Here is a 57,671-nt window from a genome sequence, read left to right on the forward strand (position 1 = left end):
CACCACCCCGGCCACCCCGGAACCCAACACCCAGGCCAAGCCCACCACCCCGGCCGCCCGGCAAGCTCCCGCCGACGACGACGCCCCGGCCGGCACGGTCGACTCGACCGCTCCGGCCGACCAGGCCACCCCGTCGGCCCCTGCCGACCTGTCCGGCTCCGCCGACCCGGTCGACGCGTCCGGCCCGGCCGACCAGGCGGAACAGGTGGGCACAGCCCACGTCGGCGGCGACACCAACGCCGAGAGCACCCCGGCCGACCTCCCGGCGCAGCCGGAAACCCCGGCCCACCGGGACACCGCTCCGGCCGAGCCGGAAACCACCAACGCCCAGCCGGACCCCGCCCCGGCCCACCAGGACACCCCGGCCGAGCAGACCTCCGCCCCAGCGCAGCCGGACAGCACCGCCGAGGCCAAACCCGCGTTCGCCCTGGCCAAGGTGAAGGCCGCCGCGCCCGCCCTCGCCACCGCGTACCGCGCAGCGGGCGCCGCCCTCCGCAAGGAGGGGCTTGAGGGTGCCCGGGCCCACGTCTACCTCGTACTGGACCGCTCCGGCTCCATGCGCCCCCACTTCAAAGACGGCTCCGCCCAGAACCTCGCCGATCAGACCCTGGCCCTCGCCGCCCACACGGACCCCACCGCCACCGTCCACCTCGTGTTCTTCTCCACGGACATCGACGGCACCGCCGACCTCACCCTCGCCGACCACGAGAACCGCGTCGACGAACTGCACGCCGCCGCGGGCCGCATGGGCCGCACGAGCTACCACCGCGCCGTCGAAGAGGTCGTCGCCCACTACGAGAAGTCCGGCCACGTCGGCGACCCCGCCCTCGTGATCTTCCAGACCGACGGCGCCCCGGACACCAAGGGCCCCGCCAACCAGGCCCTGGCGGACGCCGCCCGCCACCCCCTCTTCTTCTCGTTCGTCGCCTTCGGCGACAAGGACGCCAAGGCCTTCGACTACCTCCGCAAGCTCAAGGCCGACAACGCCGCGTACTTCCTGACGGGCCCCGACCCCAGGGAACTCACCGACAAGGAGCTGTACGAGGGCATCCTCGCCTCCTGGCGCCCGTAGCCCTCGTAGCCCGAGCAGCCCCGTAACGCCGATTCCGTGGCACCAACCCCCTCCTCTACGTATCGTGTTGACGTTTTCCACGCGAGTAGAGCGAGTAGAGCGAGGGGGAGCGCGCCATGGCGGCCAGTGGTACCCAGGGCAATCAACCGCCCGACGGCGACGGGTGGCTCGACCTCGCCGACGCCCTCGACCTGCTGCGCGCACAAGTCGCCGACTCCCAGCGCCGCGCCCGCACCGCCGACGTGCGCTTCGACGTCGAAGCGATCACCGTCGACTTCGAGGTCGAGCTGCTGCGTACCCGGGGCGGCTCCGGCGGGCTCCGCTTCGGGGTCGTCCAGGCCGACGGGCGGCAGGAGAACACCCGCCGCGCCACCCAGCGGGTGAGCCTGACCCTCAGGCCGCGCACCGCGACGCGCGGTGATGTCTCCATCGGCGATGAAGAGCCCTAGCCGCTTCGGCGGTCGCGCCCCGCTCGACGCGCCGACGGAGGTGGTGACTTGGAGCAGGATCGCGTCGTACGCGTCGTGACGCGCAGGGGGACCGGCGACGACGGGACCGGCCACCCCGACCAGCCGCACGCAAGCGTCTCCGGCACCGGCTACCTCATCGCCCCCCGGCTGGTCCTCACCGCCGCCCACCTCCTCCCGCCCGGCGGCGCCAAGCCGACCGTTCTCCTGCCGGGGTCCGACCGGGCGTACACCGCCACGGTCCGCTGGCGGCGGGACGCCGGCGCGGAGGGCGGGGTGCTCGACGCCGCCCTGGTGGAGATCCGGGACGCGGGCTGGCTGCCGCCGGGGTCCTTCGAGGAGCGGGTCGGGCGGCGCCCGCAGCGGTGGGGGCGGCTCGTCACCCACAACCTGGGGCAGTCCGTGTGCTGCCATGGGTTTCCCCGTATGCAGCGGGCGCGACGCGAGGGGGCCGAGGGTGGCGGCGGCGGGGTCATGGAGCAGATTTCCGCCCGGGTCAATCCGCTCACGGGGTATCCGGCCCGGCGGTACGAACTCGTGGGGCCCGTGGGGGTGTTCGGCACCGGGCGCGACATGGACTCCCCGTGGGCGGGCATGTCCGGCGCCGCCGTCTTCACCGCCGAGCCCACCGGCGTACCGCACGAACTGCGGCCGGGTGACCTCCTGTTGGGGGTCGTACGGGCGGACCGGCAGGCGGGCAGCGGGGTGCGGCTGAGTGTGACGCGGGCCGAGGACCTGCTGGCGGACCATGTGTTCCGGGCGGTCGTGGAGGAGCACAGCGGGTTGCCGCCGGAGTTGGAGGCGGCCGAGCTGGCGGGGCTGCTGGCGCCGGTGCGGGTGCTGCGGGAGTTGCGGTCGCCGCTGATGGTGCTGCGCGCGGACGTGGAGGCCGTGTCGTTCCGGGGGCGCGAGAAGGAGCTGCGGGAGCTGCGCAACTGGTGTGTGGAGTCCGACGCGGCGCACCAGGTCGGCACGCTCGTCGGCACCGGCGGGCAGGGCAAGTCGCGGCTCGCCCGGGAGTTGACCGCGGGTCTGCGCGCCGACGGGTGGGTGGCGGGGCGGCTGCGGCACGAGGTCCTGTACGGCGACGGCGCACGCCTGGAGCAGCGGTTGCGGCCGCTGATAGACGTACGGCATCCGACGCTGGTCGTCGTCGACTACGCGGAGACCCGGCCCGATCTGGTGCGGGCGCTCGCCGCGCTGGCCGATGACGCGCGGGACCGGTTCCGGATTCTGCTGCTCGCCCGGTCGATGGGGTCGTGGCTGTCGTCGGCCCTCGGGCGCCCCGGGCCACGGCCGGTCGTGGGGGCGGGGACGGGGGCCGCCGGGAGCGGTCCTGGGGTCCTCGGCGTGCGCGGGGTGCCGGACTTCAGCCTGCGGCCGCTCTACACCACGCCGGGCCCGGCCGCCGAGGCGTTCCGGCTCGCCGTCGCCGATCTGGCGCGGGTGCTGCGGCTCGTACCGGGGTACGGCGAGGTGAACTGGCCCTCGATCGCGGCGGAGGTGCAGCCGCCGGTCCTGCACGACGGGCACGAGAGTCCGTTGTCGCTGCACATGCGGGCGTTGGAGGCCCTGCTGCGGAAGGGGCTGTCCCCGGGGCAGCGGGCGCCGGAGCCGGGCCCCTTGGAGCACGGCCTCCTGGAGCAGGCCCTGTTGGAGCAGGAGGCGGGCTACTGGGCCAGCGCCGCCGTCTCCGCCGGGCTCGGGGACATCAACGGCACCGGCTCGGGCACCGGCCCCCTGCTCCGCCGGGCCGTCGCCGCCGCCACCCTCTGCGGTGCGGCGGGCCGGGACGAGGCCCGCGCCACGCTCGCCCGGCTTCCGCACGCGGGCCCCGTCCCGGTGGACGAGCTGGACGAGTGGCTGCGCCGCCTCTACCCGGCCGCGCAGGACCGGCACTGGGGCGGGCTGCACCCGGACCGGGTCGCCGAGTACCAGGCGTCGCAGGAGGTCGCCGACGATCCGGAGCTGCTCATCGCGCTGCTCGCCGGGGCGTCCGACGAGCAGTGGACGACGGCGTTCACGGTGCTGACGCGGTCGGTGATCACGCACACCAACGAGGGGCGGCCGGGGCGGGCGCGCCTCGTGCTCGACCTGCTGGACCGGGCCCTGGACGAGGTGCCGGTGAGCACGGCGGCGCTGCGGGCGTGCCTGGACACGCTGCCCCGGCGGTCGCACGTGCTGACGCGGTTCGCCGTGCGTGTCGCCGAGCAGTTGGTGGGGAGTTACGCCGACGCCCCCGGTCCTGGCGGGCCGAGTGACGTCGAACGCGCCAGTGACCAGCACCATCTGGCGCGCTGCCTCGGCGAACTCGCCAGCTGGGAGGGGGCGTTGCAGGCCGCGCAGAACGCGCTCGGCCTGCGGCGGCGGCTCACGGAGGCGGATCCCCGTACGCACGAGGCGGACCTCGCGGCCACGTACGACCTGTGTGCCTGGTGTCTGGCCGGGATCGAGGAGCTGGAGCGGGCGCACCAGCTCATCGGGCGGGCCCTCGCCATCCAGCGCCGCCTGGACCGGGACCGGCCCGAGCGGTACCGCAGCGGCCTGGTCGAGTTCCTGCGCACGGCCTCCGCCATCGAGTGGCGGCGCGGCGACCGGGAGGAGTCCAACCGGCACAGCGACGAGGCGGCCGACCTCAGCCGCTGGCTGCAGAGCACCCAGCCCGGCGAACACCTCAACCTGCTCATCGGCAGCCTGAACGGTCAGAGCATCGGCTACTGGAACGACGGCCGCTACAAGGAGGCGACGCAGGTCACCGACGAGTCCCTGCGCATCCTGGACGAGCAGGTCGCCGTCAACCGCGACGCCTACGCGCCGTTCCTCGCCGAGGCGCTGCTCTCGCAGGCCCTCAACTACGACCAGGCGGGCCGCTACGAGGAAGCCATCGACCTGGCCCACCGCTCCGTCGACCTGCGCCGCTCCCTCGCGGCCGACCTCCCCGACCGGCACGGCTTCGCGCTCGGCGAGGCGCTGCACAACCTGGCGTGGATCGAGTACGACGCGGGGAACCGGGAGGCGGCCGTCCGCTGGATGCGGGAGGCCGCCGAGGTGCGCGGGGTGCTGCGCGACCAGGCGCCGCGCTTCCGGCGCGCCCGCGACCACAGCCGGTCCCTGCACGCGCTCGCCGACATGCTCGCCGGAGTGGACGCCGGTCTCGACGAGGCGGTGACCGTCCTCGAACAGGCCCTGGACATCCGCCGCCACCCCGGCCCGCACGGCGTCAACCCGAACGTCTCCGTCGCCAACACCCTCATCGACCTCGGCCGGTACCGGCGGCGGCGCAGCCTCCTGCCCGCCGCGGACCGCGACGCGGAGCTGGCCGGGGCGGTGCGGGACCTCCAGGAGTGCGTGGCCCTGCGCCGCGACCTGGCGGCCGAGGACCCGGCGGAGCACCGGGGCGCCCTGTGCGACGCCCTCCTCGCCCTCGCCGGATGCTACGAACAGGCGGGCAAGGACGTCGCCCACCGGGTGCTCCTGCGCGAGGCCCTGCCCGTCGCCCGCGCCCTCGCCGCCGACGACGAGGACTGGCGGCCCGACCTGGCCCAGTGCCTGTCGGACCTGGGCTACGAGTACGTGTGGACCCGGCGCGAGCGGGCGGGCCTCGACCTCCTCACCGAGGCCGTCGCCGTCCTGGACGCACTGCCCGCCGAGCGCCGCGAGGCCCAGGCGGCCGCCCTCGGCAGCCATCTGATCCGGCTGCGCGTGACCCAGGCGAAGCTGGGCCTGCACACCGCGGCGGCCCGCACGGCGGAGCGGATCGTGGCGGAGCTGCGGCGCCGGGAGGCGGTGCGGGTCGCGGAGGAACGGCGGCTCGCGGAGGAGCGGCGTCGCGAGGCGGAACTGCGCGGGGCGGGCGGGGCGGCGGCGGGCGGCGGTTCCGGCTCGTACGGCATCCCGGCCGCCCACGGCACCCCCGGCCCCGACGGCACCCCCGGCCCCGACGGCACCCCGCCCGCCGACAGCCCCTCGCCCCCCGAGCCCACCCCCGGCCTCTCCTACGAGCCCTCCCTCGGCGCCGCCCTCGTCGCCCTCGGCCTCGCCTGCGCCCGCCTCGGACGGCACGACGAGGCCCTGCGCCACGCGGCGGACGGCATGGCGCTGGTCCGTGAGCACGCGGCCGGGGAGTCGACGGCCTGGCTGGCCGAGGCTCTCAGCGCGTACGCCCGGACGCTCCAGGTCCGCGCCCGCGCCACCGGCCGCCGCGCCCGCGCCACCGGCCGCCGCGCCCTCGCCGAGGCCGCCCTCGCCCCGGCCCGCGAGGCGGTGGAGCTGCGCCGCCGCGCCTGGCTCGACGACCAGGAGGCGCACGCGCTCGGCCTGCGGGACGCGGTGTTCTGCCTCGCCGACGTCTACGCCCAGCTCGGCCGCGAGGACGAGGCACGTTACGTACGCGGACACCTGGCAGCGCCACCGCGGCCCCGCGCCGCGCGCACCCCGGCCCCCGCCCCCGCACGGGAATCCCCGGCAGAAGGAGAGACAGCCCCATGACCACCGACCGGGCCCAGCTCATCGACGAGGAGCAGCGCGCGCCGCTGGCGTTCAGCAGCCTGCCGGCGTTCGTCTCCGACTATCTCGCGCTGATCATCCAGCGCCGCATGGACGACGGCAGTCACCTGTGGTGTCCGTCCTGGTGGGCGCACCCGGAGGCGATCGCCCGGCTGGCCGCGATGTGGCGGGCCTTCGAGTACCTGCGGTCCGACCCGGCGATCGGCCTGTCCAACTGGTGGCTGCACCACGCCGACCCCCACCTCGCGGTGCTGCTCAGTCCGACGGGCCCGTTCCACGCCTGCGCGCAGGGGCACCGGTCGGACGCCGAGCGGCTGCCGCTCGACCGGATGCCCGCGGGCCTGATGGACGACCCGGTGTTCACGGTCCTGGTGGGCGACCCCTTCGCCATGTGAGTGGATCTTCGTTGGGCCGTTAGGATTTCGACCATGGCGGCCACTGGATCCGAGAAGCAGGGGGCGAACGACGTGCAGTCGTACTACGTCTCGACCCCCATTTACTACGTCAACGACGCTCCTCACCTGGGCCACGCCTACACGACCGTCGCAGGCGACGTGCTCACGCGCTGGCACCGTCAGCGCGGCGAGAAGGTGTGGTACCTCACCGGCACGGACGAGCACGGTCAGAAGATCATGCGCACGGCCGAGACGAACGGGGTCTCCCCGCAGGAGTGGTGCGACAAGCTCGTCGAGGAGGCCTGGCGGCCCCTCTGGGAGCACCTGAACATCGCGAACGACGACTTCATCCGCACGACGGAGAAGCGGCACACGGACCGTGTGCAGGAGTTCGTCCAGGATCTCTACGACAAGGGCGAGATCTACAAGGGCGGCTACGAGGGCCCGTACTGCGTGGGCTGTGAGGAGTACAAGCTTCCGGGCGAGCTCCTCGACGGCGAGGGCGAGTTCGAGGGCCAGAAGCTCTGCCCGATCCACAAGAAGCCGGTGGAGCTGCTCAGCGAGGAGAACTACTTCTTCAAGCTGAGCGAGTACGGCGAGAAGCTGCTCGCGCACTACGAGGCGAACCCGGGCTTCATCCAGCCCGAGTCGGCGCGCAACGAGGTCGTGAACTTCGTCCGCCAGGGCCTGCAGGACCTCTCCATCTCCCGCTCGACCTTCGACTGGGGCGTCCCGGTCCCGTGGGACGCCAAGCACGTCATCTACGTCTGGGTCGACGCGCTCCTGAACTACGCGACGGCCGTCGGGTACGGCGCGGACGAGGCCAAGTTCGCCTCGACGTTCCCCGCGGACGTGCACCTCGTCGGCAAGGACATCCTGCGCTTCCACGCGGTGATCTGGCCCGCGATGCTGATGGCGCAGGGCCTGCCGCTGCCCGGCAAGGTCGCCGCCAACGGCTGGCTCATGGTCGGCGGCGAGAAGATGTCCAAGTCGAACCTGACGGGCATCAAGCCGCAGGACCTGACGTCCCACTTCGGCGTGGACGCGTACCGCTGGTACTTCCTGCGGGCCATCGCGTTCGGCCAGGACGGCTCGTTCTCCTGGGAGGACTTCACCGCCCGCTACACCAGCGAGCTGGCCAACGACTACGGCAACCTCGCCTCCCGCGTCGCCGCCATGGTCGGCAAGTACTTCGGCGGCGCCCTGCCGGCCGACGAGGCGCCCGGCGCGGCCGAGCAGGCGGTCCGGGACGGCCTGGCCAAGGCCGTCGCGGAGGCCGACCGGAAGGTCGGCGACGACCTGGACTTCCAGGGCGGCATCCTCGCCGTCTTCGACTTCGTGAAGCAGGTCAACGGCTACATCACGGAGCAGGAGCCGTGGAAGGTCGCCAAGGACGAATCGCCCGAGGGCAGGGCGCGCCTGGCTTCCATCCTCTACACGGCCGCCGAGTCGCTCCGCGCGGTCGCGGTGCTCCTCAACCCCGTCATGCCGGAGACCTCCCAGCAGCTCTGGGACTCCCTCGGTGCCGAGGCCCCGCTCGGCGCGCTCGCCGACCAGCGGGTCCAGGACGCGGGCACCTGGGGCCAGCTCCCGGCCGGGGCCACGGTCACCAAGGGCGCGGTGCTGTTCCCGCGCCTGGAGGAGCCGAAGAAGGCCCAGTGAAGGCCCAGTGAGGGCCCAGTAGGCGCGCCGGAAGGGCCGGAACCGCGATGTGCGGTCCCGGCCCTTTCGCGTACGCGCGTACGCGAACTCAGCTCTCGTACGTCCGCAGCAACCGCGCCAACTGCCGTCCCGCCGCCCGCAGGGGCTCCTCGCTGCGGTTGACCTGCGCGGTCACCTCGGCTCCTTCCAGCGTGCTGATGACGGTGGTGGCGACATCGGCCGCGTCCTCGGCGGTGAAGCCGGACGCGAGCAGCTTCTTCTCCACGACGCGCTCCCAGCCGCGCAGGGCCTCGGCGCACACCCGCTGGATCTCGGAGTCGGAGCCCAGGGTCTCCAGCGCGGCGGCCGTGACGGGGCAGCCGTCGGTCCAGCCCGACTCCCGCAGCCCGACGGCCAGTTCGACGGCGCAGGACTCGACGCCGGCGGCCGGGTCGCCCTCGCGGTCGAGCGCGTCCTCCAGGAGCCGTCTGAACTCCTTCTCGCCGTGCTTGATCGCGGCCACGGCGAGAGCCTCCTTGCCACCCGGGAAGAAGTGGTAGACGGAGCCGAGCGTGGCCTGCGCCTCCTTGGCGATCTGCTTGATGCCGGTGCCGACGTAACCCTGCCGCTGGATGAGCCGCGCGGCGACCACGACGATCCGCTCACGCGTGCTGGGGGGCGCGCTGTACTGACTCATCCGGCCACCTTACCCATCCTCTGAGTAGAGCGTTCGTTCTAGAGCTGTGCTACGTTTCCTCACGGCGCTAGATAGAGCGCTCGTTCTAGTAACTCCACGCATACACAGGAGACGTTCATGTCACAATCCGTCACCGTCATCGGACTCGGCCCCATGGGCCAGGCCATGGCCGCCGCCTATCTCGACCGGGGCTACGAGGTCACCCTCTGGAACCGCACCCCGTCCCGCGCGGACGCGCTGGTGGCGCGCGGCGCGAAGCTGGCGGAGACGCCCGCACAGGCCCTGGCCGCCAATGAGTTGGTGATCCTCAGCCTGATCGACTACGACGCGATGTACACGGCGTTCGCGGGCGCGGAGCACGCTCTCGCGGGCCGGGTCCTGGTGAACCTCAGCTCGGACGTCCCGGAGAAGGCGCGCGCGGCGGCCCGCTGGGTGGAGGGGCTCGGCGGCACCCATCTGACGGGTGGCGTGCTGTCCCCGCCGCCGGGGATCGGCAGCCCGGACATGTCGACGTTCTACAGCGGCCCGCGCGAGGCGTACGAGAAGTACCGCGCCGACCTGGAGGTCATCACCGGGCAGACCGACTACCGGGGCGAGGACCAGGGCCGGGCCGCCCTCATGTACCAGCTGAACATGGTCATCTTCTGGCCCGCGATGCTCGCGTACTGGCAGGCGGTCGCCCTCGCGGACGCGCACGGCATCAGCGCCTCGGAGATCGCCCCGTACGCGAGCGGGAACTACGCGGGCATGGGCCAGTTCATCGACTTCTACGCGCCCCGGATCGACGCCGGGAACCACGCGGGCGACGTCGACCGCATCTCCATGGGCGTGGCCAGCATGGAACACGTCGTCCACACGAACGCCGACGCGGGCGTGGACACGGCGTTCCCGCAGGCGGTCCTGGACGCGTTCCGCAAGGGCGCGGAGGCGGGGCACGGGGCGGACAGCTTCAGCAGGCTGGTGGAGCTGATCCGGAAGGGGGCGTGAGGATCGTGCCGGTGCCGGGGTGCGGGATGTCCAGAAGGTGCGTCATGGGGCGGCCCTCGGACGTCAACCGCGGTTGAGGGCAAGTCTCGACCTGGATTCGCGCCCGCCCGTACGCTGAACCCGGGGGTACAGGGCAGCGGTTGGGGCGGAGGGGCGCGTGGTCGACGGAGACGACGGTGACACGTACAACAGCGTCTTCGACGGGGAGTACGGCCACCTCATCCAGGCCAAGCAGGTCTCCGGCTCCTTCGCGTTCAACGGCCCCACCACCATCAACACCTCCCCCGGCCCCGCCACCGGACCCCCCGCCCGCTCCGCCTACTGGGAGCACGTGCGCCTGACCGCCCCGCGGCAGCTCGTCGACCGCGAGGCCGAGCTGGCCGAGCTGGCCGCCTTCTGCCGGGGTGCGGGAGACCGGTCGTACGCGTGGTGGCGGGCCGGGGCGTGGGCGGGCAAGACGGCGCTGTTGTCGTGGTTCGCGCTGCACCCGCCGCCGGGTGTGCGGGTCGTGCCGTTCTTCGTCACCGCGCGGTGGGCGGCGCAGAACGACCGCACCGCCTTCGTCGAGGTCGTCCTGGAGCAGCTCGCCGAGATGCTGGGCGAACCCCTGCCCCCGAACCTCACCGAGTCCACCCGCGAGGCCCACCTCCTCCAACTCCTCGGCCAGGCCGCCCAGGTGTGCGCGGCCCGCCACGAACGCCTCGTCCTCCTCGTGGACGGCCTCGACGAGGACCGGGGCGTGACGGCCGGACCCGACGCCCACAGCATCGCCGGGCTCCTCCCGCAGCCGACCGACCCGGCGCTGCGCGTCGTCGTCGCCGGGCGGCCCAACCCGCCGATCCCCACCGACGTCCCCGACCACCACCCGCTCCGCACGGCCTGCGCCGTCCGCACCCTGACGCCCTCCGAGCGCGCCGGGGCCATCCGCGGCGCCGCCGAACTCGAACTGGGCCAGCTCGTCGCCAAGGGCGGGCTGCATCTGGACGCGCTCGGCCTGATCACGGCGGCGCGGGGCGGTCTGACGGCGGAGGACCTGGCGCGGCTCACGGACTCGGCTCCGTACGAGCTGCAGGAGGTGCTGCGGACCAGTGCGGGGCGGACGTTCGAGGTGCGGGAGGCGGTGGTCGGCGCGTCCCACTCCGGCGGCGCCGCCTACCTCCTCGCCCACGAGGAACTGCACCTCCAGGCCGAGCGCATGCTCGGCGCCCCCCGCCTCGACGCCCTCCGGCAGCGCCTGCACGCCTGGGCCGACTCCTACCGGGAGCGCGGGTGGCCCGAGGACACCCCCGGCTATCTGCTGCGCGGATACTTCGCGTTGGTACGCGCCCAGCAGGACCTCGCGCGCACGGTGGCCGTGGCGGTGGACCCGGCCCGGCACGAACGCCTCTACCGCGCGACGGGCGGCGACGTCGCCACGCTCACCGAGATCCGCGACGCCCAGGAGGCGATCGTCGAGGCGGGCGGGCGAGGGTACCTGCCGGACATGCTGCGGCTCGCCCTGCACCGGGACGCGCTGACCCACCGCAACCGGACCCTCCCGGCCGAACTGCCGGAGGCGTGGGCGGCCTTGGGGCACGCGCGCCGGGCGGTGGCGCTGGCGCAGAGCATTCCGGACGGCGACGAGCGGGTGGACGCCGTGCTGCGCGTCGCCGAACGGGTCCGGGCGCGGGGCGAGCACCGGCACGCGATCGAGATCGTGGAGGACCTGGCGGCGGCCGCGGCCAGGGACACCACCCCCCTGGTCTCCGGACCGCGCCTCGCCCGCGTCGTCAGGACCTGGCTGGCCTGGGGCGAACTGTCCCGGGCCACGGCCGTGGTCGGCCTCCTGCCCGACGGTGTCCAGCGGGAGAACGTCCTGCCCGCCGTGGTGGCGGCGGTCGCCGCGCGCGGACCGGCCGAGGACGCGGAACGGCTGGCCCGCTCATCCGCCGACGACCGCACGCGCACGCTGTCCCTGATCGCGCTGGCCGAGGGCGCGGCGCGCGCGGGCGAGGACGAGCGGGCCGACGCGCTCTTCGCCGAAGCACGCACCACGATCCTCGAAGGCGACGTACTCGCCGAGGAAGCGGGATGGCGGCTCCGACCGGACATGCCGTTCATGCCGCACGCCCATCCGACCGGCGACGAGGACGAGGACCACACCTGCTGTCGGGCGCTGGCCAGCGCCCTCGCGGTCACCGGACGGCGCGAGGCCGCGGAGGAGTTCGTAGAGCTGCTCCTGTCGAGCGCGGGGCCGCCGCCCGACGACGTCGAGTGGTTCTTCGCACCCTCCTCGCACGCGACCGTGCACGCCGCCGCCGACGCCGCCCGCGCCGAGCTCGCCCTGGAGATCGCCCTGTCCGCGGACGCCGAGGACGCCATCCGCTACCTCACCGCCGCCGGCACCCCCGCCACGACCTCCCCGCAGATCGCCCGGGTGTGCGCCGTGCTCGTGGTCGCGGGCCGCCACGAGCTGGCCGACGGCGTGGCCCGGAGCACCCTGAGCAACACGAACGTCCGACGTGAGGTGCTGCTGCGCCTGGCGGCGGCGGGGCGGACCGACCTGGCGGTGGATCTGGCCGCCCTCCTGCCCCCTGACCCACGTGCCCGGCCGGTGGCCCTCGACCTGTGCCGCCTCCTCGTCCGGCACGGCCACTACGACGACGCCGAGGCCGCGGCCCGTACGCTCCTGACCCCCGAGAACGGCCTGGCGGAGGTGGCCCTGGCCCTCGCGGAGGCGGGACGGACCGCGCAGGCCCTCGCCCTCGCCCAGGCCGTCCGCGCCTCGGCCGCGACCCCGCGGACCCTGTCCACGATCTGCCTGATCCTGCTGGCCGCGGGCCACGCCGACGAGGCCGAACGGACCCTGGCGGAAGCCGAGTCGGGCTACCGCCGGGTCCTGCCCCACCTGTCCGACGCCGAGAGCCGCGCCAGGGTCGCTGGGCAGCTGGCACGGGCGGGCTGCCCGGAGGCGCTGCTCCTGCTCGCCGACGCCGAGGCGCTCCTCCTCGCCGACACGGAGCAGCAGGGCGGCGCCAAGAGCGGCGACGACGCGCTCCCGCCGTACCTCTGGATGCCCACGAGCCTCGACACCCTGCGGTCCATCGTGGTCGAGGCCCTGGTGGAGGCCGGTGAGGTCGACCGGGCCCTCGGCCACATCGACGCCGACCGGCCCGGTGCCGCCCGCGAACTCACCTTGGTGGTACGCCGGTTGGCGGCCGACGGGCGCGCCCACCTCGCCGAGGCCGTGGTGCGCGGGCTGCCGGACCCGACGGACCGGGCCACCGCCCGCTGGGCGATCGTCGAGGTCCTCGCCGAGCGGGGCGCCGACGCGGACACCGTGGCGGTCGCCAAGCTGCTGGCCAAGCTCTCGGAGGGCGACTTCCCCGTCGAAGCGCTGGCGCAGGGGATCACCCGCCTCGCCGCTGTGGGCCGCCGCGATCTCGCCCTGGAACTGCACTCGCAGCTCATGGCGACGCCGTCCGGCGCCCCTCAGTCGCGTGGGGAGGCGGTGGCCAGAGCGCGGGCGGCGTACGCCGTCGGCGACCATCCGACGGCGGAGGAGCTGCTCGCGAAGGCCGAACGCACGCCGTGGCAGGACGCGGTCTCGCCGGACCTGGTGCGGGGACTGCTGGCCACCGGTCAGGCCGACCGGGCCGAGGAGTACATCCGGGAGCAGTGGCCCGCCTCCGACGAGTGGGTCGTGCCGGACGGGCTGCCCGACCTGATCCGCGTCTTCACCGAAGCGGGCGAGCACGACCGGGCCGAGGCTCTCATCGAGTCCTTCCCGCGCACCCCCGACGTCAGGGACGCCTACGTGACCCTGGCCCTCGCCCTGCCCCCCGACCGGGCCGCCCCCGCTGCGGCCCGCGCCGCCCACATCGGCCCCTGGACGGCGGCCCTGCCCGCCCTGCTGCACGCCGACCCCGCGACGGTCGACGCCCTCACGGCGCCGGAGGTCTGGTCGCGCCTCGTCACCGAGTGAGCCGGCCGGGGGCCTTGAGGTGGTGGAGGAGGGCGCCGAGGGCTGCGGGTTCGAGGGTGAGTACGCGCTCGGGGTCCTCGCTCTCGCGGAGCAGCAAGGCGCCGTCGGCGGCGGCCAGTTCCACGCATGCCGCGCCGTCCGAGCCGCTGGAGAACGACGACTTCTGCCACTGGATCACGGCTACAGCTCCTTCGCGAGATGGTGGAGGTGGGCACGCGTCTCGGCGGGTCCCAGGGACGCCGACTCCACTTTACGGACCAGCGTTCGCGCCGACTGGAGTTGGGCGGCCGCGTCCATCAACGCGGAGCCCATGGACGTGTCCTGCTGGACGGTGTCGAGGGCGGGCACCGGCCCCTGGAAGTACAGCAGCGCCGCGCTGGCACCCGCGAATCCGTCCGCGTCGAAGGGGATCACCCTGATCACGAAGGTGCCGCTCTCCGACTGGCGCAGGACCGCGTCGAGCTGTCGCCGCGCGACCCGGCGGTCCGCCACCCGGATGCGCAGCACGGACTCATGGAGGACGGCCACGTACGGCGCCGCGCCGTCCCGTAGTAGGGCTTCCCGGCGCCGCCTGCGGTGCTCGACCCGCAGGTCCAGTGCGCGCTTCGGCAGTTCCGGCCGCCAGTACGAGAACACCGCGTGCGCGTACTCCTCGGTCTGCAGGATGCCGGGGACGTGCGCGGTGCCGACCTCCTGGATGTGCGTGGCGTGGTGCTCCAGCTCCGCCAGGTCGAGGAAGGCGGGCGGCAGCACGCCCCGGTAGCCCTCCCACCAGCCACGCGTGCGCTCGGTCGCCATCGACGTGAGCGCGTCCACCAACGCGGCGTCCCCGCAGGCGTAGTGCGCCGCGAGGCTTCGTACCCGCGCCGCACTGACCCCCGCGATGCCCGACTCCATCTGGCTCATCTGCGCCGACGTGGACCCCAGCAGCTCCGCGACCTCGCGCGCGGTCAGCCCGGCGGCGTCCCGCAGCCTGCGCAGCTCCGTGCCGAGGCGCACCTGGCGCGCGGTGGGCTGACTCCTCGGCGGCATACGGGACCTACCCCTCAACGCTGCTCGCAGCAGGACGTGTTGACGCCCCTCTTTCGGGGGGAAGGTTACGCGAACCTGTTGCCGAGGCAGAAATTACTGCCCTACCTTCGGTGAGGAAGCGACCACCCACAGCAACGCCCCGGGTCCGGAAGTGCACCGCGTCGCCCCGCCACAGCGGGCACCGGCAGGCCACCGCCCAGAGAGAGTCGATCTCCTCCAACTCCTCATCGATCCAATGGAGTTACGCATGAACGAGAGCTGCGACCCCGGCGACGACATCGACGAACCCCCCTCTCCGACCCCGATCCTGACCCCCTCCCCGGCCCCTTGGCAGTACACCCTCCACATCCCCAACGACCTCCGCGCCGTCACTATCTGTCGCCGAACCCTCGGCGTGATCCTCTCCGCCCACGGCCTCCCGCACCTCGCCGAGTCGGCGGAACTCGTCGCGACGGAGCTGGTGGCCAACGCCGTGACGCACACGAAGGGCCCGGCGGCGCTGCGGCTGCACTGGGCCGGGGGCATCCTCCGCATCGAGGTCTGGGACGCGGACCCGACCCCGCCCGAGCCCCCGGCGCCCCCGGCCAGGGACCTGCTCCTGGCGGAGGCGGGCCGCGGCCTCGCCCTGGTGAAGTGCTGCGCCGACGGCTGGGGCTGGTACCACCTGGGCGGCGCCCACCTCCTGGGCGGCGAGGGCAAGTTCGTGTGGTGCGAACTGGCCGAGGCGGCATAGGACCGCCTCGGCCGGGCCGCGCACCGGCCTAGGCCAGCGGAGCCGTCTCCTCCGTACGCTCCACGCGTTCCGGAGTCGACGGCTCCCGCCGCCCCCGCACCCCCAGCAGCACCCACGCCAGGCACGCCGCCCCCGCGAGGATCCCGAAGCCGACGAACAGCGCGCTGGTGTAGCCGTGCACCGAGGCCGCCGTCGGGCTCGCGTCCCGGTGGCCGGCCAGGTACGTCGCCGCCGCGCTCGACGCGATCGTGTTCAGCAGGGCCGTGCCCAGGGCCGCCCCCAACTGCTGCGAGGCGTTGTACGCGGCCGACGCGGCGCCGATGTCATGGCCCCGCATCCCGGCCGTCGCCAGGCTCGCCGTCGGCGGCAGGACACAGCCGAGGCCGAGGCCGGTCAGGGTGAGCGACGGGACCAGGTACAGCCAGAAGACGTGGCCGCTGTCCGCCGTCAGCCGGGTCAGGAGGAACATTCCGGCCGCCGCCGCGAGCAGGCCCGGTACGACCAGGGCCACCGGCCGCGCCCTGCCGTGCAGCTTCCCCGCGATGAACGTCGCCCCGACCAGCGCCGCGAGCGCGTTGACGATCAGCGTCAGGCCCGCCTCCACCGGCGAATAGCCGAGCACCGTCTGCGTGTAGTAGCTCATGAAGAGGTAGAAGCCGAACATCGCGACGAACAGCAGCGTGATCGCGAGGAACGCGCCCGCCCGGGCCCGGTGCACCAGGATCCGCAGCGGCAACAGCGGCCGCGGCGCCCGCAGTTCCACGGCGACGAACGCCCCGAGCAGCACCGCACCGGCGGCGAGCAGCGCAAGGACCCGCCCCGAGCCCCAGCCGCGCGGCTCCGCCTCGTTGAACGCGTACACCACCGCGGCGAAGCCCCCGGCGCTCAGCAGCGCCCCCGGTACGTCGAGGCGCCCGCCGTCCCCGGCCGGACGGTCCTTCGGCACGAACGTCGCCCCGACCACCGCGAGCAGCGCCAACGGCACGTTCACATACAGGCACCAGCGCCAACTCGCGTACTCCGTCAGCAGCCCGCCCGCCACCAGGCCCACCGCCGAGCCCGCCGCGCCCACCGCCGCGAACACCCCGAACGCCCGGCCCCGGGCCCGCGGCTCCGTGAACGTGATCGTGAGGAGAGAGAGCCCCGCGGGCGCGAGCAGCGCCGCGAACACGCCCTGCAGGGCGCGCGCCCCGAACAGCATCCCCGGACTCACCGCCGCCCCGCCCAGCGCCGACGCCGCGGCGAATCCCGCCAGGCCGACGAGGAACGTACGCCGGTGTCCGAGCACCCCGCTGATCCGGCCACCGATCAGCAGCAGGCCGCCGAACGCCAGCGCGTACGCCGTGATCGCCCACTGGCGGCTCGCGTCCGACATGTCCAGCGCGCGCTGCGCCGACGGCAGCGCGATGTTCACGATCGTCCCGTCCAGGACGACCAGGAGCTGCGCGGCGCTCACCGCGAGCAGCGTCCACCGGTGGGTGCTTCGTTCATGGGCGGGACCGGTCGCCCGTTCCGTATCTGCGGCAGTCATGGATTCAAGTGTTTCGTTGAAGGACTGCCGGAGACTTCGTCCGCGCGGGGGTGCGGTCGGGGCTCCGCCGAGCCGGAAAAGTCTCAAGCCGCGGTTGAGGCGAGAGCGATTACCCGGGATGTGGCTGGATATACACGGTCCAAGTGAGCTGTTGATCACTTCGTGATCGGCCTCACTTCGCCTTCACTCCGGCGCACGTACGCTTCACAGTATGGCCACGAATCCCGCTTCCGAGAGCCGGCGTACCGCCGACGAGGTGAACGAGGAGATCCGTGCGCTGTGGCTGCGCTGCGGCGGGCGGCTGAGCACGGAGCAGCGCCGGGAGTACCAACGTCTGGTGACGGAGTGGGCGACGGCGGAGGCGGAGAGTCACAGCTCACCCACGCGGGCGGCCTGAGCCCCGTCCGGCAGGTCACCTCGTCCCGCTGGGGACCACGCAGTCCTTCGGTTGCGGGCGGCCCTCCGGTCAGCCGAGTCCCACGAACGCCAGCCTTCGCGTTCGCGGATCCAGCTCTACCACCGCCACCGGCTTGTCGTAGGGATGGCCCGCGTTGGTGAGGCAGATCCACCGGCTGGTTCCAGCCACCCGGTGCGCGCACTCAAGGCGCGACCACTGGGCGGAGACGCGCGGGAGGGGCGGCACCTCCCCGGCCGACTGGGCGTTCGCCAGGAACACGGACTCCGCGATGGTCCACACCCCGTCGTGCACGAGCATGGTGCGGGAGCCGTCGAGCGCGACGGGCCCGATGTCCCCCGCGCCCTGCCGCGAGGCGAGCCCGCGCAGCTCCGCCAACTGCCGCTCCGGCTCGACCAGATGCCCGGGCCGGTCCTTCCCGCCGCTCAGCTCCCGGTCCCACTCCCCGGGATGCGCGGGCGCGGCGTACTGCACGGTGACGGCGGCGTGCCGCGTGCTCGCGTCGCCCTGGACATGCGAGCCGACATGACCGGGCGGAGCCCGGCCGACCCTGCCCGCACCGGACCGGTCAGGGCGCGTCCGGGTCGTCGATGATCTTGCCGTGCTCGTCGAGCGTGTGGGTCCGCCAGTACACGTCCCACTTGTCGTCGACCTTCTCCGGCACCTTGCCCGCCGGGTAACGCACGTATCCCTTGGGGGGCTTGTCGTCCTCCGAGACACAGGCCGAGCCCGTGCCGTTCACGGTCATGACCGGGTACTCGCCGCCCCGGCAGACGTCCTCCTTGAAGTCGAGGACGGAACAGCCGGTGAGGGCCACGAGGACGGCCGCGCCCGCGAGGGCGGCGGCGCCGACGACGGCCGGGACGACGCCGCGCCGGGCGGCCCCGGTGGGTCGGCTGGTCGTGCGCGGCACGGGCATGGTGGTCTCCAGTCGGTCGGCGTGCCTCTCACTCTCGCCGCCGAAGGCCGTCGATCCCTGAGTACGCGTACTCAGAGAGCCCTGTGCGGATGCTCAGGCCTTCGGCCCCTGCGCGGATGTCGGGCCTCCGGCCCCTGCGCGGATGCCAGACCCCCACTCCCGTCCGCCGGAACAGCGCCCCGGAAACGGCGAAGGGCCCGGGACCGCATCAACGGTCCCGGGCCCCGGCTGCCTTGGGCCAAGGGCTACTTGGCGTCCTGCTCCGCCTTGGCGGCGGCACCCTCGGCCTTGCCGGCGGCGACCGGCTTGCGCAGGGAGATGTTCAGCTCCTTGAGGCGGGACTCCTCCAGCTCGCTGGGGGCGCCCATCATCAGGTCCTGGGCGTTGCCGTTGAGCGGGAAGGCGATCGTCTCGCGGATGTTGGGCTCGTCGGCGAGGAGCATCACGATGCGGTCGACGCCGGGGGCGATGCCGCCGTGCGGCGGGGCGCCGAGGCGGAACGCCTTCAGCATGCCCTTGAACTCGTGCTCGACGGTCTCGGCGTCGTAGCCCGCGATCTCGAAGGCCTTCAGCATGACGTCGGGCTCGTGGTTGCGGATGGCGCCGGAGGACAGCTCGATGCCGTTGCAGACGATGTCGTACTGCCAGGCCAGGATGTCGAGCGGGTCCTTCTCCTCCAGGTCCTTCATGCCGCCCTGGGGCATGGAGAACGGGTTGTGGGAGAAGTCGACGCGACCCGTCTCCTCGTCCTTCTCGTACATCGGGAAGTCGACGATCCAGCAGAACCGGAAGACGCCCTCCTCGAAGTGGCCCGCGCGCTTCGCGGCCTCGACGCGGACCGCGCCCATGATCTTGGAGACCTCGTCGAACTCGCCCGCGCCGAAGAAGACGGCGTGGCCGGGGGCGAGGGAGAGGCGCTTGGTCAGCTCCTCCACGTTGCCCTCGGTGAGGAACTTGGCGATCGGGCCCGCGAACGCGCCGTCCTCGCCGACGCGGATCCAGGCCAGGCCCTTCGCGCCGTGCTCGACCGCGTACTCACCGAGGCCGTCGAAGAACTTCCGGGACTGCCCGGCGGTGTCCGGCACCGGCAGCGCGCGCACGTGCTTGCCCGCGAACGCCTTGAACTCCGAGTCCGCGAAGACGTCGGTGATGTCGACGAGTTCGAGCTTGGCGCGCAGGTCCGGCTTGTCGTTGCCGTACTTCAGCATCGACTCGCGGAACGGGATGCGCGGGAACGGCGAGGTGACCTCACGGCCGCCGCCGTACTCGGTGAAGAGCTCCGTCATCAGCTTCTCGATGGGCTGGAAGACGTCTTCCTGCTCCACGAAGCTCATCTCGACGTCGAGCTGGTAGAACTCGCCCGGCGAGCGGTCCGCGCGGGCGTCCTCGTCTCGGAAGCACGGCGCGATCTGGAAGTACCGGTCGAAGCCGGAGATCATCAGGAGCTGCTTGAACTGCTGCGGGGCCTGCGGCAGGGCGTAGAACCGGCCCGGGTTCAGGCGGGACGGCACCACGAAGTCGCGCGCGCCCTCGGGGGACGTCGCGGTGAGGATCGGCGTCGCCATCTCGTTGAAGCCGAGGGCCACCATCTTCGAGCGGATCGAGGCGATGACCGACGAGCGCAGCATGATGTTGCGGTGCATGCGCTCGCGGCGCAGGTCCAGGAAGCGGTACTCCAGGCGCCGCTCCTCGTTGACCCCGTCCTCCGCGTTGACCGTGAAGGGCAGCGGCGCGGCGGTGCCGAGCACCTCGACGTCGGCGGCCTCGATCTCGATCTCGCCGGTCGGCAGCTCCGGGTTCACGTTCTCCGCGCCGCGCGAGACGACCTTGCCGTCAATCCGGACGACCGTCTCCTTGGAGAGCTTGTCCAGGGTCTCGGCGGCGGCCGTGCCGGGGCGGGCGACGAGCTGCGTGATGCCGTAGTGATCGCGGAGGTCGATGAAGAGGATGCCGCCCAGGTCGCGCCGATTGTGCAGCCATCCGCTCAGCCGGACGTCGGTGCCGACGTCAGAGGCCCGGAGCTCACCGCACGTGTGCGACCTGTACCGATGCATCGTCGTTCATCCAGTCTTTCGGGATCGGGGAGAGTGCCCGGCCGGGGGCGTGCCCCGGCGGACGTAAAGAAGGTGCTGGCTGTCAAGGCTACCGTCCGGTGGGAGATCACTTCCCCCCGTATTCGGGCGCCCCGGTGTCCCCGCCCGGCACCCGTCCGCACCCCCGGCCCACGGGGCACAAGGTGGCGAGGGGTACACAACTGTTCCTACAGTGATTCAATGCGCACCGATGAGCCCCGCGAGCAGGTGGGGGACGCCTCCCTGCCTCCCGACCGGGACTCCCTCCCGCCCGTGAGCGCCGTCCTCTCCATCGTCGCCACCGGCCTGTGGCGCTGGGACAACGCCACCGGGACCGTCACCCTCGACGCCGAGGCGGCCCGACTCCTCGGGCTTCCCCCGCACGCCCAGACCACCACCGAGGCGGGTGTGCGCTCCCGCTTCCACCCCGTCGACTGGAACGAGATCCACGGCATCGTGCAGCTCGCCGTCGCCGAGGGCACCCTCGCCGAGGCCCGGCTGCGGATCATGGACGAGCAGGGCCGCCGGGTCCTGCGGACGGTACGCAGCCGGACGAAGCCGATCGTCCACGCGGGGGCGAGCACGTACGAGCTGCTCGGCACCATCCAGGAGGTCTCCGAGCCGTCCCCCGGCTCGGCCGCCCGCACGCCCGTCACCGGGGACTGGCGCCGCTCCCGGGAGGCGTTCCTGCTCGACGCGGGCCGCGCGCTCGCCGAGGCGCGGTCCACGAAGGAGGTCCTGCGGGTCGCCGCGGGCCTGTCCATGCCGGGCTTCTCGCCGGACGGCCTCGCCGTCTTCGGCGCCAAGGCGGACCGCCTCACCCTGGTCGGCCACCACGGCCACCACGGCTACGGCCACGACGATCCGCTCGCCTCGATGCCGCTGGACACCGACTACCCGGCCGCCGAGGTGCTGCGCACCGGCCGCGCGGTCTACCTCTCCTCTCCGGAGGACTACCGCCGCCGCTACCCGACGGCCTGGCCGCTCGCCTCGCGCTTCGAGCGGCAGTCCTGGGCGTTCCTGCCGCTGATCGTCGCGGGCCGCACGATGGGCGCGTGGATGGCGGCGTTCACGTACCCCGTCTCGTTCACGCCCGACGAGCGGTCCGTCCTGACGACGGTCGCGCGCATGCTGGCGCAGGCCCTGTCGCGGGCCGGGGTCGCGGAGTCCGAGCGGGAGCTGACCGAGGGCCTGCAGCGCTCCATGCTGCCGATGCTGGGCCCGGAGATCCCCGGCATGGCCGTCGCCGCGCGCTACGTCCCGACGGGCGGGGGCCTGCAGGTCGGCGGCGACTGGTACGACGTGATCCCGCTGCCCAGCGGCCGCATCGCCTTCGTCATCGGCGACGTCCAGGGCCACGACGTGCGGGCGGCCGGGCTGATGGGGCAGCTCCGCATCGCCCTGCGCGCGTACGCCTCCGAGGGGCACCGCCCGGACGCGGTGCTCTCCCGCGCCACCCGCTTCCTGTCCGGCATCACGGACGGCATCGCCTACGGGTCGACGGACACCCGCGACGACCACGGGGGCGCGGCGGCCGACCCGCGCTTCGCGACGTGCCTCTACGTAGAGGCCGATCCGGCGACCGGTGTCCTGGAGATCGCCCGTGCGGGCCATCCCGAGCCCGTCATACGCATGAGTGACGGAACGGTTCTGCAGCGGCCCATCGCGGGCGGCCTCCCACTCGGCATCGACCCGGACGCCGACTACCCGACGACCCGCCTCGTCCTCGACACCGGCGAGACGATGCTGATCTGCACGGACGGCCTCATCGAGACCGGCGGCCACGACCTGGAGACGGGGTGGACGCGGATCCGGAAGATTCTTGAGCGCTACGAAGACGACGAAGACGGCACCGCCGACACAGACGGCACGGCTGGCACAGCCGACACGGCCGGCGCAACCGGCACAGACGGCACAGCCGATGCGGGCGCCGCCGGCGGCGGGCAGGCCGGTGGGCCCGAGGGGCACGCGGGCTTCGGCGCGTACGAGGCGCCGCCGACCGGGGACGACAGCCTGGAGGTCCTCGCCGACACCCTCGTCCAGGCCGTGCACGGGCCGTCCTCGCACCACAGCACGGGCCCCCTGGCCGACCGCCGCGAGGACGACATCGCCGTGCTGCTGCTGCGCCGCACCGGCCGCCCCGACCAGCGCGCCCACACCCGCCGCACGATGCTGACCATCGCCCAGGCCGAGCCGGAGCGGGTCGCGGGCGCGCGCGTGCACCTGCGGGACCTGCTGCACGACTGGTCGGACGACGAGCAGGTCGACTCCGCCGTCCTGCTGGTCTCCGAGATGATCACCAACGTCCTGGTGCACACCGACGGGGACGCGCTCCTGGTCGCCGAGGTCACCGGCGAGATGGACACGCGCAGGCTCCGGGTGGAGGTCGCCGACGGCAGCGACGACCTGCCCCACAAGCGGCACCCCGGGGAACTCGCTTCCTCCGGGCGCGGGTTGGTGCTCATGGAGCTGCTCGCGGACCGGTGGGGGGTGGATCCCCGGGGCGAGGGCAAGAGCATCTGGTTCGAGCTCTACGAAGGCTCGGGGGAGTCGCCGGGCGAGGGCGGCGCGCCTGCTGCCGGGGCCTTCGGCGCCGATCCGGAGGCCGCGCTGTAGCGGGTGCGCAGCTCGGAGAGCACGCCGAAGGCGGCGGCGGTCAGCGGTACGGCGAGCAGCATCCCGATGATCCCGGCGACGGACGCCCCCGCCGTGATCGCCAGCATCACCACCGCCGGGTGCATCTGCACGGTCCGGCTCTGGATCATCGGCTGCAGCACGTGCCCTTCGAGGACCTGCACGGCCAGCACGACGCCGAGCGCCCACAGCGCGATGAACGGACCGCGGTCGGCGAGCGCGACGAGGACGGCGATGGCGCCCGACAGGAACGCCCCCAGGTACGGGATGTAGGCGCCGACGAACACCAGCGCGCCGAGCCCGGCGGCGCCCGGCACGCGCAGGATCAGCAGGCCGACGGTGATGCACACGGCGTCGATGAGCGCGATGACCGTCGTCCCGCGCATGAAGCCCTCGACGGCCGTGAACGCGCGCCGCGCCATCGCCTCGACGGTGTCCGCGGACGACTCGGGGACCAGGGAGCGCAGGGCGCCCGCGGTCTTGTGCGAGTCCCGCAGGAAGAAGAAGACGAGCAGCAGCGCGAGCACAGCGGTGGCGATCATCTCGCCGACCACGCTGATCCCGCTGACCACTCCGGAGGCGGCGGTTCCGCCGAACTTCCCCAGCAGGTCCTTGGCGTTGGACGCGAGGTCGTCGAGGGAGGTCCCGGCCGCGCCGAAGTGCTTCGACAGGTCGAGGGCGGCTTCCTTGAGGGACGAGATGATCTGGTCCCCGGTGTCGATGAGCGCCGCGACGACGATGTACGTCGCGCCACCGACGACCGCGAGCACGGCCGCGCAGGTGAGTGCCGCGGCGACCGACCGCTGCACGCGCATCCGCACGAGCCGCCGGTACAGCGGCCCGAGCAGCGCCGTCCCCAGCAAGGCGAGCAGCACGGGCGTCACGGCCGTCTTGAACACCGTGCACAGCCACACCCCGACCCCGGCCACACCGGCGACGAGCAACACCACCACACACCAAGCGGCCACACGCCGCACAGCTTCGGGCAAAAGGGTATGCACGGGCTCCACCCGAACACGGCGGTACGGCCTACGCATGCGGGGCGTAGGCCGTACGGACGTCTCCTGGGTGCGGTTACATGCCGTCCTTGGGCGCGGTTACATGCCGTGAACGGCGGGAACCGACCCCAGCAACCCCTTCTGGTAGTCCTCGAACGCCTGCTGCAGCTCGTCCCGGGTGTTCATCACGAACGGCCCGTAGTGAGCCATCGGCTCCCGGATGGGCTGCCCACCCAGAAGCACGACCTCCAGGTCGGGCGTGTGGGAGTCCTGCTTCTCGTCCGCCCGCACGGTGAGCGAACCGCCCCCTCCGAAGACAGCGGTCTGCCCCAGGTGGACGGGCCGCCGCTCGGCCCCCACGGACCCGCGTCCGGCGAGGACGTAGGCGAGCCCGTTGAAGTCCTCCCGCCAGGGCAACGTGACCTCGGCCCCGGGCCGCACGGTCGCGTGGATCATGGTGATCGGCGTGTGCGTGATCCCGGGCCCCTCGTGCCCGTCCAGCTCCCCGGCGATGACCCGCAGCAGCGCACCCCCGTCCTCGGTGGTCAGCAACTGCACCTGCCCACCCCGGATGTCCTGATAGCGGGGGTCCATCATCTTGTCCTTGGCGGGCAGGTTCACCCAGAGCTGCAGCCCGTGGAAGAGCCCACCGGACATGACGAGGGATTCGGGCGGAGCCTCGATGTGGAGGAGCCCGGACCCGGCGGTCATCCACTGGGTGTCCCCGTTCTGGATGGTGCCGCCGCCCCCGTTGGAGTCCTGGTGGACGAAGGTGCCGTCGATCAGGTACCGGCGCGGTCACCTTGGGCAGGGTCAGCGGATTCTCGACGGTCACTGCAGGCATGGGTGGGACCTCCTTGTACGCTCAGATTAGTTGAACGTAGAACTTTCTGCCACCTGGAACACGGAACGCCCGGAGGGCATTCCCTCCGGGCGTTCCGGTGATCACTGGTGGCGGGGTCCTTGGCCGAAACCGTCAGCCGTACGAATCCCCCGCGGGGCGGGGCTCGGCCGCCGCTGCGGACGACCGTACGGCGGATGGCCGCACCGCGGACTAGCCGTACAACGGACTAGCCGTACATGCGGCGCATGGCGAAGTCGACCATCTGCTCGACGGCCTTCGCGTCGAACACCATGCGGTGCTCGCCCTCCATGTCGAGGACGAAGCCGTAGCCGGTCGGCAGCAGGTCGATGACCTCCGCGCCGGTGATCACGAAGTACTTGGAGTCCTTGCCGGCGTACCGGCGCAGCTCCTTGAGCGACGTGAACATCGGGATGACCGGCTGCTGGGTGTTGTGCAGCGCGAGGAAGCCGGGGTTGTCGCCGCGCGGGCAGTACACCTTCGAGGTCGCGAAGACCTGCTGGAAGTCCTCCGCGGACATCGACCCCGTGGTGAACGCGCGCACCGCGTCCGCGAGAGACGGAGGCGACGGCTCCGGATACAGCGGCGGCTGCTGGCCGTAACCACCGGGCGTCTGCGCTTGCGGCGGCGGCTGTTGCGGCGGGACGTACCCCTGCCCGACACCCGCGTGCTGGTCGTAGCCGTACATACGGGCCAGGGTACCGACCCCGGGGCGGCCGCCGTACGAGGTCGGGAACGAGCAAGTTTCTGTAGCGGGCGCTAGACAAATGAAGGGCGGGGCGGCTACGGTTTTCATAGCGAGGACTACAGATACTGAGCGCCCTGGGGGGCCCACGCATGTCCACGAGCACGAGCACGCCGACCACGATCACGACCGCAGCCACAGCCACAGCCACAGCCACAGCCACGAAGCACTACGCCCGCACGACGACAGGCGTGGGCCCCGCCCTGCTCCTGGCCCACGGCGCGGGCGGCTCGGTCGCCGCCAACTACGGCCCGATCCTCCCGGCCCTCGCGGCCACGCACCGGGCCATCGCCGTGGACTACCCGGGCACCGGGGCCACCCCTGCGGCCGAGGCCCCGCTGACCCTGGACGCCCTGGCGGACGAGCTGGTGGCGGCGGCCGACGCGGAGGGGGCGGAGACGTTCGCGCTCGCGGGGTACTCCCTGGGCACGGCGGTGGCCGTGCGGGTGGCGGCCCGGCACCCGTCCCGGGTGACCGCGCTGATCCTGACGGCGCCGTTCGCCCGCCCCGACACCCGGATGAGCCTGGCCGCCCAGACGTGGCGCCATCTGGCAGCGGCGGGCGACTCGTCCCGCGCGCGGGACGCGCTGGCCCGCTTCGTGCTCCCGCTGGCCCTGAGTCCGGCAGCCCTGGCCGCCCTGCCCCCGGAGCAGCTCGAAGAGGTCGTGCGGGGCACGGCGGAATCGGCGCCCGCGGGCACCGCGGACCACGTGGACCTGGTGGTCCGCACGGACGTGCGCGCCGATCTGGCGGCGGTGACGGCGCCGACGCTGGTGATCGCGACGACCGAGGACCAGCTGGTCCCCCCGGCCCTGCAGTACGAGGTCGCGGCCGGAATCAGCGGTGCTCAGGTGGCCGGGATAGGCACCGGACACCTGCCCTTCGCCGAGGCCCCGGAGGAGTGGCGGCGGCTGATCGAGGGCTTCCTGTCGGACGGGACGGGGCAGCCCGGCGAATAGACCCTGCTCACACTTGGGCCATCAGGGGTTGCCCCTTATTACCGACGGGTAGCATCATGGTCAACGACTAGCTACTTACTGGTACGCCTACGAGGATTCCAGCCTCCCAAGCCACTTACGGAGCCGTCGCCATGGGGCACTACAAGTCGAATCTCCGCGACATCGAGTTCAACCTCTTCGAGGTGCTCGGCCGCGACAAGCTGTACGGCAGCGGCCCGTTCGCGGAGATGGACGTCGAGACCGCCAAGAGCATCCTCAGCGAGCTGTGCCGCCTCGCGGAGAACGAGCTCGCCGAGTCCTACGAGGACGCCGACCGCAACCCGCCGGTGTTCGACCCGGAGACCAACACCGCCCCGGTCCCGGCCTCCTTCAAGAAGAGCTACCAGGCCTTCATGGACTCCGAGTACTGGCGCCTCGGCCTGCCCGAGGAGATCGGCGGCACCACCGCGCCCCGCTCCCTCATCTGGGCCTACGCGGAGCTGCTGCTCGGCGCCAACCCGGCAGTCTGGATGTACTCCTCGGGCCCGGCGTTCGCCGGCATCCTCTTCGAGGAGGGCAACGAGGCGCAGAAGAAGATCGCCGAGATCGCCGTGGAGAAGCAGTGGGGATCCACGATGGTCCTCACCGAGCCGGACGCCGGTTCGGACGTGGGCGCGGGCCGCACCAAGGCCGTGCAGCAGGCGGACGGCTCCTGGCACATCGAGGGCGTGAAGCGCTTCATCACGTCCGGTGAGCACGACATGTCGGAGAACATCCTCCACTACGTCCTCGCCCGCCCCGAGGGCCACGGCCCCGGCACCAAGGGCCTGTCCCTCTTCCTCGTGCCGAAGTACGAGTTCGACTGGGAGACCGGCGAGCTGGGCGCCCGCAACGGCGCCTACGCGACCAACGTCGAGCACAAGATGGGCCTGAAGGCGTCCAACACCTGCGAGATGACGTTCGGCGACCAGCACCCCGCCAAGGGCTGGCTGATCGGCGACAAGCACGACGGCATCCGCCAGATGTTCCGCATCATCGAGTTCGCCCGCATGATGGTCGGCACGAAGGCGATCTCGACGCTCTCCACGGGCTACCTGAACGCCCTCGAGTACGCCAAGGAGCGCGTCCAGGGCCCCGACCTCGCCCAGTTCATGGACAAGGCCGCGCCGAAGGTCACGATCACTCACCACCCGGACGTGCGCCGCTCCCTGATGACGCAGAAGGCGTACGCGGAGGGCATGCGCGCCCTCGTCCTGCACACCGCCGCCGTCCAGGACGAGATCGCGGTCAAGGAGGCCAACGAGGAGGACGCCACCGCCCTGCACGCCCTCAACGACCTGCTCCTGCCGATCGTGAAGGGCTACGGCTCGGAGAAGGCCTACGAGCAGCTCGCCCAGTCGCTCCAGACGTTCGGCGGCTCCGGGTACCTGCAGGAGTACCCGATCGAGCAGTACATCCGCGACGCCAAGATCGACACCCTCTACGAGGGCACCACCGCGATCCAGGGCCAGGACTTCTTCTTCCGGAAGATCGTCCGGAACCAGGGTGCCGCGTTGAACGGTCTCGCCGAGGACATCAAGAAGTTCCTCGCCGTCGGCACCGGCGGCGAGGAGCTCGCCGGGGCGCGCGCGGAGCTGGCCAAGGCGGCCGTCGAGCTGGAGGCCATGGTCGGCGTCATGCTGACCGACCTCGCGGCCACGGAGCAGGACGTCAAGGCCATCTACAAGGTCGGCCTCAACACCACCCGCCTCCTGCTCGCCTCCGGCGACGTCGTCGTCGGCTACCTGCTCCTGCGGGGTGCCGCCGTCGCCGCCGAGAAGCTGGAGACCGCCCCGGCGAAGGACCAGCCCTTCTACCAGGGCAAGATCGCCGCAGCCAAGTTCTTCGCCACGAACGTCCTCCCGGACGTGGCCAAGGAGCGCACCCTCGCCGAGTCCGTGACCCTCGACCTCATGGACCTCGACGAGGCGGCCTTCTAACCCCCGCCTCCCCGTGGCCCGCCCCCACCCCGGGGGCGGGCCACGACCATTCCCGACCGGAGCAGCCGCAGCCGCAGCCGCCGACGGTGGGACGGCCTCACAAGCGGCGTCCACCGCGCTGTGGCCTCACAAGCGGCGTCCACCGCGCTGTGGCCTCACAAGGGGCGTCCACCGCGCTGGGCGGCAGAGACGGGCGGGCGGGTGGGAAGAATCCACCCGCGGCGGGGCGGCCGCCGACGGTGGGGAAGCCCCACAGGCGGCGCCCGCTCGGCGTCCCACCAGAAGCGGGTGGGCGAGTGGGAAGGATCCACCGCGGTAGCGGTGGGACCGGAAACCGCCCCCAGCCCCCCGCAGAGTCCCCCTGACTAAGGTGACGCCATGAGCACACGCGCCCGCTTCGACCGCGGCCACACCGACGACCTCCTCACCTTCCTGGCGGCAAGCCCCTCGCCGTACCACGCCGTGGCGAGCGCCGCCGAACGCCTGGAGAAGGCCGGCTTCCGCCAGGTCGGCGAGACCGACGCCTGGGACGGCTCGACCGGCGGCAAGTACGTGCTGCGGGGCGGCGCGATCGTGGCGTGGTTCGTGCCGGAGAACGCCGAGCCGCACACCCCGTACCGCGTCATCGGCGCGCACACCGACTCCCCGAACCTGCGCGTGAAGCCCCTGCCGGACACCGGCGCGCACGGCTGGCGCCAGGTGGCCGTGGAGATCTACGGCGGCCCGCTGCTCAACTCCTGGCTGGACCGCGACCTGGGCCTGGCGGGCCGCCTGTCCCTGCGGGACGGAACGTCACGCCTGGTCAACATCGACCGCGCGCTGCTCCGCGTACCCCAACTGGCCATCCACATGGACCGTTCGGTGCACACGGACGGCCTGAAGCTGGACAAGCAGAAGCACATGCAGCCCATCTGGGGCCTCGGCGACGACGTCCGCGAGGGCGACCTGATCCGCTTCGTCGAGGAGGAGTGCGGGCTCGTCCCCGGCGAGGTGACGGGCTGGGACCTGATGACGCACTCCATCGAGCCGCCCGCGTACCTGGGCCGCGACCGCGACCTGCTCGCGGGCCCCCGCATGGACAACCTGCTTTCGGTGCACGCCTGTACGGCGGCCCTCGCCGCGGCCGCCTCCGCGTCCGACGCGCACGCGCTGCCGTACATCCCCGTACTCGCCGCCTTCGACCACGAGGAGAACGGCTCCCAGTCCGACACGGGCGCCGACGGCCCGCTGCTCGGCACGGTCCTGGAGCGTTCGGTGTTCGCGCGCGGCGGTACGTACGAGGACAAGGCGCGGGCCTTCGCGGGCACCGTCTGCCTGTCGTCCGACACCGGCCACGCCGTCCACCCCAACTACGCCGAGCGGCACGACCCGACGCACCACCCGCGCGCCAACCGCGGCCCGATCCTGAAGGTCAACGTCAACAACCGGTACGCCACGGACGGCGGCGGCCGTGCCGTGTTCGCCGCCGCCTGCGAGAAGGCGGGCGTGCCGTTCCAGGCGTTCGTCTCCAACAACTCGATGCCCTGCGGCACGACGATCGGCCCGATCACGGCGGCGCGGCACGGCATCAAGACGGTCGACATCGGGGTGGCGATCCTGTCGATGCACAGCGCGCGCGAGCTGTGCGGGGCGGACGACCCGCACATGCTGGCGGACGCGCTGCTCGCGTTCCTGGAGGGCTGAACCGGCCGGTCGCCGGGGGGATATCGCCTGTTTCGGGGTACTCATGGGCGCATGAGACTTCTCGTACGCGACCGGCTGTTCGGCATCGGCGACGACTACTGGATCGAGGACGACCAGGGCCGGAAGGTCTTCCTCGTCGACGGCAAGGCGATGCGGCTGCGGGAGACCTTCGAGCTGAAGGACATGCAGGGGCGGGTCCTCGTCGTCATCCGGACGAAGATGCTGGCGCTGCGCGACACGATGCTCATCGAGCGCGGCGGCGAGCCCCTCGCCACGGTCAAGCGCAAGCGCCTGTCCCTCCTGCGCAACCACTACCGCGTCACCCTCGCCGACGGCAGCACCGAACTGGACGTCAGCGGCAAGATCCTCGACCGGGAGTTCGCCGTCGAGTACGACGGCGAACTCCTCGCCGACATCTCGCGCCGCTGGTTCCGCGTCCGCGACACATACGGCGTCCACATCACCCGCGAGGACGCCGACCCCGCCCTGCTCCTGGCCATCACGGTCTGCGTCATCCGCCTGGCGGAGAAGGAACGGGGCGCCACCGACTAGTGGTTCCCCCGCTACGACAGCCTGCGGTCCTTCAGCGCCGGGAACTGCTCCCGGGTCTCGGCCACCTTGGCCAGGTCCAGGTCCACCGTGAGGACCTCCTCCTCGGCCCCGGCCGCCTCGGCCAACACCTCGCCCCAAGGGTCGACCACCACACTGGCCCCCGCCTGCGGCACCCCCGCATGGGTCCCGGCGGTCCCACACGCCAACACGAACACCTGATCCTCCACCGCCCGGGCCCGCGCGAAGAGCGACCAGTGCGCCCGCCGCCGGGCGGGCCACCCCGCGGGCACCACGAACACCTCGGCCCCGAGGTCGACAAGCCCCCGGAAGAGCTCGGGGAAGCGCAGGTCGTAGCAGGTGGCGAGGCCCAGCACGGCCTCGGGCGTACGCGTGGCGACCAGCTCCGTACCCGCGCCCATCAGCACGGCCTCGCCCTTGTCGAAGCCGAACCGGTGGATCTTCCGGTAGGAGGCGGCCAGCTCCCCTTCGGGGGAGAAGACGAGGGAGGTGTTGTAGAGGGCCCCGTCAGCAGCCCGCTCAGGGATGGACCCGGCGTGCAGCCACACCCCGGCCTCCCGCGCGGCCTTCGCCATCACCTCGTACGTGGCCCCCTGCAACGGCTCGGCCTCCGCGCCGAAGGACTCGTAGGCGAACGCCCCCGTGGTCCACAGCTCGGGCAGCACGACCAACCCGGAACGCTCGCGCTCAGCGACCTCGCGCACCAGCGAAGACACGCGCTGCCGACGGGAATTGACTGATTCGTCATCGTCTACGGCGATCTGGAGGAGAGAGGCGCGCACACTACCACCGTCCTGGCATTCGAGCCGTCAAGTAGGCCTACGATCGTCACACGAAAGCACTGCCGGGGTGCCAGCGGGCAGCGTAACTTAGCGTCCCAGACACCCACCGCCCGCGTACGACCGCCGAGGGGTCCCGTGAGTCTCCATCCCAGCCTTCAAAACTACGCCGATGCCTGGACCCATTCCGTGGAAGCGATATCCGAGCTGGTGTCCCCCCTCACCGAGGGAGAGTGGAACCAGCCGACGCCCTGCCCGGCCTGGTCCGTGCGGGACATCGTGTCCCATGTCATCGGCCTCGACTGCGAGATGCTCGGCGACCCGCGCCCGATCCACACCCTGCCCCGTGACCTGTACCACGTACAGACCGAGGGCCAGCGCTACATGGAGATGCAGGTCGACGTCCGCCGGCACCACACGGCGCCCGAGATGACCTCCGAGCTGGAGTACACGATCATCCGCCGCTCCCGGCAGCTGCGGAACGAGTCCCGGGAGCCGTCGACGAAGGTTCGCGGCCAGCTCGGCACGGAGCAGACCCTGGAACTGGCCATGCGGATGCGGGCGTTCGACGTGTGGGTGCACGAGCAGGACCTGCGCACCGCCCTCCGGAAGCCGGGGAACATCGAGTCCCCGGGGGCGTTCGTCGCCCGTGACCTGCTCCTGCAGGGGCTGCCGAAGGTGGTCGCGGAGAAGGCGGGCGCCCCGGCGAACTCGGCGGTGGTCTTCGACGTGAGCGGCCCGGTGGAGTTCCTGCGCACGGTGCGCGTCGACGCGGAGGGCAAGGCGACGGTGGACAGCGCCCCCTCGCTGGGCCCGCTCGCCACCATCGGCATGGACTGGGACACCTACTTCCGGCTGGCCTGCGGGCGGGTGTCGTACGCGGCCGTCAAGGACCGGGTGAAGGTCGAGGGGGACCTGGAGCTCGGGGACGCGATCCTCGGGGAGTTCGCGGTCACGCCCTAGCGCGCCGGCCGGGGTTCCGGGGCGGCCCCGGAACCCGGCGGCGCGGCGGGCCCGCGCGCCGCCCACGGGGGCGTGCGGCTCACACGGGAACGTGCACCGTCTCCACCCGGCTGGCCACGATCCGCTCCCGCTCCCGCCGTGCCGCCCGTGTCCGCAGCCGCAGGATCTGGCTGAGGCCCAGGGCCTCCAGGACGAAGACCGCCGAGAAGGCGATCCGGTAGTTGTCGCCGGTCGCGTCGAGCAGCACACCGACGGCGAACAACGTCGTCATCGAGGCGATGAAACCACCCATGTTGGTGATGCCGGAAGCCGTCCCCTGCCGCTCCGGCGGATTCGCGGGCCGCGCGAAGTCGAAGCCGATCATCGACGCCGGACCGCAGGCGCCGAGCACCACGCACAGCACCACGAGCAGCCACATCGGCGCGTGCTGACCGGGGTAGGCGAGCGTCGCCGCCCAGACGGCCGCCGTCGCCGCCACCGTGCCGAGCGCCAGCGGCAGCCGCGCCGCGTGGTGCCGGGCCACGACCTGCCCGAAGACCAGGCCGATCGCCATGTTGGCCAGGACGATCAGCGTCAGCAGGTCCCCCGCCGCGCCGCGGGAAAGACCCTGCGCCTCGACCAGGAACGGCAGACCCCACAGGAGCAGGAACACCATCGCCGGGAACTGCGTCGTGAAGTGCACCCACAGGCCGAGGCGGGTGCCGGGCTCCCGCCACGACAGCGCGATCTGTTCGCGTACGAAGCCGGGGCCGCCGCCGGGCCGTGCCGCGGGCGGCTCCGGCTCGTGGCCCTCCGGGTGGTCCTTCAGGAACACCGCCATCACCACGAGGACGACGACCCCGGCGAGCGAGCTGCCCGCGAACGCCGTGGTCCAGCCGACCTGGTGCAGGAGGCGGGCGAGCACGAGCGTCGACACCAGGTTGCCCGCCATGCCGACGAGCCCGGCGAGCTGGGCGACCAGCGGGCCGCGTCGGACGGGGAACCAGCGGGTGCCGAGCCGCAGCACGCTGATGAACGTCATCGCGTCGCCGCAGCCGAGCAGCGCGCGCGAGGCCAGCGCCATGCCGTACGTCGGCGAGAGCGCGAAGCCGAGCTGGCCGAGGGTGAACAGGACCACCCCGAGGGTCAGGACCTTCTTCGTGCCGAGCCGGTCGACCATCAGGCCGACGGGTATCTGCATGCCCGCGTACACGAGCAGTTGGAGTATCGAGAACGTCGACAGGGCGGACGCGTTGACGTGGAAGCGGTCGGCGGCGTCCAGGCCCGCGACGCCGAGCGAGGTGCGGAAGATGACGGCGACGAAGTAGACGGAGACGCCGACGGACCACACGAGCACGGCCCGCCGTCCGCCCGGCGGGTCCCCGGGCAGCCGGGCAGCCCCGGCCGTCGCACCGGTGGTCATCGGGCGGCTCCCCGCGCGAGGTTCTGGAACCAGCCGACGTGCCGCGTGACCACGGCCACCGCCGCCTCGGCGTCCTCGGCCGTGAGCGCCGCGAGGATCTCCTCGTGTTCGGCGAGGGTCTTGGCGATGCGGTCGGGGTGGGAGTGCATCACGGCGACGCCCATCCGCAGCTGGCGGTCGCGCAGTTGGTCGTAGAGGCGGGAGAGGATGGCGTTGCCGCCGCCCCGGACGATCTCCGCGTGGAAGCAGCGGTCGGTCGTCGCCGCCGCCGCGAGGTCACCGGCCGCGGCCTGCTCCCGCTGCTGTTCGAGCAGCGCCGTCAGCCGGTCGATGAGTCCGGGCGGCGCGGGCACCACCTTGCGCACCGAGTGCGTCTCGACGAGCAGCCGGGTCTCGACGACGTCCGCGATCTCCTGCGCGGAGACCGGCAGGACGAGGGCGCCCTTCTTCGGGTAGAGCCGCAGCAGCCCCTCGACCTCCAGCTTCAGGAGCGCCTCGCGCACCGGCGTCCGGGAGACGCCGACGGCCTCGGCCAGCTCGCCCTCGGTGAGGAGGGTGCCGCCCTCGTAGCGGCGCTCCAGGACGCCCTGCTTGACGTGCGCGTAGACGCGTTCTGCGGCGGGGGGCTGCTTGAGGGAGGACGGGGGCGAGGCCATGGAGGCGGATGGGGCTGCTGGCATGCGCACAGCATAGATACAACACGTATACACGGGGAGCCCGGTCCACGATCCGGACAGCGACCCGCCTGAACACCTGGCAGTGATCCACCTGCGCTCCGGACAGCGACCCACCTGGGCTCCGGACAGTGATCCAGCCGAGCTCCGGGCAGCGACCCACCCGGGCTCCGGACGGCGATCCACCCGGGCTCCTGCCAGTGATCCATCAGACTCGACTTGGCCGCATCTTTACCCGTTTGGCACGCATCCGTTCCGGCCTCTCGTCCGTCATCTCTGTGACGGCTGCCCCATCTCGCCTGCACCACAAGGAGATTCGGGACATAAGCCGCCAACTACCTCTCATCAAGCAGGGACAACGGAGCGTTCACCTTGAGAATCCGCACCCCGGGCGTGCGCGTGCGTCGTATAAGCGCAGCCGCCGCAGTCACCGCCGGAGCCGTCCTCACCACGGGCATCGCCGTGGCTCCCGCGCAGGCCGCCGCGCCGCCCAAGCCGTCGATCGCCGCCAAGGGCGGCTTCCTGATGAACAACGGCTCGGGCAAGGAACTGTTCAACAAGGCCGCGGACACGCGCCGCGCCACCGGCTCGACGACGAAGATAATGACCGCCCGGGTGGTCCTCGGCCAGCGGAACCTCAACCTGGACTCGAAGGTCACGATCCAGAAGGCGTACAGCGACTACATCGTCCGCAACAACGCCTCGCACGCCCGCCTCATCGTGGGCGACAAGGTGACGGTCCGCCAGCTCCTCTACGGGCTGATGCTGCCGTCCGGCTGCGACGCCGCGTACGCCCTCGCGGACAAGTACGGCAAGGGCTCGTCCCGCGCCGCGCGCGTGAAGTCCTTCATCGGCCAGATGAACAAGACGGCCAAGGACCTGAAGCTGAAGAACACGCACTTCGACTCGTTCGACGGCATCAGCAACGGCGCCAACTACTCGACGCCGCGCGACCTGACGAAGCTCGCGAGCAACTCGATGAAGTACGCGCAGTTCCGCACGATCGTGAAGACCAAGACGTACACGGCGAAGACGAAGACCAAGACCGGCGGCACCCGCACCATGGCGCCCTGGAAGAACACCAACGCCCTCCTCGGCTCCTACCGCGGCGCGATCGGCGTGAAGACCGGCTCCGGCCCCCAGGCCAAGTACTGCCTGGTCTTCGCGGCGACCCGCAACGGCAAGACCGTCATCGGCACGGTGCTCACCTCCACGTCCTCGGCGGCGCGCATCAAGGACGCGAAGAAGATCATGGACTACGGCTTCAAGGTCGCGTAGCGAGCTGCGGCCGTTGAGTACGACGGTCGCTGAGTACGAGGACGGGGCCCACCGCACATCGCGGTGGGCCCCGTCTTCCGTACCGGCGGGCGCTACGCCCAGGTCATCAGCCGCTTCGGCTGTTCCAGGATCGCCGCCACGTCGCCGAGCACCTTCGAACCCAGCTCCCCGTCCACCAGGCGGTGGTCGAAGGAGAGGGCGAGGGTGGTCACCTGACGGGGCTTCACCTTGCCCTTGTGGACCCAGGGCTGGAGCTTGATCGCACCGACCGCGAGGATCGCGGACTCGCCCGGGTTCAGGATGGGCGTGCCCGTGTCGATGCCGAAGACACCGATGTTCGTGATCGTGACCGTGCCGCCCTGCATGGCGCCGGGCGACGTCTTGCCCTCGCGGGCCGTGGTCACCAACTCGCCCAGGGAAGCAGCCAGCTCGGGCAGGGTCTTGGCGTGCGCGTCCTTGATGTTCGGCACGATCAGACCGCGCGGGGTGGCCGCGGCGATGCCCAGGTTCACATAGTGCTTCTGGACGATCTCCTGGTTCGCCTCGTCCCAGGCCGCGTTCACGTCCGGGTTGCGGCGGATCGCGAGGAGCAGCGCCTTGGAGATCAGCAGCAGCGGGTTGACCCGCAGCCCCTCGAAGGCACGATCCTGCTTGAGCTCCTCGACCAGCTTCATCGTGCGCGTCACGTCCACCGTCACGAACTCCGTGACGTGCGGTGCCGTGAAGGCCGAGCCGACCATCGCCTGCGCGGTGGCCTTGCGGACGCCCTTGACCGGGATGCGGGTCTCGCGGGCGTCACCCGCCGCCACGGGGGCGGCGGCCGGGGCGGGCGCCGCCGGGGCCACGACGGGCGCGGACTGCGGCGCCGGGGCGGCCACCGCGGCGTGCACGTCCTCGCGGGTGATGATCCCGTCGGGGCCGGTCGGCGTGATGGTGGCCAGGTCGACGCCCAGGTCCTTGGCGAGCTTGCGGACCGGGGGCTTGGCGAGGGGGCGGGCGCCGGTGGTGGCCGGGGCCTGGGCGGCCGCGGGGGCCGGGGCCTGCGGCGCCGGGGCGTGGCCGTTCAGCTCGCCCTGCACCGCCGCCGCGTAGTACGTCCCGGCGGGCGGCTCGTCCCCCTGGCCCGGCACGGGCTTGCGGGCGCGCCGCTTGGTGGAGGACTCGGCGACGCCGTACCCGACGAGGACCGGCTGGCGGCCCTTGGGTGCCTCGGGCTCCTCCGGCTCGGCAGCCGGAGCGGGCGCGGGCGCGGCCTCGGGGGCGGGCTCGGCGCCACCGGCCGGGCCCACCGTGATGATCACCTGGCCGACGTCCACCGTCGTGCCCTCGGGGAAGCGCAACTCCCGCACCGTCCCGTCGAAGGGGATGGGCAGCTCGACGGCGGCCTTGGCCGTCTCCACCTCGCACACGACCTGGCCGTCGGTGACGGTGTCACCCGGCGCGACGTACCACTTGAGGATCTCGGCCTCGGTGAGTCCTTCGCCCACGTCGGGCATCTTGAACTCGCGGACGGCCGAAGCGGTGTCAGTCATTGTCGTCACGACCCTCTTCCTCAGTACGCCAGCGAGCGGTCGACGGCGTCGAGCACCCGGTCGAGGCCCGGCAGGTAGTCCTCTTCGACCCGAGCGGGCGGATACGGGGCGTGGAAGCCGCCGACGCGCAGCACCGGCGCCTCCAGGTGGTAGAAGCACCGCTCGGTGATGCGGGCGGCGATCTCGGCGCCCGAGCCGAAGAACGTCGGCGCCTCGTGCACCACGATCAGCCGGCCGGTCTTCTCGACCGAGGCCTGCACCGCGTCGAAGTCGATCGGCGAGATCGTGCGCAGGTCGACGACCTCCAGGGACTTGCCCTCCTCGGCGGCCGCCGCGGCGGCCTCCAGGCAGGTCTTCACCATGGGGCCGTACGCCACCAGGGTCGCGTCCGTGCCTTCGCGGGCCGTGCGGGCCTTGTGCAGCGGGTCGGGGATGGCGTCGGTGTTGACCTCGCCCTTGTCCCAGTACCGCCGCTTGGGCTCGAAGTAGATCACCGGGTCGTCGCTCTGGATGGCCTGCTGCAGCATCCAGTAGGCGTCGGACGAGTTCGAGGGCGAGACCACCTTCAGGCCCGCGACGTGCGCGAACAGCGACTCCGGGGACTCGCTGTGGTGCTCGACGGCGCCGATGCCGCCGCCGTACGGAATGCGGATGACGACGGGCACCTTGATCTTGCCGAGCGCACGGGCGTGCATCTTGGCGAGCTGCGTGACGATCTGGTCGTACGCGGGGAAGACGAAGCCGTCGAACTGGATCTCCACCACCGGGCGGTACCCGCGCAGGGCGAGGCCGATGGCCGTGCCGACGATGCCGGACTCGGCGAGCGGGGTGTCGATGACCCGGTCCTCGCCGAAGTCCTTCTGCAGGCCGTCGGTCACCCGGAAGACGCCGCCGAGCTTGCCGACGTCCTCGCCCATGACGAGGACCTTCGGGTCGGTGTCGAGCGCCCGGCGAAGGGACTCGTTGATCGCCTTGGCGATCGGGAGTTTCTTTACAGCCATGGCTACTTGACCTCCCCGCCGGTGGCGGCGTTCACGGGTGCGTCCGCGAACGACGCCTGGTAGGCGGCGAACTGGGCGCGCTCCTCGTCCACGAGCGCGTGCCCGTCGGCGTAGATGTTGTCGAAGATCGACATCGGCTCGGGGTCGGGCATGTTCCGCACGACGTCCCGCACTCGCTTGCCCAACGTCTCGCTCTCGGCCTCGAGTTCCGCGAAGAATCCCTCATCCGCGTGACCTTCGGCTGTCAGGTACGCCCGCAGCCGCAGGATCGGGTCCTTGGCCTCCCACGCCGCGCGCTCCTCGTCGCGCCGGTAGCGCGTCGGGTCGTCGGAGGTGGTGTGGGCGCCCATGCGGTACGTGAACGCCTCGATCAGCGCCGGTCCCGCACCGCCCCGCGCCCGCTCCAGGGCCCACTTGGTGACCGCGAGACAGGCGAGCACGTCGTTGCCGTCCACGCGGACGCCGGGGAAGCCGTAGCCCTGCGCGCGCTGGTACAGCGGCACCCGGCTCTGCTTCTCGGTCGGCTCGGAGATCGCCCACTGGTTGTTCTGGCAGAAGAACACCACGGGGGCGTTGTAGACGGCGGCGAACGTGAACGCCTCGGCCACGTCGCCCTGGCTGGTGGCGCCGTCACCGAAGTACGCCACGACCGCGCCGTCGGCGCCGTCCTTGGCCATGCCCATCGCATAGCCCGTGGCGTGCAGCGTCTGCGAGCCGATGACGATCGTGTACAGCTGGAAGCCGTTGGTGTTGGGGTCCCAGCCGCCGTTGTTCACGCCGCGGAACATGCCGAGCAGCAGCGTCGGGTCGACGCCCTTGCACCAGGCGACGCCGTGCTCGCGGTAGGTGGGGAAGACATAGTCGTCCGCGCGGGTGGCGCGGCCCGATCCGACCTGCGCGGCCTCCTGGCCGAGCAGCGACGGCCACAGGCCCAGCTCGCCCTGCCGCTGCAGGGTGACGGCCTCGGCGTCGAAGCGGCGGGCGATGACCATGTCCCGGTACAGGGCGCGGAGGTCCTCCGGCGTGATGTCGGCGACATAGCGGTCGTACTCGGAGTTCTCGACCCGCTCGCCCTCGGGCGTCAGCAGCTGTACGAGCTCCGGCTCGCCGCCCTGGGCGGCGTCCCTGCCCTGCGCGGCGCCCTGCTTGGCGCTCGCGGCCTTCTTGGCGCTCGCACTGGCGCGCTTACCGCCGCCGCTGCTTGCGCGGCGCGGTGTGCGCGCGGCGGTGCTTTCCACGGTCACGTGTGCTCCTCCGTCGGTCCGGCCCCCGGGATCCACCGGGAGGCCAGTGCGGCTCGCCCGATTCCAGCCCGTCGCACGGGGTGGGTGCGGCTCAGCCGGGACAAGGCGTGACAGTTGCTCCGGCGAGCGCCCTTCTCCAAGCACGTTACCCAGTGCGTCCCAAAACTGTGAAACCCCGTCTGACCTGCAATTTTGCTTGGATTTCCAAGTAAATTCCGCTAGGAAATCCAAGTAAATCGAGAAGAACGGAAACACAGCCTGGTCACAGCACTGATCACAGCCTGGCAGGGGGCCGGAACACCGGCACGTTATCCCGGGCACCCCGGGCACGGGAAGAGTCGATGTGTGACACTGGCAGGGTGCGCGAAGAAGGAAAAATCACTGTATTCCTGCTTGACGATCACGAAGTCGTGCGGCGCGGAGTCCACGAACTGCTCTCCGTGGAGTCCGACATCGAGGTGGTCGGCGAGGCCGGCACGGCGGCGGACGCACTGGTGCGGATTCCGGCCACGCGGCCTGATGTAGCAGTTCTTGACGTGCGGCTTCCGGACGGCAGCGGCGTCGAGGTGTGCCGTGAGATCCGTTCCCAGAGCGACGACATCAAATGCCTGATGCTCACGTCGTTCGCCGACGACGAGGCCCTCTTCGACGCCATCATGGCCGGCGCTTCCGGCTATGTGCTCAAAGCCATTCGCGGCAATGAACTGCTCTCCGCGGTGCGCGATGTCGCCGCCGGAAAGTCCCTGCTCGACCCGGTCGCCACGGCCCGCGTCCTGGAGCGGCTGCGCGACGGCAAGAACCCCAAGGGCGACGACCGGCTCGCGAACCTCACCGAACAGGAACGCAAGATTCTGGATCTGATCGGCGAGGGGATGACCAACCGCGCCATCGGCGAGCGGCTGCACCTCGCCGAAAAGACGATCAAGAATTACGTCTCCAGCCTGCTGTCCAAGCTCGGCATGGAGCGCAGGTCGCAGGCGGCGGCGTACGTGGCCCGGATGCAGGCCGAGCGGCGCTGAGTGCCCCATCGGGCCGCACTCCGTGCCCGTACGGCACCCGGACGGGCAGACTTACACGGGACTTATGGCCCCCCTCTTGAGGGGCGGGCGGCTCTTCTTCCGGCGCGGGCGGCTGACGCAGGGTGGGGGGATGCCGACCGAAGAACAGCTCGCCTACGACCTGCTGCGGCGCACGGACTACGGCAGGGTGGCGACCAGCATGCGCGCGCTGCCCTTCCTCGCGGTGGCCCGGCACGTGGTGGTCGACGGCCGCATCCTGCTGCGCATGCACCGGGGCTTCGGCTACCACCAGGCGTGCGTGGGCAGCGTCGTCGCCTACGGAGCGGACAACCTCTCCACGGAGACGGCCCGCGACGGCCAGTGGACGGTCCAGTTCGTGGGCATGTGTGAAAACTTCACCCCCACCACCGCCGACCTGGAACTCTTCGGCCCGACCCCCCACTACGTGGACGGCGACCTCTTCGACCCGGTGTACCTCCGGATAGAGCCGCAGCTGACGAAGGTCCACACGCTCACGCATGCCTCCGACCCGCTGGGCGGCTGGTCCGCCCAGCGGGCGACGCCCAGCTACTCCGTGTCGCCCTCGCCGCCCTGAGCGGCCCCCTCGTTGTTGCCCCCGTCATCCGTCGGATCGGTCGGATCCGACGGCTCGGTGGCCGGGTCCGTCGGATCGGTCGGCGGATCGGTCGGGTCCGTGGGCGGGTCCGTCGGGTCCGTGGGCGGATCGGTCGGGTCCGTGGGCGGATCGGTCGGCTGCGTGGGCTGCTGAGTGTCCTGCGTGGGCGGCCGGGTCCAGTCCCCGGTCTGCCCGCCGCTCCCGTCCCCGCCGGGCTGGGTCTCCCCGTCCGGGGTCTCCTCTTCCTTGCTCTTGCTGGGCGACTTCTCCTGCGACTGCTTGGTCGAGGGAGTCGTAGGCGTCTTGTCCTTCTTGCCGCCCTTGTCGTCCCCGGCGGACAGCGCGAACGCCACCCCCGCGACGATCGCGATGACGGCGAGCACGGCGAGGATCCACACCTTGCCGCGCCCACGCCCCCCGCCACCGTTCCGGTGACCGCCGTCGAAGCCGCCGTCGTCGCCGCCCGGCGGCCGCAGCATCGGCCCGGGGATCGCTTGCGTACCGGAGTCCCCGGGGTGCGGCATGGCGGTCGTACCGGCGACGCCCATCGCGGGCGTGTGCGCACCCTCGTGCATCCCGGCCAGCTCGACCGGACCGGTGTTCCAGGTCCCGGTGTGGCTGCCCTGCTCGGCGAGCATCTGCAGGCCGTACTGGATGAGACCGCGCATCTCCTCGGCGGTCTGGAAGCGGTCGTCCGGATCCTTGGCGAGGGAGCGCATGACGAGCCCGTCGAGCTCCGGCGGCGCCGCGTCGGAGACCTCGGACGGCGGCACGGGGATGTCCTGGACGTGCTGGTAGACCACGGAGAGCGGCGTCTCGCCGGTGAACGGCGGCCGCAGCGCGAGAAGTTCGTACAGCAGGCAGCCGGTCGCGTACAGGTCGCTGCGGTGGTCGACGGCCTTGCCGAGCGCCTGCTCGGGCGAGAGGTACTGGGGCGTGCCCATGACCATGCCGGTCTGCGTCATCGTCGACTGCGCCCCGTGCAGGGCACGCGCGATGCCGAAGTCCATCACCTTCACGGAACCGGTGTGGGTGATGCTGACGTTCGCGGGCTTGATGTCGCGGTGCACGATGCCGTGCTGGTGGGAGTACGCGAGGGCTTCCAGGACACCGGAGACGATGATCAGGGCCTGCTCGGGCCCGGGCGCCTCCGCGTTGATCAGCAGGTCGCGGATGGTGCGGCCCTCGACCAGCTCCATCACGATGTACGGCACGGAGTTGCCGTTGATGAAGTCCTCGCCGGAGTCGTAGACCCCGACGACCGCGTGGTGGTTCAGGCCGGCCACCGACTGGGCCTCGCGCGTGAAGCGGGCCTTGGACACCGGGTCCTCGGCGAGGTCGGAGCGCAGCAGCTTGACCGCGACCGTACGGCCGAGGCGTACGTCCTCGGCGGCGAAGACCTCGGCCATGCCACCGCGGCCGAGCCGACGGGTGAGCCGGTACCGACCGTCGCCGACGAGACCGCCATTGCCCCACATCTCGGGCACATCCGACATACCGCCGCCAGACGCCTCGGGGTCGGACGGGCCCTGAGCGCGCTGCGTCTGTGCCATCAGTCCTCGCCGTCGTTTCTGCTCGTGGTCCGCCGTGCGGGCGGGTACCGGATACGTGATAGAGCGGTACGGGGTACTCCGCCACGCCACGCTACAGCCTTCCCGGGGCCCGCCGGTCCGAGCTGGACCGGCCATCAAACCTGCCAAGGGCCCCAAGGGGCAAACTTGTAACGCTTCCGAGACTCTTCTTGCGCGTACGGTCACGGAACGGGCACCGAGCTTGACGTGTCAGGGCCCTCGGGCAGACTTGGCCAGGAATAGCGGAACGATCGCGGTCGTAAAGACGTCAGCCGATCGCACCCATAGCCACAGTCACAGCAGCGGCGCCGTCTCGCGCCCGCGCCGATGGGGGACGCACGAACATGAGCCAGGACGGCGCTCAGGGCCGGTACGCGGGCAGTTCACTGGCCGGTGGCCGCTATCAGCTGCGCGATCTGCTCGGCGAGGGCGGCATGGCCTCGGTCCACCTCGCTTACGACACGGTGCTCGACCGGCAGGTCGCAATCAAGACGCTCCATACCGAACTGGGGCGCGAGCAGTCCTTCCGCGAGCGCTTCCGCCGCGAGGCGCAGTCCGTGGCCAAGCTCACGCACACCAACATCGTGTCGGTCTTCGACACCGGCGAAGACGATCTCGGCGGCGCGACGATGCCGTACATCGTCATGGAGTACGTCGAGGGCAAGCCGCTCGGCTCGGTCCTGGACGCGGCCGTCCACCAGTACGGCGCGATGCCCAGCGACCAGGCCCTGAAGATCACCGCCGATGTGCTCGCGGCCCTGGAGATCAGCCACGAGATGGGCCTGGTCCACCGCGACATCAAGCCCGGCAACGTGATGATGACCAAGCGCAACGTCGTCAAGGTCATGGACTTCGGCATCGCCCGCGCCATGCAGTCCGGCGTCACGTCGATGACGCAGACCGGCATGGTCGTCGGCACCCCCCAGTACCTCTCGCCCGAGCAGGCCCTCGGCCGCGGTGTGGACGCCCGCTCCGACCTGTACTCGGTCGGCATCATGCTGTTCCAGCTGGTGACCGGGCGCCTGCCCTTCGAGGCGGACTCGCCGCTGGCCATCGCGTACGCGCACGTCCAGGAGGAGCCCGTCGCTCCCTCCTCGATCAACCGTTCCCTTCCGCCCGCGATCGACGCGATCGTCGCCCGCGCGCTGAAGAAGAACCCGAACGAGCGCTTCCCCACCGCCGAGGCGATGCGCGACGAGTGCCTGCGCGTCGCCCAGTCCTTCCAGGCGGCGGCCCCCAGCATCGTGCCGGGCGCCCAGACCGCGAGCGGCGCGGGCGTCGGCTCCGCGGTGTTCCCGCCGGTCGACACGGCGGCCCCGGCCACCGGCGGCGGCGTCCAGACGCCGTACCAGCCGGGTCCCTACGGCCCCCCGACCCCCGCCCCGACCTCCACCCCGGGCTACGGCTACCCGCAGCCGGGCTACCAGACCCCGGCCCCCACCAACGCCTACGCCCCCCAGACCCCGCCCCCCTACAACCTCTCCCCGCAGCCCGCGACGACCGCCCCGGCTGCCGGCGGCGGCTCCGGCGGCGGCAAGCGCAACATGCCGGTGATCATCGGCTCGATCGTCGTCGCCCTGCTCGCCATCGGCGGCGTGATCGCGGCCGTCACCATGAACGGCGGGGGCGACGACGGCGGCAGCGACAAGGAGTCCAAGAAGCCGGTGGCGGGGCACCGAGGGCCGGACCGCACGAACACGGTCGAGAAGACCGAGTGCACCGAGCCCGACACGGCATACAACGACCCGAAAAAGGTCAAGATGCCGGACTTCGCCTTCAAGGACTGGCGTTCGGTACTGAGCTGCCTGCAGGCGGCCGGGTGGCACTACGACAAGAACAAGGTCGACGAGAACACGTACGGCGAGGACACGATCATGCGGACCGTGCCCAAGGCGGGCGAGGACCTCGACCCGAAGAACGTGGACATCCAGTTCGACATCTCGACGGGCAACCCGTCCTGACGACGGCTTCGGCCTGAGGCGGGCGCCTTGGGCCTGAGGCCGCCCCTTTTCGGCCCGCGGTACGCACGGGGCCCGGTACGCATGGCGCGTACCGGGCCCCGTCGTTGTCTGTCGCCTTCGTCCGCACCACGCGACCGCTGCACCGAATCGGTGCCGGCCGAGCCGTGGCTCACCTGGCCCGGAGGGCCCTGGCTCTTGCGGCCTAGAGGTACGGGCCGCCGCTGCGGCCTGCGATGCCGCCGTCCTCGCCGTCCTCGCCGCCGCCCACACCCGGCGGCAGCGCCCGGCGCATCTGCTCCAACTGGGCCCGCGCGGCCATCTGCTGGGCGAACAGCGTCGTCTGGATCCCGTGGAAGAGGCCCTCGAGCCAGCCCACCAACTGGGCCTGCGCGATCCGCAGTTCCGCGTCGCTCGGCGTCGCCTCCTCGGTGAACGGCAGCGAAAGCCGCTCCAACTCCTCGACGAGCTCGGGCGCAAGGCCGTCCTCAAGCTCCTTCACCGAGCTGGAGTGGATCTCCTTGAGCCGCACTCGGCTCGCCTCGTCCAGAGGTGCCGCGCGCACCTCTTCCAGAAGCTGCTTGATCATGCTGCCGATGCGCATGACCTTCGCCGGCTGTTCGACCATGTCCGTCACCGGGACCTCGCGGGACTCGTCGTCTCCGCCACCGAGAGCCATTCCGTCCTGGCCCACGACCAGGACCTGGGGGTTCTCCGGCGACCGTTCGTTCCTCGGCATCTCCATGCCGCCATTCTCTCGTACCTGTTGTCCACACATCCGTGGTGCCCCCATCCGACGGTGATCCACCGTGTACGGGGGCGTCCGTCTTGTCGACCTGGCGCTGGGCGGGGCTCGCGCGGGCGGGATTGCGCCGGTCGGGTGAGGGGTGGCCGGCGGGGCCCGGCAGGTCCGCCTCCGGTACGCGGGGTTCAGCCACGGCGCAGCCGCAGGGCGAGGAAGCCGAGGCCCAGGCCGATCAGGACCATGCCCCCGCCGAGCGGCAGTACGCGCAGGCCGGGGAACGCCGGTCCCTCGGCCGCCCGCTCCCGGGGCGCGTCGGCCGGGCCGGGCTCCACGGGGGTCGCCCTGGGGCGCTCGGATCGGCGGACCTCGCGGGGCGGGGGCGGCAGGGGGCGCCAGACGGCGGGGTCCGGTACGGCCACCGGGTCCTCGCGTCCGGGCCGCAGCCGCCCTTCGCCCGCGCGGTTTCCGGCGAGGGAGCCGGTGCCGTAGTAGGGGGCGGTGGGGGGCGGGGGGGCCGCGTACGCCGTCGGCGTACCGAATCCCGCGGGGAGCAGCAGCGCGAGCAGCACCGGTGGTCCCGCCGCGCGCAGCGCACCCCGCAGCCGTGAAGTCACCGCGCTGGCCCCCTCCCGGTGCCGGGTCCTCGCCGAGATCGCAGAGCGCCCGGATCCGCGCCGCGGGCGGGATCAATGGGCGTACGGCCAGCGTCACATGACGTACCGCATCCGGCATCTCGGCGACGATCCGGGCACCGGGACGGGGGCAGGTCCCGCCCCGGCCGTCCCCGGCTACTCCCTCGTCAGCAGGACCTTGCCGATGTGGCCGCTCTCTTCCAGGACCCGGTGCGCCGCCGCCGCGTCCCGCATCGGCAGGGTGCGGTCGACGACCGGGCGGACCTGGCCCGCGCCGATCAGGGGCCAGACGTGCTCGCGCACGGCCGCGACGATCGCTGTCTTCTCGGCGACGGGGCGGCCGCGCAGGGAGGTCGCGGTGATGGCGCCGCGCTTGCCGAGCAGCGCGGCGATGTTCAGCTCGGCCTTCACTCCGCCCTGCATGCCGATGATGGCGAGGCGGCCGTTGACGGCGAGGGCGCGCACGTTCCGGTCCAGGTACTTGGCGCCCATGATGTCCAGGATCACGTCCGCCCCGGCGCCGTCCGTGGCGGCCCGGATCTCCTCGACGAAGTCCTGCTCGCGGTAGTCGATGAGCACGTCGGCACCGAGCTCGCCGCAGTACGCCAGCTTCTCCTTGCCGCCCGCCGTCACCGCCACCTTGGCGCCGACGGCCTTCGCGAGCTGGATCGCCATGGTGCCGATGCCGCTCGCGCCGCCGTGCGCCAGCAGCGTCTCGCCGGGGCGCAGGTGGGCGACCATGAACACGTTCGACCAGACCGTGGACGTGACCTCCGGCAGCGCGGCCGCGGTGACGAGGTCGACGCCGTCCGGCACGGGCAGGACCTGCCCGGCGGGCACGGCGACCCGTTCCGCGTACCCGCCGCCCGCGAGCAGCGCGCACACCTCGTCGCCGACCGACCAGCCCGCGACGCCGGGACCGAGCGCGGCGACGCGGCCCGAGCACTCCAGGCCGGGGTACGGCGACGAGCCGGGCGGCGGATCGTAGAACCCCTGCCGTTGCAGCAGGTCGGCGCGGTTCACGGCACTGGCGGCCACGTCGATGAGGACTTCGCCCTCGCCGGGTACGGGATCGGGGACCTCGGCCCACTGAAGCGCCTCGGGTCCGCCGGGTTCGGGGATCGTGATCGCATACATGCGGCGAGGCTACTCCGGGACGGGCGAGGGCCACGGCTCGGCCGGGGCGGGTCCGGCGCCGAGGCCGCCGGTGGCTCTGGCCGAGCCGGGTCCGCCGCCGGGGTCGCCACTCGCTCTGGCCGAGCCGGGTCCGGCGCCGAGGCCGCCGCCGGCTCCGCCCCGGCTGGTGAGGCTCAGCCTTGCCGAGGCGAACGCCAGGACTCCGCCGACGCCGCCGGTGATGTGACCGTCGGGCTCGGCGACGCCCGCACGATGGTGATCAGACGGTCCGTCAACTGCAGCTCGCCGATCGCCGGATCGTCGTACCCGAGGACCCGATGGCCGCGTACGACACTGACGATCAGGTCGTCCGTCTCCCGCACACCCCGCCCCACCTCGGCCTTTATCACCGGCCGTTCGACGAGGTCGAGCCCGCTGCCCTGCTGGATCAGGTCCTCCATGACCAGTCCCGCGCTCGGGCTGAGCACCGAGAGGCCGAGCAGTCGGCCCGCCGCGCTGGCGCTGGTGATGACCGCGTCGGCGCCGGACTGGCGCAGCAGCGGCGCGTTCTCCTCCTCGCGCACCGCTGTCACGATCTTCGCCCCGCGGTTGAGCTGCCGCGCGGTGAGCGTGACGAGGACCGCCGTGTCGTCGCGCTGGGTGGCGATGATGACCTGGCGGGCGCGCTGCAACTCGGCGCGGAGCAGCACGTCGCTGCGGGTCGCGTCACCGACGACTCCGGCGAACCCCTCCGTCGTGGCCGCGTCGACGGCCTTCGAGCTCGGGTCGACGATCACGATCTGCTCGGGCTTCAACCCGGTCGCCTGCAACGTCTGCACCGCCGACCGGCCCTTGGTGCCGAAGCCGACGACGACGGTGTGGTCACGCAAGTTGGACCTCCAGCGGGACAGCCGCCATTCCTCGCGGGTGCGTTCGGTCAGCACTTCCAGGGTGGTGCCGACCAGGATGATCAGGAAGAGCACGCGCAGCGGCGTGATCAGCAGGATATTGGTGAACCGCGCGCTGTCGCTGTGCGGCACGATGTCGCCGTATCCGGTGGTGGAGAGCGTCACGGTGGCGTAGTACGAGGCGTCGAGGAGGTCGACCTCGTTGTTCGCGTTGTCGTGGTAGCCCTCGCGGTCGACGTACACGATCAGGATCGTCAGCGCGAGCACGAACAGCGCCATCAGCAGCCGCTTGCCGACCTGGCGCAGCGGCCGTTCGACCACGCGCCGGGGCAGTTTGACCCGATGCGTCACCAGATGTTCGTCGGCTTGGCGCGCGATCGCGTCATGGCCGGGAAGTTTCACGTGAAACACACCTCGCCGTCGGGGCCCGTCATGCCCAACTCACCGGGCAGGCCGCCGGGTTCGGTCCAGGGCAGATCAAGGATCTCCAGCTCCTGACCTCGCCGCGCGCCGCCCGGCGGAACCACCGCGAGCCCGTCGGCGACGGCGATGCCGCGCAGCATCGCGGGGCCGTTGTAGTGCAGCGGCACGGCGTACTCCCCGCGCAGCGTGACCGGGACGAGCCGGGTGTCGTGCGGGTGGCCGTGCACGTCCTCGCGCAGGGGCGCGGCGTACGGCTCCGGGGCGGGGCGGTTCGCGAGCCCGCGCAGCAGGGGTTCGGCGAGGGTGAGCAGGCCGGAGACGGCGGCCAGGGGGTTGCCGGGGAGGCCTACGAGGTGGCGGGGGCGGGCGGGGGCGCGGGTGCTTGCGGGGGCGCCGGTGGGGTGGGCGCGGGTGCCTGCGGGGGCGCCGGTGCGGGTGTCCGCGGTGCCCCCGGGGAGGCGGGCGAGCAGCATGGGGTGGCCGGGGCGGACGGCGACCCCGTCGACGAGCAGTTCGGCGCCGAGGCGGCGCAGCGTGGGGTGGACGTGGTCGACGGGCCCGGACGCGGTGCCTCCGGTCGTCACGACGACATCGGCCGTGGCGGTGGCGAGGGCCTCGTACAGGGCCTCGGCGTCGTCACCGAGCCGCCGCACCGCGGTCACCTCCGCGCCGAGCGCCCGCAGCCACGGCGGCAGCATCGGCCCGAGCGCGTCCCGGATCAGCCCGTCCTGGGGCAGCCCCTCGGTCAGCAACTCGTCCCCGAGGACGAGGACTTCGACCCGGGGGCGGGCGGCGACGCACAGCACGTCGTACCCCGCGGCGGCGGCGAGGCCGAGCACCGCCGGGGTGACGAGCGTGCCCGGCGGCAGCAGCCGCTCGCCCGCCCGGCACTCCTGGCCGCGCGGCCGGATGTCCTGCCCCGGCACGACCTCCCGCTGCGCGTGCAGCCGCCCCTTTCCGTCGACGTGCCCGTGCTCGCTCCGGATCACGGCAGTCGTGTCCCGCGGGATCCGAGCGCCGGTGGCGATCCGCACGGCTTCCCCGTCCCCCAACGGCTCGGGACTCCCGTGCCCCGCGAGCACTCCCTCGGCCAGCACGGCCCAGGGCCCCGGCCCCGCCACGGCCCACCCGTCCATCGCGGAAGTGTCGAAGGAGGGGAGGTCGGTGAGGGCGGTGAGGGCGGTGGTGAGGGTGCGGCCGAGGGTTTGGGGGAGGGGGAGGGCGAGGGGGGATGTGGCGGGGGTGGGGGTGCCCGGGGTGGGGGTGGTGTCTGTGGGGGCGGGGATCGACGCCCCTGTGGGCGGGGGTGCCGTCGCGGCTGCGGTGGCTGACGCGGCCCCGGCGCGGCGGGCGATGGCACGGGCTTCGGGCCAGGGAGTGGCGCGGGGGCGGGGCGGGGACGTCGGGGCTTGCGGGGAGCCGGTGCTGGGGCGGTCGCCGGGGGTGTGGGCCTGGCCGTGTGGGGCGGTGGGCTGACCGGCGGGGGTGGTGCGGCGGTCACCAGGGCTGTTGGCGTGGACGCCGGGGGTGTTGGCGTGGACGCCGGGGGCCGGGAAGGGGTCGCCGGGGGTGTTGGCGTGGACGCCGGGGGCCGGGAAGGGGTCGCCGGGGGTGTTGGCGTGGACGCCAGGGGCCGGGAAGGGGTCGCCGGGGGTGTTGGCGTGGGCTCCGGGGCCGGGGTGCTGGGGTCCCGGCGTACGGGAGTCTGCGTCGGGTACGTCGGCTGCTTCCGGGTGGCCCGGGTGGCCCGGGTGGTCCGGGTGGTCCGGGTGGTCCGGCTGCGCGGCGCCCGGCCCGGCGGCCCTGGCCCGGTCCCCGTTCACCAGGGCGAGGGCCTCGTCGAACTCGGCGTCGGCCGCGTGCTGCCCGCTCATCGGGGGCCCGGCTCCGTCCCGGAGGGGGCGCCCGGGGCGGCTTCGGGTGGCTGCGTCCCGGAGGGGACCTGTTTGCCGGGCGCCGCCGATGTGCCGGAGACGGCTTGCGTGCCGGGCGGCGTCGGCGTGCCGGAAGCGGCCTGTGTGCCGGACGGGGTCGACGTGCCGGAAGCGGCCTGCGCACCGGGCGCCGCCGACTCACCGGAAGCGCCCTGCGTGCCGGACGGCCTAGGCGTACCCGCCCCGGCCCCGGACGCGCCGCCGGGCTCGTCCGGCTGGGCCTCGTCCGCCCACCGGACGGCGAGTGCCGCGGCCTTGCGCGCGGCCTCCGCCACGGCCTCCGGGCCGCCCCCGCCGGCCTGGGCCCGCGCTGCCGCGTACCCGACGAGGAACGTGGTCAGGGGCGCCGCGGGCCGGGCCACACCGTGCGCCGCGTCGCGGGCGAGGTCGAGCAGGATGCCGGTGTCGACGTCGAGCTCGATGCCCAGTTCGTCCTTGACTGCGGAAATCCATTCATCCAACACGTGCCCATGCTCCCTGATCCGCGCGCGGGCCGCTGCGATGTCGTCCCAGGTGTCGCAGTCGAACGCGGCGAGGGAGTCGGTGATCCGGACGAGGTCGAGCCGCGCGGTGAGGCGCCGCAAGGGCAGCCCGGTGAGGCCGCGCGGGCTCGCGGCGCCATCGGGCGAGGGTGCGCTGGGGGTCGCGGAGGTCGCAGGGGTCGCGGACGTCGCCGGGGTCGCGGAGGTCGCCGGGGTCGCGGAGGTCGCCGGGGCCGCGGAGGTCGCCGGAGCCGTGGGCTCCCCTTCCTGAGGTCCACCCGGTCCTCCAGCTCCCCCAAGCCCCACCAGTTCCCTGCGCAACGCCGCGCTCCGGTACACCGCGACAAGCGGCTGGTCCCGGCCCTCCGGGTCGGTGAGCAGCACGCCGTCCGCGCTGGCGGTCGCGGTCAGGGCGGCGACGAGTCGGCGTACCGTCTCCTCCCGCAGGAACGGCAGGTCAGCGGAGAGCACGACGACCAGGTCGGCGTGGGTGCGGCGGAGCCCGGCGTCGAGTGCGGCGAGTGGGCCACCGTCCGCGGGCTCCTCGCGAGCCCAGACCACGGGCCGTCCGGTGGGCCGGGGCGCCGCGACGACCACAGTGGTCCCGGCCCCGGCGCACGCCGCGAGCACCCGGTCGAGCAGGGCCCGGCCCCCCACCCGCACACCCGGCTTGTCCGCGCCGCCGAGCCGCACGGCGCGCCCACCGGCGAGCACGACGGCGTCGAACGCGGCGATGTCCGGAGCTGTGCGCGAGGTCATCCCCCGAGTATGGGCGTACCCCCGGTCAATGCCACCCCTGCCACCGCGCCCCGGCCCTCACCGTGCTTCCGGCGCGCGCCGACGCCTGCGTCACACCGAGCGCAGCAGCACCGCCGGCTGCTCCACGCAGTCCGCGACGAACCGCAGGAATCCGCCCGCCGTACCGCCGTCGCACACCCGGTGGTCGAAGGTGAGCGAGAGCTGGACGACCTGGCGGACCGCCAGCTCGCCCTGGTGCACCCATGGTTTGGGCACGATCCGGCCGACGCCGAGCATCGCCGCCTCGGGGTGGTTGATGATCGGCGTGGATCCGTCGACCCCGAACACCCCGTAGTTGTTCAACGTGAACGTGGACCCCGTGAGTTCCCCCGGCGTCAGCTTCCCGATCCGGGCCGCGTCCGACAAGCGGGCCAGCTCGGCGCTCAGGGACTCCGTGTCGCGGGCATGCGCGCCCTTTACGACGGGCACGACCAGCCCGCGGTCAGTCTGCGCGGCGAAGCCGAGGTGCACCTCGTCGAGCTGCACGACCTCACGGGCTTCCATGTCGACCGTGGAGTTGAGCTCCGGGTAGCGGGCCAGGGCGGCGGTGGAGATGCGGGCGAGGAGCGCGAGCAGGGAGACCTTCGGGCCGCCCGCCTCGTTCATCGCCCGGCGCGCGGCCATCAGTTCCGTCGCGTCGGCGTCGACCCAGCACGTCGCGTCCGGTATCTCACGACGGCTGCGCGCCAACTTGTCGGCGACGGCACCGCGAACGCCACGCAGGGGAATCCGCATACCGCCCCCGGAGGCCGGGATCGTGCGCGCTCCGGCGTCCGTCCCACGACCGCCGCCCACCGCGTGCGCCCGCGCGGACGCGTCCCCGGCGACACCCGTCCCAGGGCTCCCGAAGGTGGCCCTGATGCCCGGCACCGCGGCCCGTGCCGCTGCGGACGCCGACGCCGGGCCCGCGATCGGCGCGACCGCCGCCGCCGAGACCCGCATGGCGTCCTCCACGTCGGCCCGCAGGATCAGCCCGTCCGGTCCGGAGCCCATCAACTCCCGCAGGTCCACGCCGTTCTCGCGGGCGAGCTTGCGGACGAGCGGGGAGATCACGGGGACTGGTTCGTCCCCGTGAGCGGGCGCCGCGCCCGCCCCGGAGCCGACCCCGGCCTCGGCCACCACCGGAGTCACCGCTGAGCCCTCCGCGCGGGAGGCGGCGCCGAGGCCCGCGCCCGCGCCCCCAGAACCCGCACCAGCACCAGCACCAGCACCAGCACCAGCCACCGCATCAGCAGGCCGCACCCTCCGCCTCCGCGCGGGCGCCGCCGCCGTGCCGTACCCGACGAGCACGTTCCCGGATGCCTCGTCCCCGCCCGTCGCGGACGTGCCCTCGGCGGACGGCGCGGCCGCATCCGCCCGCGTACCGGGGTCGGCCGCGCCGGCGTCCAGGTCGGCGACCGACGCCCCGACGGCGACCGTCAGCAGCGGCGCGCCCACGGGCAGTTCCGTGCCCTCCTCGCCGAAGCGGGCTGTCACCACGCCCCCGTAGGGACAGGGGACCTCGACCATCGCCTTGGCGGTCTCCACCTCCACGACCGGCTGGTCCACCTCGACGACGTCGCCGACCCGCACCAGCCAGCGGGTGATCTCCGCCTCCGTGAGGCCTTCGCCGAGGTCGGGCAGCTTGAATTCGAGGACCTGCGCCATCAGCTCTCCGCCTCCCACTGCAGCCGTGCCACCGCGTCCAGGATCCGGTCGACACCCGGCAGATGGTGCCGTTCCAGCATCGGCGGCGGATAGGGGATGTCGAACCCGGCGACCCGCAGCACCGGCGCCTCCAGGTGGTGGAAGCACCGCTCCGTGACGCGCGCGGCGATCTCCCCGCCGGGGCCGCCGAAGCCGCCCGACTCGTGCACGACGACCGCGCGCCCCGTGCGCCGCACGGACGCGGTCACCGTCTCGTCGTCGAAAGGCACCAGCGAACGCAGGTCGACGACTTCGAGGTCCCAGCCCTCGGCCCGCGCCGCCTCGGCTGCCTCCAGGCAGACGGGCACGGACGGGCCGTACGTGAGAAGCGTGGCACTGCGGCCCGCGCGCCGCACCACGGCCTTCCCGATGGGGTCAACGCCTGCGGGCGCGTCCGGGTTCCAGTCCGCCTTGGACCAGTACAGCCGCTTCGGCTCCAGGAAGACGACCGGGTCGTCGGAGGCGATGGACGCGCGCAGCAGGCCGTACGCGTCGGCGACGGTGGCAGGCGTGACGACGTGCAGCCCGGGCGTCGCCATGTAGTACGCCTCGGAGGAGTCGCTGTGGTGCTCGACGCCGCCGATCCCGCCGCCGTACGGCACCCGGATGGTGATCGGGAGCGGCATGCCGCCCCGAGTGCGGTTGCGCATCCGCGCCACGTGCGAGATCAGCTGCTCGAAGGCGGGGTACGCGAACGCGTCGAACTGCATCTCGACGACGGGCCGCAGCCCGTACATCGCCATGCCGACCGCCGTTCCGAGGATGCCCGCCTCCGCGAGCGGGGTGTCCGTGCAGCGGTCGTCGCCGAACTCCTTCGCGAGTCCGTCGGTGACCCGGAAGACCCCGCCGAGCGTGCCCACGTCCTCGCCGAGGACGTGCACGGACGGGTCGTCGGCCATCGCGTCGCGCAGCGCGCGCCCGAGGGCCTGCCCCATGGTGGCCGGTTTCACGGCGACAGTGGTCATGCTCCCGCTCCGTCCGCCTCGTTCTCGGCCGCCAGCTCGGCCCGCAACTGAGCTGCCTGCTCCCGCAGCTGGGTGGTCTGCTCGGCGTACACGTGCGTGAACAGGTCCATGGGGTCGAGGGCCGGCTCCTGGTTCATCCGGGACCTGAGGTCCGCGGCCATCGCCTCCGCGTCGTCGCGGACGGTGCGCCTGCGGTCCTCGTCGAGCAGGCCGCGCTCGGTGAGTTCGCGCTCCACGAGGAGGATCGGGTCGTGGTCCTGCCAGGCCTCGACCTCCGCGTCGTGGCGGTAGCGCGTGGCGTCGTCGGCGTTGGTGTGCGCCTCCATGCGGTACGTGACGGCCTCGATGAGCGTGGGGCCGCCGCCCTCGCGGGCGCGGTGCACGGCTTCGGAGAGGACCTCGTGCACCGCGACCGCGTCGTTGCCGTCGACCAGGCGGCCGGGCATGCCGTACCCGACGGCCTTGTGGGCCAGGGAGGGCGCGGCCGTCTGCTTGGCGAGCGGCACGGAGATCGCGAAGCCGTTGTTCTGCACGAGGAAGACCACGGGGGCCTGCCAGACCGCGGCGAAGTTCAGCGCCTCGTGGAAGTCGCCCTCGCTGGTGCCGCCGTCGCCGACCATGGCGAGCGCGACCACGTCGTCGCCCTTCAGGCGCGCGGCGTGGGCGAGGCCGACGGCGTGCGGGAGCTGGGTGGCGAGCGGGGTGCACAGGGGGGCTATGCGGTGCTCCCGCGGGTCGTAGCCGGTGTGCCAGTCGCCGCGCAGCAGCGTGAGCGCCGCGACGGGGTCGAGGCCGCGGGCGACCGCCGCGAGGGTGTCCCGATAGCTGGGAAACAGCCAATCCTGCTCGCGCAGGGCGAGGGCGGCGGCGATCTCGCACGCCTCCTGGCCGGTGCTCGACGGATACACGGCGAGCCTGCCCTGCTTGGTCAGGGCCGTCGCCTGCGTGTTGTACCGCCGGCCGCGCACCAGCTCGCCGTGGAGGCACAGGAGCAGCTCCTGGTCCGCCTTGCGCGCGGCGTCGGTGCCGAGCACCCGGTACGGCTCCGCGTCCGGAAGGAGCGGCGCGGGGTCGGTCCTGAGCTGCCATGCGGGGGGCGGGGCGGGCCGGTAGGCACCCCGCTGCTCCATGACCGTCATGACGGCACCTCCTGGTGGGAAGCGATCTCCTCGTGGGAGCGGCAACAGAGGCGCGACGATGTGATGCGCCTCACCTACCGATTGTTCGGTCGTCGGCACATTTTGGCTACAGGCACCTCCAGGCTGTGGACAAACGGTTCTCCACAGCCTGGGATGGACGCAGTACGTCCATGGTAGGGAGGCGGGGAGACATGGCACCTGAACGAATGGCCGACAGGAACGAGGCGGGGCGTCCGGAACCCCAGCCCCGCCCGCTGGACGCCATCGACCGCGACATCCTGCAGATCCTGCACACGGACGGTCGCGCGTCGATACGTTCCGTGGCCGAGCGGGTGCACGTCTCGCGGGCCAACGCCTACGCGCGCATCAACCGCCTCATCGAGGACGGCGTGATCCGTGGCTTCGGCGCCCGCATCAATCACGAGCGGGCCGGCCAGGGCGCCTCGGCGTACATCACCCTGAAGATCGTCCAGAACACCTGGCGGACGGTGCGCGAGCAGCTGCGGACCCTGCCGGGTGCGTCGCACATCGCGCTGGTCAGCGGGGACTTCGACGTACTGCTCCTGGTGCACACGCCGGACAACCGCGCACTGCGCGAGCTGGTGCTGACCCGGCTCCAGGCCATGCCGGAGGTGCTCAGCACGCGCACGCTGCTGGTCTTCGAAGAGGACGACCTGGAGGCGGAGGGCTGACGCCCCGGTGCCCGCGCGGGCGAGCCCCGGGCGCCCTCAGCCGTCGGTCGGCTACCGGTCAGCCCTCGGTGCGCAGCCCGGCGAACGCCATCTGCACCACGGCATCGGCGACTTCCTCGCCGCTCGCGGCGTTGTGGGCGTCCGGCCGGTACCACTCCACGATGGAGTTGATCATTCCGAAGAGCAGCCGGGTGGCGAGCCGCAGCTCGACGTCCGAGCGCAGGTCGCCGTCCGCGACGGCCTCCTTGAGCAGCCCGGCGACCTCGTGGTCGAACTCCCTGCGCCGCTCCAGGGCCCACCGCTCGGTGTCCGTGTTGCCGCGCACGCGCAGCAGCAGCGTCACATAGGGCAGCTCGGCGACCAGCACCTCGACGGTGCGGCGCGTGACGTGCTCCAGGCGTCGCACCGCGCTGCCCTCGCGCGCGTGCTCCTCGGCGAGGATCCCGAAGAGCCCGTCGAGCGCCCGGCTCACCGCACGGCGCAGCAGTTCCTCCTTGCCCGCCACGTGGTGGTAGATCGACGACTTGGAGATCCCGGCCGCCTTGGAGAGGTGCTCCATGGACGTGCCGTCGTAGCCGCGCTCGTTGAAGACCCGCACGGCGACCTCCAGGAGGGTCTCCGGGGTGTACGTGTCGCGCCGGGCCACGGTCATGAGTGCTCCTCCCGCGCGGCCGCCTGGCGCAGCGCCTGTGAGGGGGCATAGCGCCCCGTGGGGTACTCGGCGTGCAGGTTGTCGAGGAATTCCGCCACCCAGTACGCGCCGAGTGCGGCTCCCCAGGAGAGCGGTCCGCGCGGGTAGTTCACGCCGAGGCGCATGGCGGTGTCGATGTCCTCGGCGTCGGCCACGCCGCGCGCCACGGCGTCGTGTGCGAAGTCCACGAGGAGGGCGACCGTACGGGCCACGATCAGCCCGGGGGCGCGTACGACGCTGACCTCCTTGCCGAGGGCCTGGAACAGGCCCACCGCCTCGGCGAGGGCCTGTTCGCTCACGCGGGCGGCCGGGCAGAGGGCGATCCGCGTGGCCTTGGCGTAGTCGAGCGCCAGGTCGAACTGGATGGTGGGCTCCGCGGCGGCGTCGGCGGAGGTGCCGTCGGCGAGGCGGAGGCGGGTGCCGTCGGGCAGTTCGATCGAGCCGGGGAAGTCCGGGTGCCCGGAGTGCCCGGCCTCGACGCGGACTCCGGCGGCCTCGATGAGCGGGACCAGCGCGGCAGCCTGGAACAGCTCGCCGTGCAGGGCGACGGACTCGGGCGGGCTCGCGGGCGCCGCCGTGTGCG

Annotated in this window: 47 protein-coding genes and 1 pseudogene (1 of these 48 running past the window's edge); 20 read left to right on the plus strand and 28 right to left on the minus strand. The window is 72.5% G+C overall.

Going from position 1 to position 57,671, the window contains the following annotated elements:
* From IE274_RS39660 to metG, 5 genes are all read left to right on the plus strand, one after another.
* Nucleotides 1–1,072 (plus strand): VWA domain-containing protein (locus IE274_RS39660; protein ID WP_229909830.1); only part of this gene is annotated, 1,072 nt, incomplete at its 5' end.
* A 116-nt stretch (nt 1,073–1,188) separates the two neighbouring features.
* Nucleotides 1,189–1,521, plus strand: a complete 333-nt coding sequence (locus IE274_RS26585; RefSeq protein WP_190118429.1) for a trypco2 family protein — start codon at nt 1,189–1,191, stop codon at nt 1,519–1,521.
* Nucleotides 1,522–1,569: 48 nt separating this feature from the next.
* On the plus strand, nt 1,570–6,027 hold the full coding sequence (locus IE274_RS26590) for a tetratricopeptide repeat protein (protein WP_190118430.1): 4,458 nt from the start codon (nt 1,570–1,572) through the stop codon (nt 6,025–6,027).
* The gene (locus tag IE274_RS26595; protein WP_190118431.1) at nt 6,024–6,440 is read left to right on the plus strand and encodes a DUF4913 domain-containing protein; all 417 of its coding nucleotides are present in this window, start codon (nt 6,024–6,026) and stop codon (nt 6,438–6,440) included. The genes IE274_RS26590 and IE274_RS26595 overlap by 4 nt, the downstream gene beginning before the upstream one ends.
* A 33-nt stretch (nt 6,441–6,473) precedes the next feature.
* Entirely contained in the window at nt 6,474–8,102 is a 1,629-nt protein-coding gene (gene metG / locus IE274_RS26600; protein WP_190118432.1) for a methionine--tRNA ligase, read from the plus strand.
* A gap of 88 nt (nt 8,103–8,190) precedes the next feature.
* Here metG and IE274_RS26605 read toward each other — a convergent pair whose 3' ends face one another.
* Nucleotides 8,191–8,778, minus strand: coding sequence for a TetR/AcrR family transcriptional regulator (locus IE274_RS26605; protein WP_190118433.1), 588 nt, complete (start codon nt 8,776–8,778; stop codon nt 8,191–8,193).
* Nucleotides 8,779–8,895: 117 nt separating this feature from the next.
* On the opposite strand from IE274_RS26605, the gene IE274_RS26610 reads away from it, so the two are divergent.
* Nucleotides 8,896–9,765 carry an NAD(P)-dependent oxidoreductase gene (locus IE274_RS26610; protein WP_190118434.1) on the plus strand — a complete coding sequence of 290 codons (870 nt, stop codon included), beginning with the start codon at nt 8,896–8,898 and terminating at the stop codon, nt 9,763–9,765.
* Between the two features lie 157 nt (nt 9,766–9,922).
* Entirely contained in the window at nt 9,923–13,729 is a 3,807-nt protein-coding gene (locus IE274_RS26615) for a hypothetical protein (RefSeq protein ID WP_190118435.1), read from the plus strand.
* On the opposite strand, the gene IE274_RS26620 is transcribed toward IE274_RS26615, so the two are convergent.
* Nucleotides 13,719–13,907, minus strand: coding sequence for a DUF397 domain-containing protein (locus tag IE274_RS26620; RefSeq protein WP_190118436.1), 189 nt, complete (start codon nt 13,905–13,907; stop codon nt 13,719–13,721). The genes IE274_RS26615 and IE274_RS26620 overlap by 11 nt on opposite strands.
* Nucleotides 13,908–13,909: 2 nt before the next feature.
* Nucleotides 13,910–14,761, minus strand: a complete 852-nt coding sequence (locus IE274_RS26625) for a Scr1 family TA system antitoxin-like transcriptional regulator (RefSeq protein ID WP_190118437.1) — start codon at nt 14,759–14,761, stop codon at nt 13,910–13,912.
* Nucleotides 14,762–15,008: 247 nt separating this feature from the next.
* Here IE274_RS26625 and IE274_RS26630 point away from each other — a divergent pair, with 247 nt between their 5' ends.
* The gene (locus tag IE274_RS26630; RefSeq protein ID WP_190118438.1) at nt 15,009–15,494 is read left to right on the plus strand and encodes an ATP-binding protein; all 486 of its coding nucleotides are present in this window, start codon (nt 15,009–15,011) and stop codon (nt 15,492–15,494) included.
* A 28-nt stretch (nt 15,495–15,522) separates the two neighbouring features.
* On the opposite strand, the gene IE274_RS26635 is transcribed toward IE274_RS26630, so the two are convergent.
* Nucleotides 15,523–17,025, minus strand: a complete 1,503-nt coding sequence (locus tag IE274_RS26635) for an MFS transporter (protein ID WP_190118439.1) — start codon at nt 17,023–17,025, stop codon at nt 15,523–15,525.
* A 211-nt stretch (nt 17,026–17,236) separates the two neighbouring features.
* Between IE274_RS26635 and IE274_RS26640 the strand changes: the two genes are divergently transcribed.
* A complete protein-coding gene (locus tag IE274_RS26640; RefSeq protein WP_190118440.1) occupies nt 17,237–17,422 on the plus strand; it encodes a hypothetical protein in 186 nt (61 codons plus the stop codon).
* 69 nt (nt 17,423–17,491) lie between these two features.
* Here IE274_RS26640 and IE274_RS26645 read toward each other — a convergent pair whose 3' ends face one another.
* The 3 genes from IE274_RS26645 to aspS form a co-directional block, all read right to left on the minus strand.
* A complete protein-coding gene (locus tag IE274_RS26645; protein ID WP_190118441.1) occupies nt 17,492–17,914 on the minus strand; it encodes a hypothetical protein in 423 nt (140 codons plus the stop codon).
* A gap of 94 nt (nt 17,915–18,008) precedes the next feature.
* Nucleotides 18,009–18,359, minus strand: coding sequence for an SCO0607 family lipoprotein (locus IE274_RS26650; RefSeq protein WP_229909831.1), 351 nt, complete (start codon nt 18,357–18,359; stop codon nt 18,009–18,011).
* Between the two features lie 245 nt (nt 18,360–18,604).
* Nucleotides 18,605–20,413, minus strand: a complete 1,809-nt coding sequence (gene aspS, locus IE274_RS26655) for an aspartate--tRNA ligase (RefSeq protein WP_190118442.1) — start codon at nt 20,411–20,413, stop codon at nt 18,605–18,607.
* Between the two features lie 219 nt (nt 20,414–20,632).
* Between aspS and IE274_RS26660 the strand changes: the two genes are divergently transcribed.
* Nucleotides 20,633–23,047, plus strand: a complete 2,415-nt coding sequence (locus tag IE274_RS26660; protein ID WP_190118443.1) for an ATP-binding SpoIIE family protein phosphatase — start codon at nt 20,633–20,635, stop codon at nt 23,045–23,047.
* Here IE274_RS26660 and IE274_RS26665 read toward each other — a convergent pair.
* The 3 genes and pseudogenes from IE274_RS26665 to IE274_RS26675 form a co-directional block, all read right to left on the minus strand.
* A complete protein-coding gene (locus IE274_RS26665) occupies nt 22,963–24,102 on the minus strand; it encodes an AI-2E family transporter (protein WP_190118444.1) in 1,140 nt (379 codons plus the stop codon). The genes IE274_RS26660 and IE274_RS26665 overlap by 85 nt on opposite strands.
* A 60-nt stretch (nt 24,103–24,162) precedes the next feature.
* Nucleotides 24,163–24,852 (minus strand): annotated as a pseudogene (locus IE274_RS26670) (pirin family protein); the annotation flags it as partial.
* 281 nt (nt 24,853–25,133) lie between these two features.
* The gene (locus tag IE274_RS26675; RefSeq protein ID WP_190118445.1) at nt 25,134–25,613 is read right to left on the minus strand and encodes an SseB family protein; all 480 of its coding nucleotides are present in this window, start codon (nt 25,611–25,613) and stop codon (nt 25,134–25,136) included.
* 149 nt (nt 25,614–25,762) lie between these two features.
* On the opposite strand from IE274_RS26675, the gene IE274_RS26680 reads away from it, so the two are divergent.
* The 4 genes from IE274_RS26680 (at nt 25,763) to IE274_RS26695 (ending at nt 30,822) form a co-directional block, all read left to right on the plus strand.
* The gene (locus IE274_RS26680) at nt 25,763–26,629 is read left to right on the plus strand and encodes an alpha/beta fold hydrolase (protein WP_190118446.1); all 867 of its coding nucleotides are present in this window, start codon (nt 25,763–25,765) and stop codon (nt 26,627–26,629) included.
* Between the two features lie 131 nt (nt 26,630–26,760).
* Entirely contained in the window at nt 26,761–28,587 is a 1,827-nt protein-coding gene (locus IE274_RS26685) for an acyl-CoA dehydrogenase (RefSeq protein ID WP_190118447.1), read from the plus strand.
* Nucleotides 28,588–28,965: 378 nt separating this feature from the next.
* A complete protein-coding gene (locus tag IE274_RS26690) occupies nt 28,966–30,270 on the plus strand; it encodes a M18 family aminopeptidase (protein WP_190118448.1) in 1,305 nt (434 codons plus the stop codon).
* Between the two features lie 51 nt (nt 30,271–30,321).
* The gene (locus IE274_RS26695; protein WP_190118449.1) at nt 30,322–30,822 is read left to right on the plus strand and encodes an LURP-one-related/scramblase family protein; all 501 of its coding nucleotides are present in this window, start codon (nt 30,322–30,324) and stop codon (nt 30,820–30,822) included.
* 11 nt (nt 30,823–30,833) lie between these two features.
* On the opposite strand, the gene IE274_RS26700 is transcribed toward IE274_RS26695, so the two are convergent.
* Nucleotides 30,834–31,622, minus strand: coding sequence for a carbon-nitrogen family hydrolase (locus IE274_RS26700; protein WP_190118450.1), 789 nt, complete (start codon nt 31,620–31,622; stop codon nt 30,834–30,836).
* Between the two features lie 135 nt (nt 31,623–31,757).
* Here IE274_RS26700 and IE274_RS26705 point away from each other — a divergent pair, with 135 nt between their 5' ends.
* A complete protein-coding gene (locus IE274_RS26705; protein WP_190118451.1) occupies nt 31,758–32,582 on the plus strand; it encodes a maleylpyruvate isomerase family mycothiol-dependent enzyme in 825 nt (274 codons plus the stop codon).
* Nucleotides 32,583–32,661: 79 nt separating this feature from the next.
* Here IE274_RS26705 and IE274_RS26710 read toward each other — a convergent pair whose 3' ends face one another.
* Nucleotides 32,662–33,984, minus strand: coding sequence for an MFS transporter (locus IE274_RS26710; protein ID WP_190118452.1), 1,323 nt, complete (start codon nt 33,982–33,984; stop codon nt 32,662–32,664).
* The gene (locus IE274_RS26715) at nt 33,981–34,664 is read right to left on the minus strand and encodes a GntR family transcriptional regulator (protein ID WP_190118453.1); all 684 of its coding nucleotides are present in this window, start codon (nt 34,662–34,664) and stop codon (nt 33,981–33,983) included. The genes IE274_RS26710 and IE274_RS26715 overlap by 4 nt, the downstream gene beginning before the upstream one ends.
* 393 nt (nt 34,665–35,057) lie before the next feature.
* Between IE274_RS26715 and IE274_RS26720 the strand changes: the two genes are divergently transcribed.
* Nucleotides 35,058–35,936, plus strand: a complete 879-nt coding sequence (locus IE274_RS26720; protein WP_229909832.1) for a D-alanyl-D-alanine carboxypeptidase family protein — start codon at nt 35,058–35,060, stop codon at nt 35,934–35,936.
* 92 nt (nt 35,937–36,028) lie between these two features.
* Here the strand turns inward: IE274_RS26720 and IE274_RS26725 are convergent, their stop codons facing one another.
* The 3 genes from IE274_RS26725 to pdhA (IE274_RS26735) are packed head-to-tail and all read right to left on the minus strand — an operon-like array spanning nt 36,029 to nt 39,713.
* Entirely contained in the window at nt 36,029–37,477 is a 1,449-nt protein-coding gene (locus tag IE274_RS26725; RefSeq protein WP_190118454.1) for a dihydrolipoamide acetyltransferase family protein, read from the minus strand.
* A gap of 11 nt (nt 37,478–37,488) precedes the next feature.
* The gene (locus IE274_RS26730; protein WP_190118455.1) at nt 37,489–38,469 is read right to left on the minus strand and encodes an alpha-ketoacid dehydrogenase subunit beta; all 981 of its coding nucleotides are present in this window, start codon (nt 38,467–38,469) and stop codon (nt 37,489–37,491) included.
* 2 nt (nt 38,470–38,471) lie between these two features.
* Nucleotides 38,472–39,713, minus strand: a complete 1,242-nt coding sequence (gene pdhA, locus IE274_RS26735) for a pyruvate dehydrogenase (acetyl-transferring) E1 component subunit alpha (RefSeq protein WP_190118456.1) — start codon at nt 39,711–39,713, stop codon at nt 38,472–38,474.
* Between the two features lie 359 nt (nt 39,714–40,072).
* Here pdhA (IE274_RS26735) and IE274_RS26740 point away from each other — a divergent pair, with 359 nt between their 5' ends.
* On the plus strand, nt 40,073–40,732 hold the full coding sequence (locus IE274_RS26740; protein WP_307821918.1) for a response regulator: 660 nt from the start codon (nt 40,073–40,075) through the stop codon (nt 40,730–40,732).
* A gap of 130 nt (nt 40,733–40,862) precedes the next feature.
* The gene (locus IE274_RS26745; RefSeq protein ID WP_190118458.1) at nt 40,863–41,327 is read left to right on the plus strand and encodes a pyridoxamine 5'-phosphate oxidase family protein; all 465 of its coding nucleotides are present in this window, start codon (nt 40,863–40,865) and stop codon (nt 41,325–41,327) included.
* Here the strand turns inward: IE274_RS26745 and IE274_RS26750 are convergent.
* On the minus strand, nt 41,300–42,901 hold the full coding sequence (locus tag IE274_RS26750) for a protein kinase domain-containing protein (RefSeq protein ID WP_190118459.1): 1,602 nt from the start codon (nt 42,899–42,901) through the stop codon (nt 41,300–41,302). The two genes, IE274_RS26745 and IE274_RS26750, sit on opposite strands and share 28 nt — an antisense overlap.
* Nucleotides 42,902–43,263: 362 nt before the next feature.
* On the opposite strand from IE274_RS26750, the gene IE274_RS26755 reads away from it, so the two are divergent.
* Nucleotides 43,264–44,880, plus strand: a complete 1,617-nt coding sequence (locus IE274_RS26755; protein ID WP_190118460.1) for a protein kinase domain-containing protein — start codon at nt 43,264–43,266, stop codon at nt 44,878–44,880.
* A 202-nt stretch (nt 44,881–45,082) separates the two neighbouring features.
* Here IE274_RS26755 and IE274_RS26760 read toward each other — a convergent pair whose 3' ends face one another.
* From IE274_RS26760 to pdhA (IE274_RS26800), 9 genes are all read right to left on the minus strand, one after another.
* Nucleotides 45,083–45,622, minus strand: coding sequence for a bacterial proteasome activator family protein (locus IE274_RS26760; RefSeq protein ID WP_190118461.1), 540 nt, complete (start codon nt 45,620–45,622; stop codon nt 45,083–45,085).
* Nucleotides 45,623–45,807: 185 nt separating this feature from the next.
* The gene (locus IE274_RS26765) at nt 45,808–46,236 is read right to left on the minus strand and encodes a hypothetical protein (RefSeq protein WP_190118462.1); all 429 of its coding nucleotides are present in this window, start codon (nt 46,234–46,236) and stop codon (nt 45,808–45,810) included.
* Between the two features lie 174 nt (nt 46,237–46,410).
* Nucleotides 46,411–47,391 (minus strand): NAD(P)H-quinone oxidoreductase, encoded by a 981-nt coding sequence (locus IE274_RS26770; RefSeq protein ID WP_190118463.1) that lies wholly within the window; start codon nt 47,389–47,391, stop codon nt 46,411–46,413.
* Between the two features lie 173 nt (nt 47,392–47,564).
* On the minus strand, nt 47,565–48,689 hold the full coding sequence (locus tag IE274_RS26775) for a potassium channel family protein (RefSeq protein ID WP_190118464.1): 1,125 nt from the start codon (nt 48,687–48,689) through the stop codon (nt 47,565–47,567).
* Nucleotides 48,677–50,575, minus strand: coding sequence for a molybdopterin molybdotransferase MoeA (locus IE274_RS26780; protein ID WP_229909833.1), 1,899 nt, complete (start codon nt 50,573–50,575; stop codon nt 48,677–48,679). The genes IE274_RS26775 and IE274_RS26780 overlap by 13 nt, the downstream gene beginning before the upstream one ends.
* Nucleotides 50,572–51,876: an NTP transferase domain-containing protein gene (locus IE274_RS26785; RefSeq protein ID WP_229909834.1), complete on the minus strand. Its 1,305-nt coding sequence runs from the start codon at nt 51,874–51,876 to the stop codon at nt 50,572–50,574. Before IE274_RS26785 ends, IE274_RS26780 begins: the two co-directional genes overlap by 4 nt.
* Before the next feature lie 90 nt (nt 51,877–51,966).
* Nucleotides 51,967–53,562, minus strand: coding sequence for a dihydrolipoamide acetyltransferase family protein (locus IE274_RS26790; RefSeq protein WP_190118465.1), 1,596 nt, complete (start codon nt 53,560–53,562; stop codon nt 51,967–51,969).
* Nucleotides 53,562–54,566, minus strand: a complete 1,005-nt coding sequence (locus tag IE274_RS26795; protein WP_190118466.1) for an alpha-ketoacid dehydrogenase subunit beta — start codon at nt 54,564–54,566, stop codon at nt 53,562–53,564. Before IE274_RS26795 ends, IE274_RS26790 begins: the two co-directional genes overlap by 1 nt.
* Entirely contained in the window at nt 54,563–55,705 is a 1,143-nt protein-coding gene (pdhA, locus tag IE274_RS26800) for a pyruvate dehydrogenase (acetyl-transferring) E1 component subunit alpha (protein ID WP_190118467.1), read from the minus strand. The genes IE274_RS26795 and pdhA (IE274_RS26800) overlap by 4 nt, the downstream gene beginning before the upstream one ends.
* Nucleotides 55,706–55,896: 191 nt before the next feature.
* Here pdhA (IE274_RS26800) and IE274_RS26805 point away from each other — a divergent pair, with 191 nt between their 5' ends.
* On the plus strand, nt 55,897–56,397 hold the full coding sequence (locus IE274_RS26805) for an Lrp/AsnC family transcriptional regulator (protein ID WP_190118468.1): 501 nt from the start codon (nt 55,897–55,899) through the stop codon (nt 56,395–56,397).
* A 58-nt stretch (nt 56,398–56,455) separates the two neighbouring features.
* Here IE274_RS26805 and IE274_RS26810 read toward each other — a convergent pair whose 3' ends face one another.
* Both IE274_RS26810 and IE274_RS26815 read right to left on the minus strand, forming a co-directional pair.
* Nucleotides 56,456–57,049 carry a TetR/AcrR family transcriptional regulator gene (locus IE274_RS26810; protein WP_190118469.1) on the minus strand — a complete coding sequence of 198 codons (594 nt, stop codon included), beginning with the start codon at nt 57,047–57,049 and terminating at the stop codon, nt 56,456–56,458.
* Nucleotides 57,046–57,671, minus strand: partial view of a 3-hydroxyacyl-CoA dehydrogenase gene (locus IE274_RS26815; protein ID WP_190118470.1) — the end only. Its footprint extends 886 nt past the window's final position; 626 of the gene's 1,512 nt are visible here — the last part of the coding sequence; its start codon lies beyond the right edge, outside the window; its stop codon occupies nt 57,046–57,048. Before IE274_RS26815 ends, IE274_RS26810 begins: the two co-directional genes overlap by 4 nt.

It is taken from the genome of Streptomyces flavofungini (genome assembly GCF_014650815.1).
Classification (GTDB): Bacteria; Actinomycetota; Actinomycetes; order Streptomycetales; family Streptomycetaceae; genus Streptomyces; species Streptomyces flavofungini.

Excerpts from the sequence above, each read along its gene's own strand:
- IE274_RS26585 (WP_190118429.1), top strand. The coding sequence starts at position 1,189 with ATGGCGGCCAGTGGTACCCAGGGCAATCAACCGCCCGACGGCGACGGG.
- IE274_RS26595 (WP_190118431.1), top strand. The coding sequence starts at position 6,024 with ATGACCACCGACCGGGCCCAGCTCATCGACGAGGAGCAGCGCGCGCCG.
- metG (WP_190118432.1), top strand. The coding sequence starts at position 6,474 with ATGGCGGCCACTGGATCCGAGAAGCAGGGGGCGAACGACGTGCAGTCG.
- IE274_RS26605 (WP_190118433.1), bottom strand. The coding sequence starts at position 8,778 with ATGAGTCAGTACAGCGCGCCCCCCAGCACGCGTGAGCGGATCGTCGTG.
- IE274_RS26610 (WP_190118434.1), top strand. The coding sequence starts at position 8,896 with ATGTCACAATCCGTCACCGTCATCGGACTCGGCCCCATGGGCCAGGCC.
- IE274_RS26625 (WP_190118437.1), bottom strand. The coding sequence starts at position 14,761 with ATGCCGCCGAGGAGTCAGCCCACCGCGCGCCAGGTGCGCCTCGGCACG.
- IE274_RS26630 (WP_190118438.1), top strand. The coding sequence starts at position 15,009 with ATGAACGAGAGCTGCGACCCCGGCGACGACATCGACGAACCCCCCTCT.
- IE274_RS26635 (WP_190118439.1), bottom strand. The coding sequence starts at position 17,025 with ATGACTGCCGCAGATACGGAACGGGCGACCGGTCCCGCCCATGAACGA.
- IE274_RS26640 (WP_190118440.1), top strand. The coding sequence starts at position 17,237 with ATGGCCACGAATCCCGCTTCCGAGAGCCGGCGTACCGCCGACGAGGTG.
- IE274_RS26650 (WP_229909831.1), bottom strand. The coding sequence starts at position 18,359 with ATGCCCGTGCCGCGCACGACCAGCCGACCCACCGGGGCCGCCCGGCGC.
- aspS (WP_190118442.1), bottom strand. The coding sequence starts at position 20,413 with ATGCATCGGTACAGGTCGCACACGTGCGGTGAGCTCCGGGCCTCTGAC.
- IE274_RS26660 (WP_190118443.1), top strand. The coding sequence starts at position 20,633 with ATGCGCACCGATGAGCCCCGCGAGCAGGTGGGGGACGCCTCCCTGCCT.
- IE274_RS26665 (WP_190118444.1), bottom strand. The coding sequence starts at position 24,102 with ATGCGTAGGCCGTACCGCCGTGTTCGGGTGGAGCCCGTGCATACCCTT.
- IE274_RS26675 (WP_190118445.1), bottom strand. The coding sequence starts at position 25,613 with ATGTACGGCTACGACCAGCACGCGGGTGTCGGGCAGGGGTACGTCCCG.
- IE274_RS26680 (WP_190118446.1), top strand. The coding sequence starts at position 25,763 with ATGTCCACGAGCACGAGCACGCCGACCACGATCACGACCGCAGCCACA.
- IE274_RS26685 (WP_190118447.1), top strand. The coding sequence starts at position 26,761 with ATGGGGCACTACAAGTCGAATCTCCGCGACATCGAGTTCAACCTCTTC.
- IE274_RS26690 (WP_190118448.1), top strand. The coding sequence starts at position 28,966 with ATGAGCACACGCGCCCGCTTCGACCGCGGCCACACCGACGACCTCCTC.
- IE274_RS26695 (WP_190118449.1), top strand. The coding sequence starts at position 30,322 with ATGAGACTTCTCGTACGCGACCGGCTGTTCGGCATCGGCGACGACTAC.
- IE274_RS26710 (WP_190118452.1), bottom strand. The coding sequence starts at position 33,984 with ATGACCACCGGTGCGACGGCCGGGGCTGCCCGGCTGCCCGGGGACCCG.
- IE274_RS26715 (WP_190118453.1), bottom strand. The coding sequence starts at position 34,664 with ATGCCAGCAGCCCCATCCGCCTCCATGGCCTCGCCCCCGTCCTCCCTC.
- IE274_RS26730 (WP_190118455.1), bottom strand. The coding sequence starts at position 38,469 with ATGGCTGTAAAGAAACTCCCGATCGCCAAGGCGATCAACGAGTCCCTT.
- IE274_RS26745 (WP_190118458.1), top strand. The coding sequence starts at position 40,863 with ATGCCGACCGAAGAACAGCTCGCCTACGACCTGCTGCGGCGCACGGAC.
- IE274_RS26750 (WP_190118459.1), bottom strand. The coding sequence starts at position 42,901 with ATGGCACAGACGCAGCGCGCTCAGGGCCCGTCCGACCCCGAGGCGTCT.
- IE274_RS26755 (WP_190118460.1), top strand. The coding sequence starts at position 43,264 with ATGAGCCAGGACGGCGCTCAGGGCCGGTACGCGGGCAGTTCACTGGCC.
- IE274_RS26760 (WP_190118461.1), bottom strand. The coding sequence starts at position 45,622 with ATGGAGATGCCGAGGAACGAACGGTCGCCGGAGAACCCCCAGGTCCTG.
- IE274_RS26770 (WP_190118463.1), bottom strand. The coding sequence starts at position 47,391 with ATGTATGCGATCACGATCCCCGAACCCGGCGGACCCGAGGCGCTTCAG.
- IE274_RS26780 (WP_229909833.1), bottom strand. The coding sequence starts at position 50,575 with ATGAGCGGGCAGCACGCGGCCGACGCCGAGTTCGACGAGGCCCTCGCC.
- IE274_RS26785 (WP_229909834.1), bottom strand. The coding sequence starts at position 51,876 with ATGACCTCGCGCACAGCTCCGGACATCGCCGCGTTCGACGCCGTCGTG.
- IE274_RS26790 (WP_190118465.1), bottom strand. The coding sequence starts at position 53,562 with ATGGCGCAGGTCCTCGAATTCAAGCTGCCCGACCTCGGCGAAGGCCTC.
- IE274_RS26795 (WP_190118466.1), bottom strand. The coding sequence starts at position 54,566 with ATGACCACTGTCGCCGTGAAACCGGCCACCATGGGGCAGGCCCTCGGG.
- pdhA (WP_190118467.1), bottom strand. The coding sequence starts at position 55,705 with ATGACGGTCATGGAGCAGCGGGGTGCCTACCGGCCCGCCCCGCCCCCC.
- IE274_RS26805 (WP_190118468.1), top strand. The coding sequence starts at position 55,897 with ATGGCACCTGAACGAATGGCCGACAGGAACGAGGCGGGGCGTCCGGAA.
- IE274_RS26810 (WP_190118469.1), bottom strand. The coding sequence starts at position 57,049 with ATGACCGTGGCCCGGCGCGACACGTACACCCCGGAGACCCTCCTGGAG.